59 protein-coding genes (2 of these 59 running past the window's edge) are annotated in these 55,543 nt (G+C 58.1%); 25 read left to right on the top strand and 34 right to left on the bottom strand.

The genetic code is table 11. From position 1 onward, the window contains the following. Window positions 1-167 carry the final stretch of a DUF3307 domain-containing protein gene (locus tag ACR0KG_RS04585; protein WP_480541849.1) on the top strand. It extends 181 nt beyond the left edge of the window, so the window shows 167 of its 348 coding nt (coding positions 182-348); the start codon falls outside the window, past its left edge; it ends in the stop codon at window positions 165-167. Between the two features lie 7 nt (window positions 168-174). On the opposite strand, the gene ACR0KG_RS04580 is transcribed toward ACR0KG_RS04585, so the two are convergent. From ACR0KG_RS04580 to ACR0KG_RS04545, 8 genes are all read right to left on the bottom strand, one after another. Next, window positions 175-906 carry a hypothetical protein gene (locus ACR0KG_RS04580; RefSeq protein WP_480826614.1) on the bottom strand — a complete coding sequence of 244 codons (732 nt, stop codon included), beginning with the start codon at window positions 904-906 and terminating at the stop codon, window positions 175-177. Between the two features lie 57 nt (window positions 907-963). Further along, on the bottom strand, window positions 964-2,268 hold the full coding sequence (locus ACR0KG_RS04575; RefSeq protein ID WP_480826613.1) for an NAD(P)/FAD-dependent oxidoreductase: 1,305 nt from the start codon (window positions 2,266-2,268) through the stop codon (window positions 964-966). Further along, window positions 2,265-2,939 carry a TetR/AcrR family transcriptional regulator gene (locus tag ACR0KG_RS04570; protein WP_480546269.1) on the bottom strand — a complete coding sequence of 225 codons (675 nt, stop codon included), beginning with the start codon at window positions 2,937-2,939 and terminating at the stop codon, window positions 2,265-2,267. Before ACR0KG_RS04570 ends, ACR0KG_RS04575 begins: the two co-directional genes overlap by 4 nt. After that, complete coding sequence (locus tag ACR0KG_RS04565) at window positions 2,940-4,484, bottom strand: trimethylamine methyltransferase family protein (RefSeq protein ID WP_480826612.1); 1,545 nt, start codon at window positions 4,482-4,484, stop codon at window positions 2,940-2,942. A gap of 2 nt (window positions 4,485-4,486) precedes the next feature. After that, window positions 4,487-6,889 carry a GcvT family protein gene (locus ACR0KG_RS04560; protein WP_480826611.1) on the bottom strand — a complete coding sequence of 801 codons (2,403 nt, stop codon included), beginning with the start codon at window positions 6,887-6,889 and terminating at the stop codon, window positions 4,487-4,489. A gap of 113 nt (window positions 6,890-7,002) precedes the next feature. Continuing rightward, window positions 7,003-7,632, bottom strand: a complete 630-nt coding sequence (locus ACR0KG_RS04555; RefSeq protein ID WP_480546264.1) for a glutathione S-transferase family protein — start codon at window positions 7,630-7,632, stop codon at window positions 7,003-7,005. 31 nt (window positions 7,633-7,663) lie between these two features. Beyond that, window positions 7,664-8,812 (bottom strand): acetate/propionate family kinase, encoded by a 1,149-nt coding sequence (locus ACR0KG_RS04550; RefSeq protein WP_480826610.1) that lies wholly within the window; start codon window positions 8,810-8,812, stop codon window positions 7,664-7,666. A 61-nt stretch (window positions 8,813-8,873) separates the two neighbouring features. Beyond that, window positions 8,874-9,371, bottom strand: coding sequence for a class I SAM-dependent methyltransferase (locus tag ACR0KG_RS04545; protein ID WP_480541835.1), 498 nt, complete (start codon window positions 9,369-9,371; stop codon window positions 8,874-8,876). A 233-nt stretch (window positions 9,372-9,604) separates the two neighbouring features. On the opposite strand from ACR0KG_RS04545, the gene ACR0KG_RS04540 reads away from it, so the two are divergent. From ACR0KG_RS04540 to ACR0KG_RS04520, 5 genes are read left to right on the top strand one after another with little or no spacing between them, the layout of a single operon-like run. After that, the gene (locus ACR0KG_RS04540) at window positions 9,605-11,377 is read left to right on the top strand and encodes an ABC transporter ATP-binding protein (RefSeq protein ID WP_480546260.1); all 1,773 of its coding nucleotides are present in this window, start codon (window positions 9,605-9,607) and stop codon (window positions 11,375-11,377) included. Further along, entirely contained in the window at window positions 11,370-13,280 is a 1,911-nt protein-coding gene (locus ACR0KG_RS04535; protein WP_480546258.1) for an ABC transporter substrate-binding protein, read from the top strand. Before ACR0KG_RS04540 ends, ACR0KG_RS04535 begins: the two co-directional genes overlap by 8 nt. A gap of 13 nt (window positions 13,281-13,293) precedes the next feature. After that, window positions 13,294-14,322 (top strand): ABC transporter permease, encoded by a 1,029-nt coding sequence (locus tag ACR0KG_RS04530; protein ID WP_480826609.1) that lies wholly within the window; start codon window positions 13,294-13,296, stop codon window positions 14,320-14,322. Then, window positions 14,319-15,473, top strand: coding sequence for an ABC transporter permease (locus ACR0KG_RS04525; protein ID WP_480541828.1), 1,155 nt, complete (start codon window positions 14,319-14,321; stop codon window positions 15,471-15,473). The genes ACR0KG_RS04530 and ACR0KG_RS04525 overlap by 4 nt, the downstream gene beginning before the upstream one ends. After that, complete coding sequence (locus ACR0KG_RS04520; protein WP_480826608.1) at window positions 15,470-16,813, top strand: CoA transferase; 1,344 nt, start codon at window positions 15,470-15,472, stop codon at window positions 16,811-16,813. The genes ACR0KG_RS04525 and ACR0KG_RS04520 overlap by 4 nt, the downstream gene beginning before the upstream one ends. Before the next feature lie 100 nt (window positions 16,814-16,913). On the opposite strand, the gene ACR0KG_RS04515 is transcribed toward ACR0KG_RS04520, so the two are convergent. Further along, window positions 16,914-19,277, bottom strand: a complete 2,364-nt coding sequence (locus tag ACR0KG_RS04515; RefSeq protein WP_480541824.1) for a mechanosensitive ion channel domain-containing protein — start codon at window positions 19,275-19,277, stop codon at window positions 16,914-16,916. Window positions 19,278-19,552: 275 nt separating this feature from the next. Here ACR0KG_RS04515 and ACR0KG_RS04510 point away from each other — a divergent pair, with 275 nt between their 5' ends. The 7 genes from ACR0KG_RS04510 to ACR0KG_RS04480 are packed head-to-tail and all read left to right on the top strand — an operon-like array spanning window position 19,553 to window position 26,050. Beyond that, on the top strand, window positions 19,553-20,767 hold the full coding sequence (locus tag ACR0KG_RS04510; protein ID WP_480541822.1) for a glycosyltransferase family protein: 1,215 nt from the start codon (window positions 19,553-19,555) through the stop codon (window positions 20,765-20,767). Then, entirely contained in the window at window positions 20,764-22,011 is a 1,248-nt protein-coding gene (locus ACR0KG_RS04505) for a glycosyltransferase (RefSeq protein WP_480826606.1), read from the top strand. The genes ACR0KG_RS04510 and ACR0KG_RS04505 overlap by 4 nt, the downstream gene beginning before the upstream one ends. Then, entirely contained in the window at window positions 22,011-23,087 is a 1,077-nt protein-coding gene (locus ACR0KG_RS04500) for a glycosyltransferase family 4 protein (protein ID WP_480826605.1), read from the top strand. The genes ACR0KG_RS04505 and ACR0KG_RS04500 overlap by 1 nt, the downstream gene beginning before the upstream one ends. Beyond that, window positions 23,084-23,668, top strand: coding sequence for a histidine phosphatase family protein (locus tag ACR0KG_RS04495; protein WP_480826604.1), 585 nt, complete (start codon window positions 23,084-23,086; stop codon window positions 23,666-23,668). Before ACR0KG_RS04500 ends, ACR0KG_RS04495 begins: the two co-directional genes overlap by 4 nt. Continuing rightward, complete coding sequence (locus ACR0KG_RS04490) at window positions 23,665-24,807, top strand: glycosyltransferase family protein (RefSeq protein ID WP_480546249.1); 1,143 nt, start codon at window positions 23,665-23,667, stop codon at window positions 24,805-24,807. Before ACR0KG_RS04495 ends, ACR0KG_RS04490 begins: the two co-directional genes overlap by 4 nt. After that, window positions 24,804-25,577: a polysaccharide deacetylase family protein gene (locus ACR0KG_RS04485; protein WP_480826603.1), complete on the top strand. Its 774-nt coding sequence runs from the start codon at window positions 24,804-24,806 to the stop codon at window positions 25,575-25,577. Before ACR0KG_RS04490 ends, ACR0KG_RS04485 begins: the two co-directional genes overlap by 4 nt. Then, window positions 25,574-26,050, top strand: coding sequence for a class I SAM-dependent methyltransferase (locus tag ACR0KG_RS04480; protein WP_480826602.1), 477 nt, complete (start codon window positions 25,574-25,576; stop codon window positions 26,048-26,050). The genes ACR0KG_RS04485 and ACR0KG_RS04480 overlap by 4 nt, the downstream gene beginning before the upstream one ends. On the opposite strand, the gene ACR0KG_RS04475 is transcribed toward ACR0KG_RS04480, so the two are convergent. Then, window positions 26,051-27,193, bottom strand: coding sequence for an alpha-D-ribose 1-methylphosphonate 5-triphosphate diphosphatase (locus ACR0KG_RS04475; RefSeq protein ID WP_480826601.1), 1,143 nt, complete (start codon window positions 27,191-27,193; stop codon window positions 26,051-26,053). Window positions 27,194-27,245: 52 nt separating this feature from the next. On the opposite strand from ACR0KG_RS04475, the gene ACR0KG_RS04470 reads away from it, so the two are divergent. Continuing rightward, the gene (locus tag ACR0KG_RS04470) at window positions 27,246-27,929 is read left to right on the top strand and encodes a DUF1045 domain-containing protein (RefSeq protein WP_480826600.1); all 684 of its coding nucleotides are present in this window, start codon (window positions 27,246-27,248) and stop codon (window positions 27,927-27,929) included. Here the strand turns inward: ACR0KG_RS04470 and phnN are convergent. Genes phnN through phnG form a run of 8 tightly spaced genes read right to left on the bottom strand, consistent with a single transcriptional unit; the run spans window position 27,911 to window position 33,507 of the window. Continuing rightward, window positions 27,911-28,459: a phosphonate metabolism protein/1,5-bisphosphokinase (PRPP-forming) PhnN gene (phnN, locus tag ACR0KG_RS04465; protein WP_480826599.1), complete on the bottom strand. Its 549-nt coding sequence runs from the start codon at window positions 28,457-28,459 to the stop codon at window positions 27,911-27,913. The genes ACR0KG_RS04470 and phnN overlap by 19 nt on opposite strands. Further along, the gene (gene phnL / locus ACR0KG_RS04460) at window positions 28,456-29,139 is read right to left on the bottom strand and encodes a phosphonate C-P lyase system protein PhnL (RefSeq protein WP_480826598.1); all 684 of its coding nucleotides are present in this window, start codon (window positions 29,137-29,139) and stop codon (window positions 28,456-28,458) included. The genes phnN and phnL overlap by 4 nt, the downstream gene beginning before the upstream one ends. Before the next feature lie 22 nt (window positions 29,140-29,161). Continuing rightward, window positions 29,162-29,932 carry a phosphonate C-P lyase system protein PhnK gene (gene phnK, locus ACR0KG_RS04455; protein ID WP_353012148.1) on the bottom strand — a complete coding sequence of 257 codons (771 nt, stop codon included), beginning with the start codon at window positions 29,930-29,932 and terminating at the stop codon, window positions 29,162-29,164. Beyond that, a complete protein-coding gene (locus ACR0KG_RS04450) occupies window positions 29,929-30,789 on the bottom strand; it encodes an alpha-D-ribose 1-methylphosphonate 5-phosphate C-P-lyase PhnJ (protein ID WP_480826597.1) in 861 nt (286 codons plus the stop codon). The genes phnK and ACR0KG_RS04450 overlap by 4 nt, the downstream gene beginning before the upstream one ends. Next, the gene (locus tag ACR0KG_RS04445) at window positions 30,786-31,382 is read right to left on the bottom strand and encodes an HAD family hydrolase (protein WP_480826596.1); all 597 of its coding nucleotides are present in this window, start codon (window positions 31,380-31,382) and stop codon (window positions 30,786-30,788) included. Before ACR0KG_RS04445 ends, ACR0KG_RS04450 begins: the two co-directional genes overlap by 4 nt. Continuing rightward, entirely contained in the window at window positions 31,379-32,470 is a 1,092-nt protein-coding gene (locus tag ACR0KG_RS04440) for a carbon-phosphorus lyase complex subunit (RefSeq protein ID WP_480826595.1), read from the bottom strand. The genes ACR0KG_RS04445 and ACR0KG_RS04440 overlap by 4 nt, the downstream gene beginning before the upstream one ends. A gap of 3 nt (window positions 32,471-32,473) precedes the next feature. Beyond that, window positions 32,474-33,049 (bottom strand): phosphonate C-P lyase system protein PhnH, encoded by a 576-nt coding sequence (gene phnH / locus ACR0KG_RS04435; protein ID WP_480546231.1) that lies wholly within the window; start codon window positions 33,047-33,049, stop codon window positions 32,474-32,476. Further along, a complete protein-coding gene (gene phnG / locus ACR0KG_RS04430) occupies window positions 33,049-33,507 on the bottom strand; it encodes a phosphonate C-P lyase system protein PhnG (RefSeq protein WP_480546229.1) in 459 nt (152 codons plus the stop codon). The genes phnH and phnG overlap by 1 nt, the downstream gene beginning before the upstream one ends. A gap of 102 nt (window positions 33,508-33,609) precedes the next feature. On the opposite strand from phnG, the gene phnF reads away from it, so the two are divergent. Then, window positions 33,610-34,320 carry a phosphonate metabolism transcriptional regulator PhnF gene (phnF, locus tag ACR0KG_RS04425; RefSeq protein ID WP_480826594.1) on the top strand — a complete coding sequence of 237 codons (711 nt, stop codon included), beginning with the start codon at window positions 33,610-33,612 and terminating at the stop codon, window positions 34,318-34,320. 57 nt (window positions 34,321-34,377) lie between these two features. Here the strand turns inward: phnF and ACR0KG_RS04420 are convergent, their stop codons facing one another. The 5 genes from ACR0KG_RS04420 to phnC form a co-directional block, all read right to left on the bottom strand. Beyond that, window positions 34,378-34,992, bottom strand: a complete 615-nt coding sequence (locus tag ACR0KG_RS04420) for an LbetaH domain-containing protein (RefSeq protein WP_480826593.1) — start codon at window positions 34,990-34,992, stop codon at window positions 34,378-34,380. Between the two features lie 20 nt (window positions 34,993-35,012). Beyond that, a complete protein-coding gene (gene phnE, locus ACR0KG_RS04415) occupies window positions 35,013-36,380 on the bottom strand; it encodes a phosphonate ABC transporter, permease protein PhnE (RefSeq protein WP_480826592.1) in 1,368 nt (455 codons plus the stop codon). Continuing rightward, the gene (gene phnE / locus ACR0KG_RS04410; protein ID WP_480826591.1) at window positions 36,377-37,258 is read right to left on the bottom strand and encodes a phosphonate ABC transporter, permease protein PhnE; all 882 of its coding nucleotides are present in this window, start codon (window positions 37,256-37,258) and stop codon (window positions 36,377-36,379) included. The genes phnE (ACR0KG_RS04415) and phnE (ACR0KG_RS04410) overlap by 4 nt, the downstream gene beginning before the upstream one ends. Window positions 37,259-37,323: 65 nt before the next feature. Further along, window positions 37,324-38,226, bottom strand: a complete 903-nt coding sequence (gene phnD / locus ACR0KG_RS04405; RefSeq protein WP_480541783.1) for a phosphonate ABC transporter substrate-binding protein — start codon at window positions 38,224-38,226, stop codon at window positions 37,324-37,326. Window positions 38,227-38,289: 63 nt separating this feature from the next. Beyond that, window positions 38,290-39,111: a phosphonate ABC transporter ATP-binding protein gene (gene phnC, locus ACR0KG_RS04400; RefSeq protein ID WP_480826590.1), complete on the bottom strand. Its 822-nt coding sequence runs from the start codon at window positions 39,109-39,111 to the stop codon at window positions 38,290-38,292. 163 nt (window positions 39,112-39,274) lie between these two features. Here phnC and rpe point away from each other — a divergent pair, with 163 nt between their 5' ends. Further along, window positions 39,275-39,961, top strand: a complete 687-nt coding sequence (rpe, locus tag ACR0KG_RS04395; protein ID WP_480826589.1) for a ribulose-phosphate 3-epimerase — start codon at window positions 39,275-39,277, stop codon at window positions 39,959-39,961. A gap of 7 nt (window positions 39,962-39,968) precedes the next feature. On the opposite strand, the gene ACR0KG_RS04390 is transcribed toward rpe, so the two are convergent. Beyond that, window positions 39,969-40,355 (bottom strand): MarR family winged helix-turn-helix transcriptional regulator, encoded by a 387-nt coding sequence (locus ACR0KG_RS04390; RefSeq protein WP_480826588.1) that lies wholly within the window; start codon window positions 40,353-40,355, stop codon window positions 39,969-39,971. Window positions 40,356-40,478: 123 nt separating this feature from the next. On the opposite strand from ACR0KG_RS04390, the gene ACR0KG_RS04385 reads away from it, so the two are divergent. Together ACR0KG_RS04385 and ACR0KG_RS04380 are read left to right on the top strand one after the other, a co-directional pair. Continuing rightward, window positions 40,479-40,847, top strand: a complete 369-nt coding sequence (locus tag ACR0KG_RS04385) for an antibiotic biosynthesis monooxygenase family protein (protein WP_480826587.1) — start codon at window positions 40,479-40,481, stop codon at window positions 40,845-40,847. A 21-nt stretch (window positions 40,848-40,868) separates the two neighbouring features. After that, the gene (locus tag ACR0KG_RS04380) at window positions 40,869-41,318 is read left to right on the top strand and encodes a hypothetical protein (RefSeq protein ID WP_480826586.1); all 450 of its coding nucleotides are present in this window, start codon (window positions 40,869-40,871) and stop codon (window positions 41,316-41,318) included. A 126-nt stretch (window positions 41,319-41,444) separates the two neighbouring features. On the opposite strand, the gene tuf is transcribed toward ACR0KG_RS04380, so the two are convergent. The 3 genes from tuf to parC form a co-directional block, all read right to left on the bottom strand. Next, window positions 41,445-42,620, bottom strand: coding sequence for an elongation factor Tu (tuf, locus tag ACR0KG_RS04375; protein ID WP_170531293.1), 1,176 nt, complete (start codon window positions 42,618-42,620; stop codon window positions 41,445-41,447). Window positions 42,621-42,735: 115 nt separating this feature from the next. After that, a complete protein-coding gene (locus tag ACR0KG_RS04370) occupies window positions 42,736-43,326 on the bottom strand; it encodes a hypothetical protein (RefSeq protein ID WP_480502129.1) in 591 nt (196 codons plus the stop codon). A 98-nt stretch (window positions 43,327-43,424) separates the two neighbouring features. Next, a complete protein-coding gene (parC, locus tag ACR0KG_RS04365; protein ID WP_480826585.1) occupies window positions 43,425-45,773 on the bottom strand; it encodes a DNA topoisomerase IV subunit A in 2,349 nt (782 codons plus the stop codon). Window positions 45,774-45,978: 205 nt separating this feature from the next. Between parC and ACR0KG_RS04360 the strand changes: the two genes are divergently transcribed. The 6 genes from ACR0KG_RS04360 to ACR0KG_RS04335 all read left to right on the top strand — a co-directional run bounded on the left by ACR0KG_RS04360 (window position 45,979) and on the right by ACR0KG_RS04335 (window position 50,270). Then, complete coding sequence (locus tag ACR0KG_RS04360) at window positions 45,979-46,626, top strand: SH3 domain-containing protein (RefSeq protein ID WP_480549909.1); 648 nt, start codon at window positions 45,979-45,981, stop codon at window positions 46,624-46,626. A 69-nt stretch (window positions 46,627-46,695) separates the two neighbouring features. Next, the gene (locus ACR0KG_RS04355) at window positions 46,696-47,523 is read left to right on the top strand and encodes an SDR family NAD(P)-dependent oxidoreductase (RefSeq protein WP_480549911.1); all 828 of its coding nucleotides are present in this window, start codon (window positions 46,696-46,698) and stop codon (window positions 47,521-47,523) included. 81 nt (window positions 47,524-47,604) lie between these two features. Further along, window positions 47,605-47,808, top strand: a complete 204-nt coding sequence (locus tag ACR0KG_RS04350) for a twin transmembrane helix small protein (RefSeq protein WP_170531301.1) — start codon at window positions 47,605-47,607, stop codon at window positions 47,806-47,808. Then, a complete protein-coding gene (locus tag ACR0KG_RS04345) occupies window positions 47,809-48,381 on the top strand; it encodes a cob(I)yrinic acid a,c-diamide adenosyltransferase (RefSeq protein ID WP_480826583.1) in 573 nt (190 codons plus the stop codon). A 201-nt stretch (window positions 48,382-48,582) separates the two neighbouring features. Beyond that, entirely contained in the window at window positions 48,583-49,341 is a 759-nt protein-coding gene (locus ACR0KG_RS04340; RefSeq protein ID WP_480549915.1) for an electron transfer flavoprotein subunit beta/FixA family protein, read from the top strand. Continuing rightward, window positions 49,341-50,270, top strand: coding sequence for an electron transfer flavoprotein subunit alpha/FixB family protein (locus ACR0KG_RS04335; protein ID WP_480549917.1), 930 nt, complete (start codon window positions 49,341-49,343; stop codon window positions 50,268-50,270). Before ACR0KG_RS04340 ends, ACR0KG_RS04335 begins: the two co-directional genes overlap by 1 nt. Window positions 50,271-50,326: 56 nt before the next feature. Here the strand turns inward: ACR0KG_RS04335 and ACR0KG_RS04330 are convergent, their stop codons facing one another. After that, on the bottom strand, window positions 50,327-51,139 hold the full coding sequence (locus ACR0KG_RS04330; RefSeq protein ID WP_480545018.1) for a DUF6473 family protein: 813 nt from the start codon (window positions 51,137-51,139) through the stop codon (window positions 50,327-50,329). A 163-nt stretch (window positions 51,140-51,302) separates the two neighbouring features. Between ACR0KG_RS04330 and ACR0KG_RS04325 the strand changes: the two genes are divergently transcribed. Beyond that, complete coding sequence (locus ACR0KG_RS04325) at window positions 51,303-52,178, top strand: 3-hydroxybutyryl-CoA dehydrogenase (protein WP_480545017.1); 876 nt, start codon at window positions 51,303-51,305, stop codon at window positions 52,176-52,178. A gap of 72 nt (window positions 52,179-52,250) precedes the next feature. Here the strand turns inward: ACR0KG_RS04325 and ACR0KG_RS04320 are convergent, their stop codons facing one another. The 6 genes in view from ACR0KG_RS04320 to ACR0KG_RS04295 are tightly spaced (at most 39 nt apart) and all read right to left on the bottom strand, a layout consistent with a single transcriptional unit that may run on beyond the window. Further along, complete coding sequence (locus ACR0KG_RS04320; protein ID WP_480826582.1) at window positions 52,251-53,150, bottom strand: lysophospholipid acyltransferase family protein; 900 nt, start codon at window positions 53,148-53,150, stop codon at window positions 52,251-52,253. A 39-nt stretch (window positions 53,151-53,189) separates the two neighbouring features. Next, window positions 53,190-53,459: an HPr family phosphocarrier protein gene (locus ACR0KG_RS04315; RefSeq protein WP_170531313.1), complete on the bottom strand. Its 270-nt coding sequence runs from the start codon at window positions 53,457-53,459 to the stop codon at window positions 53,190-53,192. 16 nt (window positions 53,460-53,475) lie between these two features. After that, window positions 53,476-53,868 carry a PTS sugar transporter subunit IIA gene (locus ACR0KG_RS04310; RefSeq protein WP_170531314.1) on the bottom strand — a complete coding sequence of 131 codons (393 nt, stop codon included), beginning with the start codon at window positions 53,866-53,868 and terminating at the stop codon, window positions 53,476-53,478. Then, on the bottom strand, window positions 53,865-54,758 hold the full coding sequence (gene rapZ, locus ACR0KG_RS04305) for an RNase adapter RapZ (protein WP_480826581.1): 894 nt from the start codon (window positions 54,756-54,758) through the stop codon (window positions 53,865-53,867). Before rapZ ends, ACR0KG_RS04310 begins: the two co-directional genes overlap by 4 nt. After that, window positions 54,743-55,213 carry an HPr kinase/phosphorylase gene (locus ACR0KG_RS04300; RefSeq protein WP_480826580.1) on the bottom strand — a complete coding sequence of 157 codons (471 nt, stop codon included), beginning with the start codon at window positions 55,211-55,213 and terminating at the stop codon, window positions 54,743-54,745. The genes rapZ and ACR0KG_RS04300 overlap by 16 nt, the downstream gene beginning before the upstream one ends. Window positions 55,214-55,217: 4 nt before the next feature. After that, window positions 55,218-55,543, bottom strand: partial view of an ATP-binding protein gene (locus ACR0KG_RS04295; protein WP_480826579.1) — the end only. It continues 1,393 nt past the right edge of the window; the window shows 326 of its 1,719 coding nt (coding positions 1,394-1,719); its start codon lies off the right edge, out of view; the stop codon is at window positions 55,218-55,220.

The raw sequence follows: 55,543 nt of genomic DNA, 5'->3' as shown, positions 1-55,543 counted from the left end.
AATGGGTGGTTCATTTCAATATCGACTACGCCAAAGCCAGTTACTCCGACAAGAAGCAGCTAGAACCCAAACAGGCCGCATTCTGGCGCGCAGCCGGGCTGGATCAGTTGATGCATCAGTTGACCTATATAGGTATGGTCTGGGCTTGGGTTACCTTCGCCGCCTGAACCGGTTTCAGGCGACATGTTTCAGATGACTGGGCTCATAAGCCGACAACCACATCCGATCCAAAGCGTCGAGTTTTTCAACATCAAAACGTTGCGCTTCTTCCCAATAGCGCCCGGATGGCACGTGATACGCCAACCGTTCTTCTTCAGCCAAAGCCGCCTTCATGCCTGCAGTCGCGGGTAGTGGTGCCGAGGTCAACCGTGACGACTGCGACGACGGAAAGACCAACCGACTGTCTCCTTGGGACAATCGTACAACACGGCAATTTTGAACGGCTGCAAACAGGGCCAGACGTGCGGATTTGGCTTCTAACGAGCGTAAGGTGACGTCATCGCGCAGCGGATCAGCCGCGCCCGTGCCATAGAAATGGGTCTGCCCCTTGCCCGCATAAACCATGTCGCATCCAAAATACGCAAGAACCTCGGGCTCAAGGGCCGATAAAGCCCAATACCCTGCCGTAAAGGCCATCGTGCCGCCTGCGTAGACAAAGCCGCCATAGTGGTTCTGCCGCGGCACATAATCCTCGGCCGTAACAATGCTTTGCCCAGGTTTCAAATGCACAGGGCACCTGTCTGTTGGGAAATCTTCGGGATGGATCAGCACATCCCAATCCTCGCGCACACGCCAGGCGTTGTTGATCACCACTATGTGCGTAAAGGGCGCACGGGGCCATGCGCGCGCCTCAATCGCATCTGGTGCGCTGCCCAAAATCAGAACGCGGTTTCCTGACTGTGCCATCTCGGGTCCTGTGTTTGCTCAGACCTTTCGAAAGCATAGCGCGTTTGGACCGGTCGACTACCCCAGAACCGAAAAACTGCTTTCTTCGTTGATTGGGCGTTTGCGCGAATAGAACCCCACATCGATCATGCGCTTGATATACGGCAGTTCGAACTGCAGCGGCTTGGAATCATGGTCGGCCCCACCTTCGCAATATTCAATCAGCGCAGTCATCATCTTTCCCGCAATTGGAGCGTTCTTATACTGGTTTCCGCTGGTGCCACAGGCCATATAAAAACCCGGCAGGCTGGATTTGTCGTAAATCGGAATCCAATCTGTCGACGCATCGTATAGATCAACTACACCTCGGGTTTTGGACGGGATGCCCAGGCTGGGCACGCGCTGAGCATATCGCATGGCCTGAGTGGTCCACTGATCGGTGAAATCGCGATTGTAGTGCAAATCATCCTCGCACCACTGATGCGGATCGCATTCGGGGTCTTCAGACCCAACGAGGATATGGTTACCATGTTCCGGGCGGCAGTAACACGCGATATCACTGTCCGAGACGATGGTGCCATTGTTCTCGAAATCGAACCCTTCGGGCGCGGGCACATGAACCACTTCTTGCCGCAAGGGTCGTGTCTCAATCGTCATGTCATCCAATACGCCCGCCATCTTGTTGATGATGGCCGACCCCGGCCCGGCCACATTCACGACAACCTTGGCGTGGATTTCTTCGCCAGACGCCAGCTTGACCCCCGTTACACGGCCATCTTCGGATAGAATCTCAACGACCTCAGCCCCAGTCTGCACCCGAGCCCCATGTTGCTTGGCAGCATCCATCAGGTTCTGAGCGGACAGCGCTGGATCGGTGACATAACCTGCCTGCGGCCAAAACACACCGCCCTGCATCTTGCGACCGTTGGGATGACCGAACTCAGGATCATCCATCCGGCGTGCTGGTGCAAAACTATCCAAAGAATAGACCGGCAAACGATCGTTGATTACCTCGGGCGACCATTCTTCGAACGGGCAATCCAGATCAGCGCTGTTGGCCATATGCTTTTCCAGCATACCGTTGGCATTGGTCTTCATGACCAGACACCCCGTCTCGCGAAACTGCGCCAGGTCGGCATCGGCAGGCAGACCTAGATATTCGGCCCAATCACGCCAATAGTGATATCCTTCCCAGGCAAAGGCCGTGCCATCGGAGGTCGAATAGTGCATGCGGATGATCGCGCAGGACCCAGCGGTTGAGCCATGCCCCGCCTGGCTGTTCCGATCCAGCGACAGGGTTTTCCACCCGGCTTTCGCCATCTCAAAAGCGATCGCGGCACCGATTACACCGGTCCCAATGATAATTGCATCTGGTTGGCTCATGGGGTGTCTCCTCTCCAATAGCACTGCGAATAGGCGCTGAATTCTTCAACTTCCTCGGGCTGCGGATCAACGCCCGTGAATACATACAGATAGTGCGGCACCATCGAAATCCGCGTGTCCATGGGCTCGTTCAATTGGGCCAGATCATAGCCAATCTGCATGTAGTACAGAACGCGCGCGCGGGTTTCTGCTTCGACCTCGGAATACCCATATCGTGCGAACATTGCGTGCAGGGCGGCCAGGCGTTTGGCGTCGGACTGATCCAGAACGCGCCGCACCTTGCCGGATTTGCGCGCCCAGTCGCGCACCGCAAAGTCCAAGGCAGTGTCAAACAGCGCCGTATTCACGACACACCGATGCACGTTACAGACCGCCGCGGTAATCGTCTTGGCGGGGATTTCAGCCTGTTTGATCAGGGCCGCAGTGTTCGTCGCCTGCCAGCGCGCCAAAAGCGCGTCCAACAATTCCTGGCGCGACTTGAAGTACCAGTAAAAGGACGACCGTGACACAGCCATCCGCTCGGCCAGGTTCAGCACCTTGATCTGATCCACCCCGTCCGAGATCAGCACATCCATCGCCACGTTCAACCAGTCGTCGCGCGTGACTTTGACATTGCCGACCAATGGTTCGGCCTGTGGGTCATCCCGGTGCAGGATCGGTTTGGTGTTCATTCAGCTCTCCGGTGGTGCGCCGCCCTCGGCAGTGCGTCGTTCAATAAATTCGTGCAGGGCTCCGATACGGTCACTATCGGTTGGCGGTGCTTTGAAATCGTTCAGAATAGACTTCCAAACCCCGGTTGCCCGATGGTTGGTGTCAATCGATCCGCGTTCGGTCCAGGTTCCGAAATTGGCGTAATCGTGGACATGGGGCTGATAGAACTCGGTATTGTATCGCTCCATTGTTTGGCTGGAGGCAAAGAAATGGCCGCTGGGCTCAACCTCACTTAGCGCAGTATCAAAGCCGATCTCAGAGGTTCCGGCCTGCGCCCCGGCGCAAAGCTCGGCGACCATGTTGAGAACCTCGGCATCGCAGACAAGCTTCTCGAAGGATACAGTCAGCCCGCCTTCAAGCCAGCCTGCCGAATGGATAATCACAGTTGCCCCGGCCATCAAACAGCCCCACAGGCCGAACTGATTCTCGTTGGCCGCCTGCACATCGTTGACATTCGCCGCCGATCCCGCCGCAGATCTCCATGGAAGACCTAAATGGCGCGCGAGTTGTCCGGCCGCCAGCGAAGCCTGGAAATGTGAGGGCGTCCCGAATGCCGGCGCACCTGATTTCATATCCACATTGCTGGTGAACGTCCCATAGCATACAGGCGCGCCCGGATTGGTTAGCTGCGTCAGGGTCAGTGCCGACAGAGCTTCTGCATGAGATAAGGTTATCGCCCCTGCCACCGTGATCGGCGCCATCGCCCCCATTAGCGTAAACGGCGTGATAATCGACATCTGACCGTGCTTGGCAAAATCAATCAGCCCCTGTGCCATCGGAATGTCCAGAGTGCGCGGGCTGTTGGTGTTGATGATGGTGTAGCAATGGGCTCCATTAAGGAAATCGTCATCCGACAGGCCACGGGCAGTGGCCAGCATCTCAAAGCAGTCCATCACCTGTGGTGTGCCACGCGAAAAGAAGAACGGAAACTTATCAGTCAGTTCCATCTGCGCCTTGGTCGTGAAGTAGTGGCGCAGGTTGGTTGGCACGTCCTGCGGTTCGACCTGAGGCGAGATCATCTGAAACACGTCAAAATGATGGGTGAGTTTCAAAAACTCAAGATAGTCCCGCCCTGTCGCTGGCCGACGCCCCCGCTCCAGATCAGTGGCATTTGGGGCCCCGGCCCCCGGTTGAAACACCAGCGAACCCAGTTCCAGCGTGAAGTCCCGACGCCGTGCCCCCGCCCGGCAGGCAATCGACTTTGGGGCCGACGCAACCGCTGCCTCGACCATATCGCGCCCGATAAAGACCATCTCGGTCTCTTCGTCGACACGGGCCCCTCCTGCGGCAAAAATACGGCGCGCTTCGGGCAGCAGAACCTTGACGCCCAGCTCTTGCAGCATACGCAGCGCGGTCTCGTGCATGTCCGCAATCTGATCTGCCGGGAACACCTCCATCTGCGGGAAAGGGTTTCTAAGTTGGCGATAGTTCACATCCCGCAAAACGGGTGGCGCAGCCTCTGCTCCGCGTCCGCGCCGTCGACGCCTTTGGTCTTGCGCCACCATGATCAGCCTCGCATCGCTTTGCCCTGCGGGTCGTATGGCGACGGTGCGATCACACGAGCCGGACGTTCGACGCCGACCACATGAACAGACAATTCCGTCCCCGGTTCGGCCTTGTCCCGGTTGACCAGAGCCATCGCCAGCGACTTGCCAGTATAGTGGCCATAGCCACCCGAGGTTACGAACCCCACACGCTCTCCATTTGCCCAGATCGGTTCATACCCGCTGGCATCTGCGTCCAGCGCATCGACCTCAAGCGTGACCTGCACCTGCGCAGGGCCATTGCCGTCGCGTTCGGCCACAGCGGCATCCTTGCCTACAAAGTCCTTGTTCCAATCGATCCAACGATCCATTCCGGTCATGCCCGGCGTATAGAGCTGCGTAAATTCCGCCGACCAGATACCAAAGCTTTTTTCGAGGCGGGTCGACAACATCGCATTGAATCCGCATTCGCGGATGCCCTGATCGGCACCCGCCTCAAGCAACATCCGACGTAGCTTGATGTGATCACCATAGCGGCAGTTGATTTCGTACCCCTTTTCGCCGGTCACCGACATGCGTGCCACGCGGGCACGCACAAGACCAACATCGAAATCGCCGCAGCCCATGAATTTCAGGCCCGAGATGTCCTGTTCGGCCAATTTCTCGATCACCGCCTGCGATTTCGGCCCGACCAGACCGAAGCCACAGTATTCCTCACCCAGATCGCGGATGTTCACCCCATCGATCATGTGGTCGTCAAACCAGCGCATATGCCAGGCGCGCAAGTAATAGCTACCCATAATCCACCAGGTACCATCGCCCCAGTTCAATACGGTCAGATCGCCCTTGAGGCGACCCTTCTCACCCAGCATTGGCGCCAGTTTGGCCCGACCCGGCGCAGGCAGTTTCGAAGCCATGACCTTGTCCAGCCAGACCTGCGCATTCGGGCCAGTCACCTCGAACCGCGAAAAGCCGGAGATATCCAACAGGCCCACGCCTTCGCGGATCACTTTGCATTCCTCGGCCACGATATCATGCGCATTGGACCGCTTTAGGGTCGGCGTTTCCTCGAAACCCTTCGGCGCAAAGTAAAGCGGTACTTCCAGATCCCAGCTGACGCCCCATTTGCAGCCCGCCTCCGTCATCGCATCATGGGCAGGGGCCATTTTCAACGGGCGGCCTGCAGGCAGTTGCTCGTTCGGATAGGTCATCACAAACCGGCGGGAATAGAACTGCCCGGTGGTTTCGCGGATGTAGCGTTTGTTCTGGGCGAAATCGCCGTAGCGCGCCACATCCATCGGCCAGGCATCGGCCTCGGGTTCGCCGTGGATCATCCATTCAGCCAGCGTTTTGCCTACACCGCCACCTTGCAGAAAGCCCGCCATCACAGCACAGGCCGACCAATAGCCACGCTTGCCCGGGACCGGGCCAACCAGAGGGTTGCCATCAGGCGAGAAGGTAAACGCGCCGTTCACCCAGGTCTTGATGCCCACGTTCTGGATCGAAGGGTAGCGTTCGAAACCCAGCATCAACTCGTTCTCGATGCGGTCCAGCTGCTCCTGAAACAGCTCTTCGCCATAGTTCCAGGGCGCGCCGTCCATGGCCCAGTGTTCGTGGTCGACCTCGTAGATGCCGACCAGAACCCCCTTCTGGTCCTGCCGCATATAGGTGAAGCCTTCCAAGTCCACGGTCATCGGCATTTCGAAGTCGGCTGCTGCGACCTCGGGCACGGCATCCGTAATCAGATAGTGGTGCTTGAGCGGTGAGACCGGCAGTTCCACGCCAGCCATGCGGCCCACTTGCTTGGCCCACAGACCAGCAGCGTTGACCACATGTTCACAGGTGATCGTGCCCTTGTCGGTCACCACTTCCCAGCCATCCGCCGTCTGCGTCAGGCTTTCGACCTTGGTCTCCTCGTAATACTCCGCACCACGCTTCTTTGCAGCCGTTGCATAAGCCTGCACCGTGCCGGTGGTGTCGATGTAACCTTCGCGGTCCGCCCACATCGCGCCCAAAACGCCATCAGTGGACATAATCGGACAACGTCTTTGCGCCTCTTCCGGTGTCAACAACTCACAATCGTCAATGCCGATGGATTGGAAGATGCGATAGTTGGCTTGCAACCATTCCCAGCGCTCGGGTGTTCCGGCCAAGGTCAGGCCACCGGTCATGTGCAGCCCGATGTTCTGACCCGATTCCTTTTCAATCTCGCTGAGCAGGTCGATGGTATAGGCTTGCAAAGACGCCATATTCGGATCGGCATTCAGCGCGTGGATACCGCCGGCTGCGTGCCAGGACGAGCCCGACGCCAACCGACGCCGCTCCAGCATGACCACATCGGACCAGCCAAATTTGGCCAGATGATACAGAACCGAGGCGCCCACAACGCCGCCCCCAATGACCACCACGCGATACTGCGATTTCATCCCGACCTCCCTTGGGTGACTCGTAGCGGACGCTAGCGGCACTGTTCACTCCTGTCTAGACATTTCTGTACAGTGTAGATCACCGCAGGCCGGCGCACGGTTTGGCGCTGAAGTTACAGGCTTGCGCTGGGCCGGGATTGAACGCTTTGAAACCAGGCTAGGGTGGCGCTGTTGCCTTCAGGGATGCGTGTTTTGATGACACGTGCAAAATCCACAAACACAAATGTGCTGATATCCGCCAAACTGAACATATCCCCCGCAACAAAGCGGCTGGACTGCAATCGCGCCTCAAGCAATGTGAAAAAATCGGAGAGGCGCGTCCTGCCGCGTTCGGCCAATGCTGAGATCTGAGGATGGTTTGTTGGTCCGGGAATGGCCCGGTCCTTGAACGCCGGGTGTGTATTGCGCAGAACCTCTGCGATCGGCATACCGCCCTGTTGTTCAACGATGGCATTCCACATCAAAACCTGCCCCTTCTCATCTGGTTTGCGCCCGAGTAGGGGTGGTTCGGGAAAGCGAGCCTCAAGATAGGCCGCGATCCCCAGGTTTTCGGTCAGAACTGCGCCTTCATCTGTGACCAGAACCGGGATTGTCGCCCGAGGGTTTACGGCCAGAAACGCGTCATCCAACTGCTCGTTCTTGGCAATCGAAACCTCGCGCGTTTCGATCTCCAGCCCTTTTTCCGCGATGAACATTCTGGCTCGGCGCGGGTTCGGGGCGGTCGAGCAGTCGTAGAAGATCATCTCGAATTTCCTCTCATTTAGGGGCGACAATTCAATCCAGTGCCTGGGATACGGCGCGCGCGATGACGCGCTCTTCATCCGTCGGGATCACCAACACCGGAATACCCTTGTCTGATATGACCTTGGAATTGGTGTCATTGGCCTGAACATTCAGGTGGATGTTCAGAAACTCCATCCCCTGCAGCACACGTTGCCGAATTGGGGCCGCGTTTTCTCCAATACCGCCACAAAAGACCACGGCATCAAGACCACCCAGAATGGCGGCCATTGCCCCCAGCTCGCGGCGGATGCGGAAAACGTAGTAGTCAATTGCCTCGCGGGCATGCGGGTCGTCACTGGCCAGCAAGGTACGCATGTCGTGGCTGATCCCGCTCAAGCCCAGCAGGCCGCTCTTTTTGTACAAGATATGGGTGATCGCCTCGACCCCATGCCCCTGCTGCATCAGATACAGCAAGACACCGGGATCAAGCTGACCGCAGCGCGTTCCCATCGGCAATCCATCCAGCGCAGAGAACCCCATGGTCGATCCGACGCTTGCGCCGTTGGTCACGGCACACATCGACGCACCATTGCCCAGATGCGCAATGACAACGCGACCCGCCGCTAAATCGGGGTAGTCCTGCTGCAACTTGCCGGTGATGTAGTCATAGGACAGCCCGTGGAACCCATAGCGCCGCACGCCTTTTTCGTAGAACCGCCGCGGGAGGGCGAAGGTATCGTTCACAAACGCATGGCCTGTGTGGAACGAGGTATCAAAACACCCCACCTGCACCGCATCCGGAAAGGCGGCCTGTGCAGCGCGAATGGCGGCCAGATTGTGGGGTTGATGCAGTGGAGCCAGCGGCGAAAGAGCCTCTAACTGCGTAAGGACATGATCATTCAGAACAACAGGACCATCAAATGTTTGCCCGCCATGCACGATACGGTGACCCACCCCAACAATATGGTGCGTGTCAAACAAAGGCTCGACAGATTGTAAAATTGCCTCTACGGCCGCCGCATGGTCGGCTGGGCCGATCTCAATGACCTGAACCGGCCCATCGCCTTGCAACTCCAGCTGCGCGACTGGGCCAAGGTTTTCGACCTGCCCCTGCCACAACAGTTCGGGTTCAGACGCGGCCCGGTATACGCTGAACTTGATGGTCGAACTTCCCGCGTTCAGTGTCAGGATTGCCTGCATGACGTCCCTCCTGTTTGCTTTGGTTGCCGCCGTGCCGACGCTACCTCCAGGCTTATCAAACCTAGCGCTGATAGATAAAGCACCGCCCCGGAACCGCGCCTTGGGGTAAGGGGAGCTCGGTAAGGGTTTCAAAATACATCCGGTCGCTCGACACCATTAGGCCACCTTCGGCCAAAAGCGGCTCGATCAAGGGTGAGACAAACCGTGCGAAGGCGTCATTCTTTTCTCGGTTGTGCCCGCCCAGATCAGCATGGATCAGGCTGGCTGTCGCACCGAACCGATCCAGAGAAGCGGGAAGTGTCTCGCGGACATCGCCCAAAATCACTCGATCCTCAGGCGGTGTCGAATCCGGATGCGAAGCGACCGCGCGTTCGAACACATAGACCGGGCGCTTGGTGACATATTGGATCATGTGGTGATAGGTCCTGCCATTCCCCAGCCCAAGTTCAAAGACCGGCCCACCCATATCTTGGGTCTGCGCGATGGCAAAATCCAGACAGGCCCGCTGGGACACCATGCGGTCGATGAACAGATCAAGTCGGCTTTGATTCTCGGACACTGGGAAATCTCTCCTTGATACCTACTGCCAACATAAGGGCGGTCGAATTGGGCTTTGATGACAAAAGCTCAAGTGTTTGTGTAGTCGCCAGACCCCAAGTTTCACATTTCCGCGACATTTCAGCACAAGAACGGGTTTGACTATACGGGCAGAACCGCGCGAGACTGTCGAAAAAATCACGGGGAGTTGATAGAGCCGATGCAAACATGCGGCCAACCGGGTGGAAAACCCGAATGAATGCTTTGTTGTCCGTCAAAAACCTGAGCATCGGTTTTGGCGCAGGTGAATCTGTTGTCAAAGATGTGAATTTTGATGTCCATGCCGGACAGACCCTGGCGCTGGTCGGCGAGTCCGGGTCTGGCAAAACCATCTCATGCCGCGCCGCCTTGCGCATTCTGCCCCGAACCGCGCAAATCCGCAGCGGATCAATCACTCTTAACGACTCCAAAGGTGCCGCCGAACTGACACAGATCAGCGAGCGCGAAATGCGTGGCATTCGCGGCAACCGGGTATCGATGATTTTTCAGGAACCGATGCGCTCGCTTTCGCCGCTGCACAAGATCGGCAATCAGGTGAGCGAGGTTCTCTGGCTTCATCGCGGCGCGTCCGAGGCACAGGCCCGCAAAGAGGTATTGAGTCAGTTCGAACGCGTTGGCTTCCCAGACCCGCAGCGCGCCTACGATTCCTATCCGTTCGAACTGTCTGGCGGCATGCGTCAGCGTGCAATGATCGCCATGGCAATGGTATCTAAACCCGATCTGTTGATCGCTGACGAACCGACCACAGCGTTGGACGTGACCACTCAAGCACAGGTTCTTGGCCTGATCAAAGAGCTTCAGCGCGAAACCGGCATGGCTCTGATCCTTGTAACCCATGACCTTGGCGTTGTGGCGAACATGGCCGAACACGTGGTGGTGATGCACAAGGGCCGTGTGATGGAGGCAGGCCCCGCCGCGCCGATCCTCACCGCTCCGGCGCATCCTTATACCAAGCAGTTATTCGATGCCGCCCCCGCGATCCCCGATAACGATGCTGTCGGGGTGCCAATGCCGGATGAAGACCTGATCCTGCAGATGAAAGGCGTTTCAAAGACCTATACGATGCGGGCCAGCAAAGGCTGGCAGGCCGACAAGGAAATCCACGCCTGTCGTGGCGTCGACCTGAACCTTGGCCGCGGCAAAACGCTGGCCATTGTCGGTGAAAGCGGGTCGGGCAAGACCACGGCAGCCCGGATCGCCCTGGGGGCAGAGCTACCTGACGCCGGTGGGGAAGTTCTGTTCAAAACCTCCGCACGAGATGACCCGATCCCCGTACATCAGATGACCCGCGCCCAGCGCACCGCGTTTCAACGCAAGGCGCAGATGGTATTTCAAGACCCCTATAGCTCGCTCAGCCCGCGTATGCGCATTCAGGATGCGATGACCGAACCGCTGGAAATTCACCGGATCGGGTCGACATCGGAACAACGCGACAAGGCCGCCGAGATGTTGCAGCGCGTGGGGCTGAACGGGGATATGCTGAAACGCTACCCGCATGCGTTCTCCGGCGGGCAAAGGCAGCGCCTGTCCATTGCGCGCGCCATGATGCTGGACCCGCAACTGATCGTCTGTGACGAACCGACCTCGGCTTTGGATGTTTCGGTACAGGAACAGATCCTGACCCTTTTGGAGAATTTGCAGGACAGTCTGAACCTGTCGTATTTCTTTATCTCTCATGACCTTGCCGTTGTGGCCCGCATCGCCGATGAGGTCGCCGTAATGCGCCGGGGGTTGGTCGTGGAACAAGCCCCGCCCGAAACCCTTTTCTACAATCCGCGCCATCCCTACACAAAGGCGTTGATTGCCGCCCAACCAGAACCCGACATCAACCGCCCGATTGACTTGCAAATGGTCTCATTGGGTGCCGGCGCGCCGGACAGTTGGGATGAAGCCTTTCGTTTCTCTGACACCGTGATACCTTCACTTGTGGAATTGGAGCCGGGCCATAAGGTACGTTGCCATGTATAAGACCACTCGCCATCTGATCCTTGCGGCATCGTTGGCCTTTTCTTTGCCCTTTGCCGCGAGCGCCGAACTTCCGACCTTGCAAGAGAGTGAGTTCTGGTCAAACGAGGTCAATTCCGGCGATCTGCCGCCCATAGCCGAGCGCCTGCCTAAGGAACCGCTGATCGTTGATCTGGCCGCGAAAGGCCGCGAATTCGGAACCCAGGGCGGCACCTTGCGCACCATGGTGACCCGGTCCAAGGATATCCGTCAGATGGTCGTCTATGGCTATGCGCGACTGGTCGGGTTTGACGAGAACTACAACATTGTCCCTGATCTGCTGGCCTCGTTTGAAAACGAAGGCAACCGTAAGTTCACCCTGAAGCTTCGGGAAGGTCACAAATGGTCTGACGGGTCGGCGTTCACGTCCGAGGATTTTCAATATTGGTGGGAAGATGTAGCAAACAACCCTTTGCTCAGCCCATCCGGCCCGCCAGATTTCCTGATTGTCGAAGGCAATCCGCCCACAGTTTCTTTCCCGGATGAAACCACGGTGATCTTTGAATGGCCGGATCCCAATCCGGATTTCCTGCAATCACTGGCTCAGGCCCGCCCACCGTTCATCTATCGGCCCTCGGCGTTCTTGAAACCCTATCACGAGAAGTACGCAGACCCTGAAGAGCTTGCCTTTTTAGTCGACGACGCCCGGGTCAAAAGCTGGGCCGCGCTGCACAACAAGCTGGACAACCTGTACAAGTTCGACAATCACGAACTGCCCACGTTACAGCCTTGGTTGAACGCAAGTTCTGGCAAGAAAATCCGCCACAACTTTGTCCGCAACCCCTACTATCACCGCATTGACTCAAATGGCGTCCAACTGCCCTATATTGACATCGTCGCGATGGAGATCGTCGCCCCCGGTCTGGTCGCCGCAAAAACCAACGCGGGCGAGAGCGATCTACAGGGTCGCGGCTTGGCCTTCCGGGATGCATCGATCCTGAAAAAGGGGGAAGAGGTCGGCGACTACAAAACCCTGCTGTGGAAAACCGGTGTCGCCTCGCAAATCGCAATCTACCCCAACCTGAACTACGCGGATGAGGTCTGGCGGAATGTGCTGCGCGATGTCCGGGTGCGCCGTGCACTTTCGCTGGCGATAGATCGCAAAACCATCAATCAGGCGCTCTACTTCAAACTGGCGAAGCCAATGGCGATGTCCGTCCTGCCTGCCTCGCCCTTTTACAACGAGGAAGATGCCAAAGCCTGGGCCGCATTCGATGTCGACATGGCCAATGCGCTGCTGGATGAGGCCGGGCTGGACCAACGCGACGGCTCTGGCACCCGTCTATTGCCGGATGGCCGCCCGATGGAACTGATCATCGAAACCGCAGGTGAACGGCAAGAAGTTGAGAATGCGCTGCAGATCGTAACCGATACATGGCGCGAGATCGGGGTCAAACTGGTGATGCGCCCGCTTGATCGTGACATCTTGCGGAACCGTGTTTTTGCAGGCAATACAATGGCTTCAGTCTGGTTTGGGTGGGATGACGGGCTGCCGCAGGCACATACCTCTCCGGCCTATCTGGCCCCGACCGATCAGGTCTTCCTCGCCTGGCCCAAATGGGGCCAATTCTACCAGACAGGTGGTGAGGTTGGCGAAGCCCCCGATATGCCCGAGGCCGAGCGGCTCATGAATCTGAACCATGATTGGGAGGTCGCCACCACGGATGAGGAGCGCACGGCAGTTTGGGCAGAGATGTTGAAAATCCACGCCGATCAGCTTTATGGCATCGGCATCCTGAACGGCGCCCCACAGCCTATCGTCGTATCGAACCGTCTACGCAACGTCCCGGAACAGGCCATGTGGGCGTGGGAGCCCGGCGCGCATTTTGGCGTCCACCGCCCAGACGAATTCTTTTTGGTCGACTGACAGGAGCAGCTAAATGATCATGCTGCGCTATGCGGTCTATCGCTTCTTTACGATGCTGCTGACGCTGTTGGTGGTCTCGGTTTTGATTTTCATCATCATCAACCTTCCGCCGGGCGACTATCTGAGCAATCAGATCGCCGAGCTTCAGGCCTCGGGCCAGTCAGCAGGTGTGGCAAAGGCCGAGTTTCTGCGAACCGAATATGCGCTGGATCGGCCGATGTGGGAACAATATCTGATCTGGATGGGCTTCTGGCCCGGCCCGCACGGGTTCTCTGGCATGATACAGGGCAATTGGGGTTGGTCCTTCGAGTTCGACCGCCCCGTGTCCGAGATCGTGGGCGATACGCTTTGGCTGACCGTTGTTGTGAACCTGGCCGCTATTCTGTTCGTCTACGCCGTTGCCTTGCCCTTGGGCGTGATCGCCGCCGCACGGTCGCGGACATGGATCGACTATACTTCGGCCTTTGTCGGTTATCTGGGACTGGCCACGCCGAACTTTCTACTGGCGTTGATCCTGTTCTACTACGGCCATCAGTATTTCAACCTGCCAATCGGCGGATTGATGGATCCCAAATTCGAAGGTGAGCCGATGAGTTGGGACAAGCTGAAATCCATCCTTGTTCACCTGATCGTACCCACCTTTGTGATCGGCACCTCCGGCGCCTCGGCGATGATGCAGCGTTTGCGTGCGAACATGCTGGACGAGCTAGGCAAGCCTTATGTTGAAACCGCGATTGCCAAGGGTATGGCGCCAACGCGGATGCTGACAAAATACCCTCTGCGCGTGGCGTTCAATCCCTTCGTGGCCGATATTGGCAACCTGCTACCCTCAATGATATCAGGCTCAGTTCTGGTGTCTGTTGTTCTGGGTCTACAAACAATTGGCCCGACCCTGCTGACAGCCCTTAAGACACAGGACCAGTTCCTATCGGCCTTCATTTTGATGTTCGTGGCCCTGCTGACACTGATCGGTACGATGATCTCGGATATCCTACTGGTGATGCTCGACCCACGTATTCGGTATGAGGGGCGCGAAGCATGACAGATCGCCCTGATAACCGCTATGTTGACGAGGCACCGTTCGATCCCGAAGCCTCGGTCCAGCAGCTAGAACGCGCTGATCTGGACGCCCCGAACTGGGTGCTGGTCTGGCGCAAATTCAAAACACACAAGCTGGGCCTGATCTCGGGCATCTTCCTGTTGCTGTGCTATCTTATGTTGCCGTTTGCGGGGTTCATTGCACCGTACGGCGCCAACGAACGCAATGGCGAGCATCTCTATGCCCCGCCCCAATCGATCAACTGGTTCCATGATGGCGAATTCATCGGGCCGCATGTCTATCCAATTGTAGCCGAAGCCGATCTGGAAACGTTCCAGTGGAAGTTCGTTGCGGATACTGACGACCCAAAACCGATCAAGTTCTTCTGCGAAGGCTCCGAATATCGTCTGGCCGGGTTCATCCCCTCTGACACCCATCTGTTCTGCGCACCGGATGGAGCGACCGTGTTCCTCTGGGGCTCGGACCGACTGGGCCGCGATATCTTCAGCCGCATCCTCTATGGCGCGCAACTGTCGCTGACTGTGGGCCTGATTGGCATCTCGGTATCGTTCTTCCTAGGCATTCTGTTCGGTTCAATGGCCGGGTATTTCGGCGGGCGCATCGACTGGACCATCAACCGTGTCATCGAAGTTCTGCGATCCCTGCCCGAACTTCCCTTATGGCTGGCCCTGTCCGCCGCTGTGCCCTCGAATTGGAGCCCTGTCGCGGTCTTCTTCATCATCTCGATCATCCTGGGCATCCTCGACTGGCCCGGCCTCGCCCGATCCGTGCGGGCCAAATTCCTATCGCTGCGCGAGGAAGAATATGTACGCGCAGCTGAGATGATGGGCGCCAGCTCGGGTCGGGTGATCCGCAAACACCTGCTGCCGAACTTCATGTCCCACCTGATCGCCTCGGCCACCTTGTCGATCCCGGCCATGATTCTGGGCGAAACGGCGCTTAGCTTCCTGGGTCTGGGTCTGCGTGCACCGGCGGTCAGCTGGGGGGTCATGTTGAATGACGCGCAGAACCTCGCCTCAATCGAGATTTATCCGTGGACGGCCATTCCTATGCTTCCCATTATCGTCGTCGTTCTGGCCTTCAACTTCCTGGGTGACGGATTGCGCGACAGCCTCGACCCCTATCAACAATGAGCCTGCTGGCCTCTCTTCCCGCGGCCAGCAGCTACCGCACGAAAAAGCCCGGTGTTTTGCACAGTGCGTTTGCTGTCTCAGAACTGGCGACCGCCAGCATCGCGGCGGTCGGACAGGAACTGTCGCGCCTGATGGTGGCGATGAACCTTACACCAACCGCACCTGAGGTGGTTGTGGATCAGCGCCTGGCCTCACTTTGGTATCGCTATTCCTTCAAACCAGACGGCTGGGAAATGCCAAGCCTGTGGGACGCGGTCGCCGGAGACTATCAGGCGGCAGACGGGTGGATTCGCCTGCACACCAACCTGCCGCATCATCGGGCCGCAGCCTTGAAGGTGATTGGCACACGCGCGGACCGGGACACCGTCGTACAGGCATTGAAATCATGGTCGATCGTTGACCTGGAAACCGCCATCGTCGCAGAAGGCGGGGTCGCCGCCGCCATGCGCAGTCGGGCCGAATGGCTGGACCATCCTCAGGGGCGCTCTGTGTCGCGGGACCCTTTGATTAGTTGGCACGGTCCTAGAAATATTTCTTTGCGGGATCGGCCCGAAGCAAGCACCAATCGCCCACTGGCTGGGCTGCGCGTGCTGGATCTGACGCGCGTTCTGGCAGGCCCGGTCTCAACCCGCACGCTGGCGGGACTTGGGGCTGATGTTTTGCGCATCGACCCACCGGATTGGGACGAGCCTGGCGTCATCCCTGACATCTCTTTGGGCAAACGCTGCACCTATCTCGACCTCAAATCACCAGAGGGGCTTGCGCGGTTGGAGGGGCTTCTGGCAGAGGCCGATGTATTTGTCCATGGCTATCGCCCCGGTGCATTGGATGCGTTGGGACTGAATAAAGCCAAGCGAGATCAACTGGCCCCAAACCGGGTTGAGGTGACGCTGGATGCGTATGGCTGGCAAGGTCCTTGGGCCGCACGGCGCGGATTCGACAGCCTGGTACAGATGAGCGCCGGGATCGCACATACCGGTATGATCTGGGCGCAGGCGGACAAACCAACCCCGCTGCCGGTTCAGGCGCTCGACCACGCAACCGGTTATCTTATGGCTGCCGCTGTTCTATCTGCTCTGGCCGAAGCGGCGCGAGGTAACACCGTGATGCATGCCCAACTGTCGCTTGCCCGAACGGCAGAGCTGTTGGCAGCCCTGGGCAAATCCGATTCGGAGAAGGCCATCAAGGACGCCTCTCAGTCTGACTATAACAATACGCCCGAAACCTCGGGTTGGGGGCCGGGATATCGCCTGAGATCGCCGCTGAGCGTTGGCAAAACCAAACTGCACTGGAACCTGCCCGCCTCAAAACTGGGCACATCCGACGCCGTCTGGCCCTAGCCGATCAAAACACGCGACCGCCGCGCGGAACGCGCGGCCCGGCCCAACGCTTTGGGGGTCGTCTCGTCAGAGATGCATCCCACAGGGGCAGGAGCCTACCCTAGCGATCATCTCCACCCGGGCCGATATCATCCAGGTAGTCTTCGTCAATCGCAGCCTGAACCGCGCCGGTGACCGCCTCACGCTGTTTCGGGCTCAGGTCCTCGACCTCTTTGCCATCGGCCAGTCTGACGGTCACCTCACGATGGGCAAAGCGGATACCTTCACGCGCAAACAGCTCTCGGATGTCCTGGTAGACCTTCTTGCGCACCAGCCACTGATCACCGGGCTTAGTCATGAACTTGACGCGGATGATCATCGCGGAATCCTGCATCTCGATCACGCCCTGCGATTTGAGCGGTTGGATGAAGTTTTCACCAATCACCGGGTCGCTCAGCAGTTCCTGCCCCAGCTTCTTAATCAGCTTGCGTACCTTTTCGACATCAGTGTCATAGGTCACGCGCAAGGGCAGTTTCATGATCACCCAATCACGCGAATAGTTGGTCAGCACTTTGATCTCACCAAATGGTATGGTGTTCAGCGCCCCCAGATGGTGCCTCAGCTGGAATGACCGGACCGAGATCTTTTCAACCGTCCCTTTCACGTCCCCAATGTCGATGTATTCCCCTTTGCGGAACGCGTCATCGAGCAGGAAGAAGGCACCCGAGAAGATATCGCGCACCAAGGTTTGTGAGCCAAACCCGACCGCCAGCCCGACAACACCGGCACCAGCGAACAAGGGGCTGACATTGATGCCCAGTTCCATCAGTACGATCAGGATAATCGTCACTACGACAACGGCCAGGATCGCCCCACGGAACAGTGGTAGCAGAGTCGCCAGACGGCTTTGCCCGCCTTCGCCACCTTCGTCCCCAAGTTCGGCCTCGGTACCGTCATCGGATTCTTCGGCGATCTTGCTGTCGATCCAGATGCGAAAGAAGTTGAACAGGATGTAACCGATGAACAGGATCACCATGACATCCAGCGCGCGCTCGATGGGCAGGTCTTCGCTCCAACTGGCTTCGGGGTTCCAGATCACGACCAAAGCGTAGATGCCGACTACAAAGGCCAGAATGCCGGCCACACGGCGGGCCAGATCCTCATAAGTAAGGATCACATGCTTGCGTTGCTCAGCTTGCGGCGTGTCGGCATCCTCGTGCGCTGCATCTGCAATGGCATTCTTTTCTTCTATACGCCGGTTGCGATCAAAATAGCGTTCCAGCACATAGTTCATCGCGCCGTATGCGACGACAACTGACATGAAGATCATATAGCTACTGGCAACAATCGGGATTGAATTGTCATTCTCCAGCACCAGATCAACGGCCAGTTTGAACCAGCTGAACATCAAATAGACGATCAGAAATGGCGCCCAGGCGAAAGAAATAAACCTCAAGAGCCATGATACTTGAGCCGGGGCCCGTCCACCTCGGATCGCGTTAGAAATCGCACGCGCATTGAATAGGATCATCAGGATGTTGCCCACGGCACCGACCATGGTCAGCCCGCCATACACCATGGCGTAGACATTGTAGTTCAACCCGAAATCCGCGACCCAGGTTGCAAATAAAACGGCCGAGATATCATAGGTCGCCAGAAGCGAGGCCCAGATATACAGCCGCTTCGCATCCCGGTCCGAAAACGGGGGCAATCGGTATTGGCTCAGAAAGGGTGACAGCACCATCCGCCACAAGTCAGACACCGTGCGCGCCAGGAAAAAGGCGGTGAAGATGGCAGTCACCGTAAACTGGATCGAAATATCTTCGGCCTCGCCAAAGAACAGATAGCCAACGATCAGGGCCATCAACATCGCAAAGATGGTTCCGCCTATCCCCATAAGGAAGCGGAACACCAAGAACGGCATCTTTTCCTTATAGCCTTGCGGGTTTTCCTTGATCCGGGCCACCACCCAGCGTCTGGCGAACCGCTTGCCATAGATTTCGGTGGACAGCCATCGGCCCAACAGCAGGAACAGAACGTTCCAGCCCAGAACCTCGACATAGGTCTGTATCCGCCCGTCCGGGCTGGTCTGGCGCAAGATGTACTGAACTTCGAACACCGAATACGGCAACGCCTCCAGCCGTGATGCGGCGGAATCGCGGAATTTCGAGAACCGCTCCTGCGCTTTCATCAGCTGCGACCCATCAGCCATTGGGTTACCCGAAGCGTCTTCCGATGCCTCTGCCGCAGCACCGGTTGACGTGACGACCTGCCCGGCGCTGTCAATGACAATAACGCTGGCACCGGCCTCACTGGCGGCGCGGATGGCAGCGGCCAAATCGCTTTCACTGGTGGTGTCGGTACTCTCGCTTGATCCAGAGGAATAGCCCGGTATCAACCCGGTTTGCGCGGTTCCGCTGACCGGATAGACCAAGACAAAGGTCATGAACGCAAAAAGCAATCCAGCCAGAACATTATGTTTCATAGGGTCTTACATCCCGATCCAAAGTTTCGGATAAGGTTACAAAAGCGTTCGGTTCAGTTCAAACCATCTTGGCCCAAGGTCCCAAATTTGTGTTAAATTGCGTGATCGGCGCACCGTGACAAGGATTCCTCAAAACCCATTCGGCTGTTGCCAAATCACAATGTTTGGCGCATTTGCAAAGGCGCTTTTCCACCTTTGGCAAGCGCGGCTTAACAATGTAAGGTATGTGGTGCAAACGCGCAGACCATAAGTAAGACCAAAACACAGGCACCAATATGAGCCTCGGCAAAAACACAGTTAACACCGGTCGCGCGCCGCGCATCCTGTTTTACAGCCACGATACTTTTGGGTTGGGGCATCTGCGACGCTCGCGCGCATTGGCTGCAGCGATCACACAGGCTGATCCGACCGCCTCGGCCCTGATCCTGACGGGATCGCCCGTGGCTGGGCGGTTTACCTTCCCGCGCCGCGTCGACCATGTCCGCCTACCCGGCGTCACCAAGCGCGCCGACGGGTCTTATGCCGCGCGCACAATCGGGATGGGGATCGATGAAGTGACCGACCTGCGATCCGGCCTGATCCAGACAGCAGTTCAGCAGTTTAACCCCGATATCCTGATCGTTGACAAGGAACCCACCGGGTTTCGGGGTGAGCTTTTGCCCACGCTTGAATATCTTGAAAACAACTGCGGCACACGGCTGATCCTGGGTCTGCGCGATGTTCTGGATGAACCCGAGGTGCTGGCTGCAGAGTGGGAGCGCAAAGAGGCCATCGCCGCAACCGAACGGTTTTATCATGAAATCTGGGTTTACGGGCTGAACTCAATCTATGATCCAACCAAAGGATTGCCGCTGAGCCGCAGCGCGCAATCCCGTATCCACTACACCGGCTATCTGCGCCGCGATCTGGGCCCGGTTGGTGAACCGCCCGAACAGCCCTATATTCTGATCACACCCGGCGGAGGGGGTGACGGCAAGGCCATGGTCAATCTGGTCCTTTCCGCCTACGAAAAAGATCCCGATCTGTCCCCCCGAGCCATTCTGGTCTACGGCCCGTTCCTGTCGGGTGAGTTGCGAGAAGAGTTTGAAACCCGTGTCGCTGCGCTAAACGGTCGGGTCACTGCCGTTGGCTTTGAATCCCAGATCGAAACCCTGTTTGCCGGGGCGGCTGGGGTTGTGTGCATGGGGGGCTACAACACGTTTTGCGAGGTTCTGTCCTTTGACAAACGTGCCGTTATCGTGCCCCGCACCACTCCTCGTCTTGAACAATGGATCCGGGCCTCGCGCGCCGAAGGTCTGGGGCTGGTGCGCATGCTGGATGAAACCCGCGATGGCCTGACGCCCGACGCGATGATCAAAGCCATCCGCGCGCTGCCGCAGCAATCTTTGCCATCGCAAACCATCCGTGCTGGCCTGCTGGATGGCCTTGACTATGTCACAGCCCGTATTGATGCCCTGCTGACCGGGGAAAAGGAACGAGCCACCGGATGAATGCCAATGCTCCGAAGCTAGCGGTGCTGGTCAAAGGGTGGCCGCGCCTATCCGAGACATTCATCGCGCAGGAACTGGTCGCCCTTCAGGATGCAGGCCACCAGTTTGATATCTGGTCGCTGCGCCACCCCACGGATGCCAAGCGTCATCCTTTGCATGACCGCTTTAGCGGTCAGGTGCACTACCTGCCTGAGTATCTGTATGACGAACCCCAACGCGTCTGGGCCGCGCGCGCGGTGGCACAGCGCCTGCCCGGTTATGCCGAGGCCTATGACGTCTGGCGCAAGGATCTGCGCCGCGACCCGACCCATAATCGCATTCGCCGTTTCGGTCAGGCCTGCGTTCTGGCCACCGAGCTTCCGGCAGAAACACGCGCGCTTTATGCGCATTTCATGCATACGCCTTCGTCCGTCGCGCGCTATGCCGCCATCATGCGCGGCCTACCGTGGAGCTTTGCCGCCCACGCCAAAGATATCTGGACCTCGCCGGACTGGGAAAAGCGCGAGAAGCTGCACCCAGACACCTATGGCGCAGCCTTTGGCGCGACGTGCACTGCATTTGGTGCCAAACATCTGCGCGGACTGGCCGACACGCCAGATCGGGTCGATCTGATTTATCACGGGCTGGATCTGGGCCGGTTCCCTGCGCCGCCAGACCGTCTACCACGACAACCCGATGCGGCCTTCCATATGATGTCGGTTGGCCGGTTGGTTGAGAAAAAAGGGTTTGAACGGCTGATCGCCGCTTTTGCCTTGCTGCCGGATACTCTGAACTGGCGCTGGACCCATATCGGCGGCGGCGGTTTGGGGCCAAGCTTGCGCGATCAGGCCTTGGCTGCCGGTGTTGCAGATCGCATCACCTGGAAAGGGGCCTGTGATCAGCCCGAGGTGATTGCCGCCATGAGGCAGGCAGATTTGTTTGTTCTGCCAAGCCGGATTGCCGAAGATGGCGACCGGGACGGGCTGCCAAATGTCTTGATGGAGGCGGCCTCGCAAAAACTGCCGATCCTGTCGACACCGGTTTCGGCCATTCCCGAGTTCATCGAAACGGGGGTTCATGGCCTCTTGTCCAGCGACGGTCCTGCCGCATTGGCCAGTGCGATTTGTGACCTTGCAGCGCACCCATCCCAAACCGCCCAAATGGCCGAAGCCGCTTATACGCGCCTATTGGCAGAGTTTCGGATGGATCCAGGAATTGCGCGTTTGTCGGCCCGTCTTAAGACCCTGTGCGCGGATGCAGCCTGATGGCCCGGGTCGCGTTTTATGCGCCGATGAAATCGCCCGATAGCCCCAAACCCTCGGGCGATCGCGAGATGGCCCGAAACCTGATGCAGGCAATCGGGGCACAGGAGGATCGCGTTGATCTGATCTCGGACCTGCGCATCTATGACAAAGCTGGCGATGCGGCGACGCAGCGCGCCCTGCGACAAGCGGCCGAGGTTGAAGCACAGCGGCTGATCTCGGACATGCCTGAAGACATCGACCTTTGGGTGACCTATCACAACTACTACAAGTCCCCCGACCTGTTAGGGCCGGTCGTCGCACAGGCACGTGGCATTCCTTATGTGCAGTTGGAAAGCACCCGCGCCACAAGTCGCCTGATGGGACCTTGGGCAAGATTTGCGCAAGATGCGCATACAGCCTGCGACGCGGCACAGGTGATTTTCTATCACACGGCCAATGATCTGATCACACTGGAGCGCGAACGCTATGACGACCAGGCGCTGATTGAGCTGCCTCCATTCTTGCCTATGGCGGATCTGCCACCCGCAAGTACTTGCGATGGCCCGATGCTAACCGTTGGGATGATGCGCCATGGGGATAAGCTGTCCTCGTACCGGATTCTGGCCGAGACGCTGTCGCACCTGTCAGGCGATTGGCACCTGAACATCGTGGGTGATGGCCCTGCGCGCCCGGATGTCGAAAACCTGATGGAACCGTTTGAAGGCCATATCACCTTTCTGGGCCAACTCGATCGGGAGGCGCTCCAACGTGTTTACGGCGAGGCCTCGATATTCGTGTGGCCCGGTGTGAACGAAGCCTATGGGATGGTCTATCTGGAAGCGCAAGTCGCTGGCGTACCCGTCGCCGCGCAAGACAGACCCGGTGTGCGGGACGTTCTGGCCCCAGCGGACTACCCGGCTGCTGAGGCGGGGGCAAAAGGATTGGCGCAGCAGATTCAACCTTTGCTGGATGATCCCAAGCGGCGGCGCGCCCTTGGCCAAGCGGCCCGCACGCATGTTGCCACCCGTCACCTGATGCCCAAAGCGACCGAGGTGTTTTGGGCAGCCATACGCCCAATGCTGGAGGTAACGGCATGACCCGATTGGCTCTGCTGCGCCATGGACACACCCACTGGAACCGTGCTGGACGCATTCAGGGGCGCAGTGACATCCCACTGGATGACGATGCCCGTTCAGAACTGGCCGAATATGCCCTGCCAAACGGTTGGGAAGACGCCGAGATATGGTCCAGCCCTTTGGCCCGCGCGCAAGAGACGGCGCTGTTAGTATCGGGTCGCACCCCTCAGACCTCGCCCGCGTTGACCGAAATGAACTGGGGCCGGTGGGAAGGGTTGCGCGGGGTCGATCTGATCGCAGACCCAGACAGCGGGTACCGCCATATCGAGGACTGGGGTTGGGATTATCGCCCACCCGAGGGCGAAAGCCCTGCTGAAGTTTGGGCACGATTGGAATCCTGGCTGTGTGAGCTGAACCAAGACACTATTGCTGTCTGCCACATCGGCATCATGCGCGTCATTCAGGCCCGGGCCTGGGGGTGGAACTTTGAAGGCTCCGCGCCCTTTAAGATCAAACGTAATCGGCTCTATATCATTGATATGGACGATATGACCCCAACACCGGATCCCGTTCGCCTGATTGCTCGCGGAGTTACCGAATGAACATGATGATCGTCGTGACCCATCTGCTGGGAACAGGTCACCTAAGCCGCGCATTGACGCTTGGCCGTGCCTTTGCCGAAGACGGCAGCGAAGTCATGATCGTGACCGGCGGGATGCCCGCGCCGCAGTTAAACTCGGACGGCATAACACTGTTTGGCCTGCCCCCGCTACGCTCAGACGGAACAGATTTCACGCGTCTTTTGACGGAGACCGGTGAGGTCGCCGACCCTGCCTATCTTTCGTCGCGCATTGCGGCACTTGTTCAGGCTGTGCAGAGCTTTCAACCGGATGTTCTGATCACCGAGCTGTTCCCCTTTGGCCGCCGGTCTCTCGCGGCGGAGTTCGAAGCGGGCCTTGCGGCGGCACATGCCTTGCCGAAACGCCCGCTGGTTCTGGCCTCGGTCCGGGATATTCTGGCCCCGCCATCCAAACCGACCAAAGCCACCCATGCCGACGAAATCATTAGTCGTTTTTACGATGGTGTCTTGGTGCATTCGGATGAGAGCATAATCCCATTATCGGTCAGTTGGCCGGTATCCGATCAACTGGCCCAGCACCTGCACTATACGGGTTTTGTTGCGCCTGCCGCGGCGCGCCCGCATCCCGAGGCGCTTGGAACCGATGAAATCCTGGTAAGCGCTGGTGGCGGATCGGTGGGGCAGCCGATCTTTCGTGCGGCCATCGAGGCCGCGCGAAAGATACCCAACAGGCGCTGGCGCCTGTTGGTGGGCGGGCGTGATGCTCAGGAGCGCATAGCAAAACTATCTCAGCTTGTGGGTGAGGCACCCGTGTCGCTCGAACCCGTCCGCCCGGATTTTCGCCAGATGCTGCCACACGCGGCGGCCTCGGTCAGCATGTGCGGCTACAACACTGCGCTGGACATCCTGCAATCGGGCACCCCTGCGGTACTCATCCCGTTTGATGACGGCAAAGAGGTTGAACAGGACCTACGCGGTCAAAGCCTGTCAGAATTGCCAGCAATAGAAGTGCTGCGTAGTCAGGCATTGACCGGCGATAGTCTTGCCGAACGGGTCGAACAAGTGATCTTGGAAGGCAGGCGTGCACCCAAGCAAGACGGCCTCGATGGAGCACAGCGCTCAGTCGAGATCACAAAGCATCTTTTGGGGCGGCGCACATGAGGCCGGATTGGAAACCCTTGGAGGACGAGCTTGCGCATTGGCATGCCCAAGGCCTGACGCTGCCCCTATGGTGGCGCGATGATGATGCCACGGTGCAAACACCGCAATTGGCGACACTGACTGCGCTGTCCGAACGCGTTGGATTGCCGGTACATCTGGCCGTTGTCCCCCGGGATGCGAATGCCAGCCTTGCGGGTTTCGTAGCACGCCACGAAAGCCTAATCCCTGTCGTCCATGGCTGGGCACACCAAAACCATGCGCCTGCGGGAGAAAAGAAGTCTGAATTTCGCGCGCATCGCCCGTTACAGGATATCATTGCCGACGCGCAAGCCGGGTTTGTTCGCCTGACGGATCTGTTTCACGACAGGTTGCGCCCCATGTTTGTCCCCCCCTGGAACCGGATCGGGGATGAGGCTGTCGCCCAACTTCCTGCACTTGGGTTCCGAATATTGTCGACAGCAACACCGCGGAAAGCGACCTTTGCGGTCCCTGGACTGGAACAGATCAACACGCATCTGGACCCGATTGACTGGCGGGGCACACGGGGATTGGTCGCACCGGACATTCTGATCGCAAGGATGGCCGCACTACTGCAAGACCGCCGCACGGGTCAGGCCGACAATACAGAGCCCTTCGGCATCCTGACCCACCATTTGGTTCACGACCCCGACATTTGGACCTTTACCGAGGCATTGCTAACAAAACTGCTGGAGGGACCCACGCACCCTTGGGCCGCCCCCGACACCCCACAACGGAGTTCCCCCATATGAGCAGATTGGATTCCATGCTGCGCCGCCTGACCGCTCAGCGCGACGGGCTGAACTGGGCTGCAGCCCGGATCGCCAAACAAGACGGAGATGTTCTGGACATGGGTCTGGGCAATGGTCGCACTTATGACCACCTGCGGGAAATCATGCCGGATCGGCGCATTTGGGTGATGGATCGCCTGTTGCAATGCCACCCTGACAGTACCCCACCCGAACAGGATTTTTTGCAAGGCGAGGCCGAGCCAATGCTGCAGAAACTGGCAGCCTCGGGCCACAAGATGGCCATGGCACATTACGATTTCGGACGCGGGATCAAGGAAGAGGATGTGGCCGAAGCCGCACGCCTCAGCCCGTTGATCGCACAGGTCATGCAACCCAATGGGTTGTTGATCTCGGGCCAGCCGCTGGTCGGGTTCAACCAGATCGACGGACCCGAAACCATCGCCCCGGACCGTTATCTGTTTTACACCGCCTGATCAGGCGACCCGCTGCCCGCGCGACCAAACGGCGCTGAGCGCGGGTACGTTGCCACGCATGCGGAACCGGATCAGGTCAGCGCGTGCATCTTTGCGCAGCTCGCCCCGATCCTGCAGCCCTGCGGCCTGCGCTGGGGAGAGTGTAACGGTTTTGAGGCCGCGCGCCATATCCCCCCACATCTCGCCCAATCGCACTGCCGACAGCAACAGCGCCGAAGGCACGTAGTCTGATGACATGATGTCCAGATGGCCCAGCTCCGCCAATTCCCGGGCTGCGACGTTCCCGGAATGCGAACCGCCTCGGATGATGTTTGGGGCCCCCATCATGACCTTGATGTCGTGATCGTGGCAGGCGCGTGCCGCCTCGACGGTCGTGGGAAACTCGGCCAAGCGGATACCGTGGCCAGCAGAAACCTTCACCTGATCCTCGGTCGTGTCATCATGGCTGGCCAGCACCGCCCCAAAACGACGCGCGGCCTTGACAGTCTCGACCTCATGCTTCTCACCATACGCATCCCGCAGGCCCTTTAGTCGCGCCACATGCTGCAGGAACATGTCATCGTCCATGGCATGCTTGCCCTTCACATAAGCCTCAAGCTTCGAGATATCCCGAAACTGGCGTTGCCCCGGCGTGTGATCCATCAGCGAGACCAACCCAACCCGATCTTCCGGGCCGAACTCATCCAGTTCTTCGACCAGGGTTTCCGAGCAGACCTCTGCCCGCAAATGCAGGAAGTGACTGATCTTAAGGGCGTCCTGTTCGCGTAGCTCCCACAGTTCTTGCGACAAACCGCGGGCGTATTTGCCATACCGCGCCGCACCAGATGGGATCGACCCCACCCGCATGGCATCGAACACCGTGGTAATCCCGGTGCTGGCCAACTCGGCGTCATGAGCCAGGATCGCAGCAGCATGAGGCCAGTCCACTTTCGGACGCGGCTGGATATGCCGCTCCAGATTATCTGTGTGCAGCTCGACCAGACCGGGGCAAACATAGTCGCCCTCACAATCAATCGCACCCGCCGGAACCGCAGCCCCGGTGTCGATATCGGCAATATGCTCACCAACGATGCGAATGCTGCCGGTTACGGTCTCATCCGGGAAAACAAGCGTGGCATTGGCAAGGGTCAATTCTTCTGTCATCTGAACTTCACACTGTTTGAGCTATTGGAAGGCCACGCACTAGGAGGCCAATGTGACATTCACGCGATACGCGATCTATTTTGCACCACCCGCCAAGGCGGATTGGACGGTTTTTGCAACCCGCTGGCTGGGTTGGGATATGGAAAACGGAACGCAGATCGCACACCCACCGGTCGATGGTGTTGATGTGGCCGCCGTGACCGAGGTGCCCCGCAAATACGGGCTGCACGCGACTATGAAACCCCCGTTTCGCCTGCGCAATGGCCAAAGCTGTGAGGCTTTGCAACGGGCCTGCGAAACGCTTGCGGCCAACCAAACGTCGGTTAATCTGGACGGGCTTGAAATTGCGCGTCTTGGTCGGTTTTTGGCCTTGCGCCCGGTTGGCGATGTGGATGCGCTGAATGCGTTGGCCGCCGCCTGCGTGACAGAGCTTGACAGGTTTCGCGCGCCCGCATCCGAGGTCGAACTGACGCGTCGCCGTGCCGCCAATCTGACCCCGGAACAGGATGCCCATCTGATCAGATGGGGCTATCCTTACGTGCTGGATGCGTTCCGGTTTCACATCACGCTGAGCGGGAAGTTGGACAAACCCACTCTGGCCGCGACCGAAACTGCGCTTCACACGCATCTGGCTCCGCTTTTGCCAAAACCCTTCCAGATCGACGATCTGGCTTTGATGGGCGAGGCCGAGGACGGGCGATTTCACCTGATCCATCGCTACGCGCTTTCTAGTTGAAGTCGGTTCAGGATTTCGCTGACCGTATCGTCCAGCGCGCCCGAATTGTCGATTTCGAACACTCGCTCCAGCCCCTCAGGCAAAGAGGCGCGTGCTCGCCCAAGGCGGCGCGCTTGTTCCACGCTGCTTTCGCGCCCACGCGCCGCAAGACGCTGGGCCAGAACTTCAGCGCTGGCAGTCAGCGAGACCACAACCAAATCTCCGAAGACCTCCTGCGCCTGCACCAACACGGACCGAGAGAAGTTCACCAATAAAGCGCTGCACTTCTGTCGCTGCTCGGCGATCTGCAACGGCACACCATATAGCAACCCATGGGCCGACCAATGCAAGGCAAACGCCCCGTCCAGCACCATCTGTTCGAACACATCGACCGAGACACGGTCAAAATCCTCACCCTCTTCCCCTTCGGGCCGGGTGATCACACGGCGCAACCGCTGAATACCGGGCGCACGGGTCTCCAGTGCTTCCATCACACTGTCTTTGCCGACACCCGAGGGGCCGACAATCGCAATGACTGGAGCCAGCGTCATGCGGCTTTCCCAGGGGTGAAGCCCGATACGTCGATCTCGCGGTCACACACCCGCTGACGGGCTTCGATATCGTGGAAGATGCCCACAATCGCCGCGCCGCGCGCTTTTGCCTCTTCGATCAGGGACAAAACCGTTTCACGGTTCTGTGCATCCAAACTGGCTGTTGGTTCGTCCAGCAACATCGCCGGATATTCATGCGCAAAACCGCGCGCGATATTGACCCGCTGCTGCTCACCACCCGAAAACGTCGTCGGGCTCAGCGCCCACAGCCGTTCAGGAATGTTCAACCGTTTGAGCAGGCCTGCAGCCTTGTCCAATGCGATTTGCCGGTCATGACCTAGGGCCAGCAACGGCTCTGCCACAACCTCCAGCGTCGGCACCCGAGGGACCACCCGCAGAAACTGGCTGACATAGCCCAGCGTCTCACGCCGCAGCGCCAGAATCTCACGCGGTTCGGCCTGTGCCACGTCCAGTCCACCGACCAGCACCTTGCCAGACGCCGCCAGATAGTTCCCGTAAATCACCCGCATCAGCGTGGATTTGCCCGCGCCCGAGGCCCCTGTCAGCGCGACGCATTCGCCCGCGTCGACTTTTAACGAGGCCCCTTCCATAACCGGGATAACCGCGCTGCCCTGATTGTGCAGGGTAAAGCTCTTGCTTACGTCGTTCAGCTCAATCATTGCTTCATCTTTTCCCAAATACTCAAACCTGCAGAACGCTGGAGACCAGCAGCTGCGTATAGGCATGTTGCGGATCGTCCAGCACCTGATCGGTCAACCCGGCCTCGACCACATGGCCGTCTTTCATGACCATCAACCGGTCCGCCAGCAGACGCACAACGGCCAGATCATGGGTGACGATGATGGCGCTCAGCCCCATTTCGCGCACCAACCCGCGCAACAGGTCCAACAGGCGTGCCTGAACCGACACATCCAGCCCGCCGGTGGGTTCGTCCATGAACACCAGCCGGGGGCCTGTGACCAGATTGCGCGCGATCTGCAAACGTTGTTGCATCCCGCCCGAAAACGCCGTGGGCCGGTCATCAACGCGTGCCTCGCTGATCTCGACCCGACCCAACCAGTCGATCGCCTTGTCGCGGATGTCGCCATAGTGACGATCGCCGACCGCCATCAGGCGCTCGCCGATATTGCCACCCGCACTGACCGACATCCGCAGCCCATCGCGGGCATGCTGATGAACAAAGGCCCAATCGGTGCGGCTGAGCATCCGACGCTCGGGTTCCGACATGGTCACGGTGTCCACCGGACCATCTGCGCGAGTGTCAAAGACCACCTGCCCGGCATCAGGCTCCAAATGCCCCGCCAAGCAGTTCAAAAGGGTCGATTTGCCCGAGCCGCTTTCGCCCACGATCCCCATCACTTCACCGGGATAGAGATCAAAGCTGACATCCGTGCAGCCGATCCGCGCGCCATAGTGTTTCTGAATATCTTTGACTTGCAACAAGGGGGTCATGCCGCGTTCTCCTTGGTCATTGGACCGACATGGCCCGCCTCGCGGCGCGACCGGCAATAGTCGGTGTCCGAACAGACAAACATGCGATTGCCTGCGTCATCCGTGATGACCTCATCCAGATAACTGTCCGTCGCCCCACACAGATCACAGCAGTGATCGGCCTTGGTCGCCTCGAACGGGTAATCCTCGAAATCCAAGCTGACGACCTTGGTGTGTGGCGGCACCGCGTAAATCCGTTGTTCGCGTCCCGCGCCAAACAGCTGGATCGCGTCCATCTCAAGCTTGGGGTTATCGAATTTCGGAATCGGGGACGGATCCATCACATACCGTTCCGACACTTTCACCGGATAGGCGTAAGAAGTCGAAATCGCGCCATGCTGGCTGATATCTTCATACAGCTTCACATGCATCAGCCCGTATTCCTCTAGGCTGTGCATCTTGCGTGTCTCAGTCTCGCGCGGTTCCAGAAAACGCAGAGGTTCCGGGATCGGCACCTGATACACTAATATCTGATCTTCGGTCAGCTTCGCCTCGGGGATGCGGTGGCGGGTCTGGATGACAGTCGCCTTTTCCGTTTCTTCCGTGGTTGTCACACCTGCGGTGTTTTCAAAGAACTTCCGGATCGAAACCGCATTGGTGGTGTCATCCGCGCCCTGATCGATCACCTTAAACGTATCATCCGGCGTCAGCGTCGCGGCCGAGACCTGCACCCCACCCGTACCCCAACCATAGGGCATCGGCATCTCGCGGCTGGCAAATGGCACTTGGTAGCCTGGAACTGCCAGCCCTTTGAGAATGGCGCGGCGGATCATCCGCTTGGTCTGTTCGTCCAGATAGGCGAAATTATACTCGCTCATAAGAACCCTCTTTCGGTTAGCGCGATGTCCAGCGCTTTTGGCGTGCTGAAATGAATACCGTCCATGCCGACTGCCTTTGCGCCTTCGACATTGTGCAACCCGTCATCAATGAAAACGCAGTCTTCTGGCGCTACTCCCGCACGATCACATAGCATGTGGTAAATACGGGCATCCGGCTTCATCACACCTTCTTGCCCAGACACGACCAGAGTGCCGAAGACCTCACCTAAACGTGGGTGGACCTTCAGACCTTCGGGCCAGGTTTCCGCAGACCAATTGGTGATGGCGTGGACTGCGGTTCCTTGAGCCTTCAACCGGTCCAACACGTCCCAAGTTCCATGGATCGCGTTTTCTACCGTCCGGGCGTAAAGCGAAACATAGTCTACAAACAGGTTTTGATCTTGCGGGTCTTCTAACTCTTGCGCCAGATCCGCAAACTGCTCACCATTGTCCGCACGCGCGTTCTTTTCTCGAAAACCCGTTCTTTCGATAAACGCATGAGCAGCCTCTTCTGAACCCAGCGCTTCGACCCAAGCCAATTGCGGCTGCCAATCAATCAGCACACCGCCAATATCAAAAACGACCGCCTTCATTCCGCGGCCTCCCTGGGCGCAATCCGCTCTTCGGCCTCGCGGCGCAGCTTGCGGACCAGCTCCAATTCGGACTGGAAATCCACGTAATGCGGCAGTTTGATATGTTCCAAGAACCCGGTCGCCTGAATGTTGTCCGAATGGCTCAGAACAAACTCTTCGTCCTGCGCCGCAGCACCAACAAAATCCTCGCCCAGTTCTTTCCAGCGCAGCGCGCGATCTACCAGAGCCATCGAGATGGATTTCCGTTCCGATTGCCCGAACACCAAACCATAGCCGCGTGTGAATTGCGGCGGTTCAGTCTTGGAGCCCTTGAACTGGTTCACCGTTTCACATTCGGTCAGCTCAACCTCGCCAATGTCGATGGCAAAACCCAGTTCAGGGATTTCCATCTCAACCGCGACCTTGCCGATCCGTAGTTCCCCGACAAAGGCGTGGTTGCGGGCATAGCCGCGCTGGGTTGAGTAAGCCATACCCAGTACGAACCCTTCATCCCCACGTGTCAGCGATTGCAAGCGCAAAGGTCGGTTCGATGGGAACTCCAGTGGTTCGCGCGTCAGATCACCGGGTGTTTCATCACTGGCAATTTCGTCCTGAATGATGTCCTCACCCTTGAGGAATTCAGTGATATGCGGCGTGTGTTCGGTGCGTGCCGCCCCTTCCGGCGCGGCGGGCACCTCTCCGTCAGCGGCCAGTTTGAAATCAAGCAGGCGATGGGTGTAGTCGAAAGTCGGGCCCAGAACCTGCCCGCCGGGCGCATCCTTGAACGTGGCCGAGATCCGTCGGTCACAGTCCATCTGCCCCGTCTCAACCGGGTTCGAATACCCAAAGCGCGGCAAGGTCGTGCGATAGGCGCGGATCAGGAAGATCGCTTCGATCAGATCGCCACGCGCCTGTTTGATCGCCAATGCGGCCAGATCGGGATCATACAGAGAGCCCTCGGCCATGACCCGGTTTACCGCAAGGCTCAACTGCTCGCGGATTTGCGCAAGGCTCAGTTCGGCCACGTCGGCTGATCCACGCCGTTCCTCGGCCAGCCAGGCATGGGCGTTTTCAATCGCTTTTTCGCCACCTTTGACAGCTACATACATGGCTTAGCCTCCTACCGTGATCTGCGTGCTGCGCGGCAGAGCCGCAACCTGATCGCCGCAGGTCAGAAAAAAATCACACCCCAACGGGTAGAGCGCCGCATTAGCTTGCAGAACAGCCACATCCGGTAGTGACAGTTGGGCGACATCCTTGATGCCCGGCCCAGACAGAACCGCACCTGACGCCTGCAGGTCATCGCATTCCACGATCAACGTGGTCGAGCGGTCGGGGTATTCCGGCGTTCCAATACGATACGCATTGAGGGATCCCAAATCCTGCCAGGTTCCAACGGCAAAATCCGCCTCAGACGCGGCAACCAGAGGTGCCCCGGTGTGAAAGGTCAGCCACTTGCGCACGGCGTCGGTGTCGACTGCCCCGGCCAGGTACAGCTTGGTTTCTGGGTCGCAAAGCGTCAGCAGTAGGGTCGCCGCCGCAACCGACAAGGGCGCCGGAGGAACAGCGCCGGTCAGGCTGCGAATCTCACCCGGTCGGGCCATGACTGTCATAGCTGCGCGGAAGGCATGTGCCGCCTGGATTGGGGCGTTATCAAATCCGCCCGAAAACTGTGCTTGTTCCGCCATCAGTCTTCCCCCCGCACCATCGTGAAGAACTCGACCTTCGTCGCCGCCGCCTTGGCCGCACGCGCCGTTTTCGACGCCTGCATCTGCCGCTTAAGCGGTTCCAAAAGCTCGGACCTCAAGGTCCCCGCCGCAGGGGTCTGCATCATCGCGTCAATCAGTGCCGCAGCTTCGGCCTTAGGTTTTGACCGCCCCTGCACATATCCGTGCCCAACGGTGCCATCGTCCAGAACAACGGAGCAGCGGGTCACAGTCATTTCACCCAGATTGAACGGTGCGCCGGTGCTGCCCGCACGACCACGAACCATGACGCCGCCGACTTCAGGACGGCGCAGCCAGTCAAAATGTGGACGGTCGAAAAGCCCATTCCAAAGCGCCAACATCGCCTCTTCTGGCGCGCGCGCCAGAAGGCCCATCCATTCTTGCCGGGCGGCAGTCTCAATTTCTGTTTGATTTGTCATCAAAGCCTCTTGGCGGGGTTGTCTACACATACTATACAACTAGACAAATATTATATCGTACGATCCTGACCTGCAATCGAAACTCTGTGAATATTTGATGACATGAGCAAAACTCCGATCTGGAAAAGCATCTCGCTTAGCCTGACCTCTGACATAGCTGAAGGGCGGTACCAAACCGGGGATCGCATCCCGACCGAGGCGCAGCTGGCCGCAAAACATGGCGTCAACCGTCATACGGTGCGGCGGGCCTTGTCGGATATGGCTGAACAGGGCTTAGTCCATGCGCGGCGCGGTGCGGGTGTGTTCGTGGCGGCTCGCCCAACCGACTATCCCATTGGTAAGCGCGTCCGGTACCACAAGAACATTTCGGCCAGCGGCAAAATCCCCGGCAAGCAGATACTCGCCCTGACAACCCGCGCCGCCGATGAGACCGAAGCTGATGCACTTCAGCTAAACAGTGGCGACCCCGTGCACGTCTATGATGGATTATCCTTGGCCGATGAGCAGCCGATTGGACTGTTTCAAAGTGTTTTTCCGGCCCAACGATTTCCCGATCTCTTGAAAGCTCTGCAAGACACCCAATCCGTCACAAAGGCGCTGCAGACCTGTGGTGTATCCGATTACACCCGAATATCGACTAGGCTAACCGCGCGGGCGGCAACGGCAACTCAAGCTTTGCATCTGCATCTCAGCGAAGGAGCCCCGATACTGTTTTCAACGGGGATCAACGCCGACCCTGATGGCAATCCAGTGGAATTTGGCCGGACCGTTTTTGCCGGTGAGCGCGTGACTTTGACCCTGAACGACGATTGATCGAAAAGGGCTTCCGCGGGTCTTCGACCTCCTGAAGGAGGTCTTATTCCTTGATGCCTATTCGTATTTTTCCAGGAACGCCTCAGCATCCAAGGCGCGAAAATCCGGCAAGGCTTTGCACAGGCGGGCATTGTCCCAATCCCACCAGGCCAAGGCCATCATCCGGTCAGCTACGTTGACGGAAAAGCGGCGGCGTATTTCAGTCGCCGTGACGCCTCCGACGATGGAAAAGGGTGCAACATCCTTTGTGACCACGGCCCCTGCAGCCACAACCGCTCCGTGGCCAATTGTCAACTCGGGTTTGATCATGGCACCATGGCCAATCCAAGTGTCATGGCCAATCCGAGCAGTACGGCTGGCCCGATGGGAGAACCAGTCGGCATCATCTTCTTCATTGTCCCAATAGCTCGCCGATCGATATAGAAAATGATGCAGCGACGCTTTCTCCATGGGATGATCTGTTGCCCCAATGCGCGTGAAACTGGCGATATTGGCGAATTTGCCGATCTCGGCATTGGCGATGTCGCAAGTTCGGTCACAATAGGAGTAGTCACCCCAGACCGAATTTGCGACACGGCTACCCGCGCCGATCTCGACATATTCACCAAACTGACTGTTGGTGATCTGACAATCAGGGTGAATGAACGGCTGATCTGCACGCAGTCTTGGCATGGTCTGGTCCAACTATCCTGTCAGGGCAAAAGGAAGGGTTTACGTTTAGAATCACGCGGCTTTCGCGTCTTCCCTGTCTCTCCCTGGATCAATCGACGGCGTAGCCAGCCCGAGAACCAATCCATCAGCATCACCATCAGGATGATCAGGACGATATAGTAAGCGACCTCTTCCCAGTCCTTTTGCGTGATGATTGCCTGCGTCAGCAGCAGACCAATACCGCCACCGGTGATAGCACCAATTACGGTGGCACTGCGGGTGTTGGATTCGAGGAAATAGAGAAGCTGGCTTAGCAGAACAGGCGTGATCTGAGGGATAACCCCAAAGCGATAGCGCTGCGTGGCGTTGGCCCCTGTTGATTGCACGCCTTCGATCTGTTTCTGGTCCACGTTCTCCAACGCTTCCGAGAAGATCTTGCCGAACGTGCCGGTATCCGTCACCAGCATGGCCAGAGCACCGGTTAACGGGCCGGGGCCAAAGGCGCGGGCCAGCACAACGGTCCAGATCAGCGCATCCACACCCCGAACGAAGTCAAAGATACGGCGAGTGAAAAACCGGACGGATTTCAGCGGGTTGAAGTTGCGCGTGGCCAGAAAGGCCAAAGGCAGAGCCACGATAGCTGCGCCAAACGTTCCAAGGAACGCCATCAGGATTGTCTCGAATATGGCCCAGGCCACATCCTGATGCCGCCACATCTTGTTGGTCCAGAAATCGTTGAGGATGGCCCCCGCCTCACCCGAAGCAGCGCGCCCGGCGAGCTCTGAGAAGGACTGACCATAATACGGGCTGTCCAGCGTGAACCAGAACAGCTCCCACCCGTTGAAGTACCGGAATACTTCGGCCCGGTTGCGGGTCACCGTCAAGCGGCCCGCATCAGTGGTGATGGCCATCCGGTTCTTTGAGACGTTGATCCACTCGGGCACCTCGCCCGCTGGCAATTCAGCCTGCACACCGGCGGCACGCGTCGGGGTCGCACGCACGGTGCCATAGCCGGGGATGTCATATTCAATCGTTTCCGGACCGAAACGGACAACATGCCCATCTTCCAGATCGATCACGGTTGTTTCGCCCAGCGCGACCCAATCCGGGACCTCACCTGCGGGATAGGCGCCTTTGCGTTCGCCTTCGATGGCGGCTGAAACCTCGCCGGTGCGATTGTCCCGCTCGATATGGGTTTTGTAGCTATAGCTGTCTGCAACCAGCGTTTTGCCGTTTTCGAGATTGGCGCGGGCTGCCAGACCGGGCACGTCAAAGGCGAAGAATACGTAGGTCAGATAGACCAGAACCAGAACGGGCAGGCCGAAATTCATCAGACGCTTGCGGCTGAACAGGCGGTCCGCCTCGGCCTTCAGCTCATCAATGGACAGATCGGTTGCGAAGGTGCTCATACCGAGGCTCCTTTTTCCGACCCGTGGGTCAGGCGGTCGCGCAGCACACCTGAAATCTGGTCCACAACGACAATAGTGACAAAGAGAAGAAGGAAGATGGCCGCCGCTTCATCATAGCGCCCCTGCCCCCAGGACATCGAGTTCCGCAGCTCATAGCCCAGACCACCCGCGCCGACGAAACCCAAAATGGCCGACGCACGGATATTGATCTCGAACCGCAGCAGCGCATAGCTGACGTAGTTCGGACCGACCTGCGGGATAACGCCCAGATACATGCGCTGTGACCAATTGGCTCCGGCTGAGTGCAGTCCTTCTACTGGTTTTAGTGAGGCGTTTTCGTTTACTTCCGAAAACAGTTTGCCCAGTGCCCCGGCCGTGTGGATGGCAATCGCGATCATCGCTGGAACCGGGCCGCCGCCCAGAACGAAGATCAACACCAGCGCAATGACAATCTCGGGGATCGCACGACAAATATCGGCAATGCGGCGGAATAGCGGGATAAGTGCAGGCCAAAGCGCCATGCCACGCGTCGACATCAAGGCCAGAAACGTCCCTGCGATGGTCCCGATCAGAGTGGAGGCTGCGGCAATGTTGATCGTCTCGATCAGAGCGGGGAAGAACTCGACCAGATTCTCGGGCATCGACCCGATCTTTTCCCACGCCTCGGACAGAACCTCGGTGGGATAGTCGAAGATACGGCGCCAGCCATCGATAAAGCTGCCTGCGTTGCGGCTGTCTGCGGTGCGGAAACCCGCGGCCATCAGCGCGACAAAAAGGATCAGAAGAATACCACCATAGACCTGCTTGCGCCGTGTCATATCGGAATAGTCGGCCCGAATCTGGTCGACGGTCTGGGACCCTGCGGTCAGGTCTGTCATGGAATGCTCCTGAGTGGAAAACGGGGCCCGGTGGAAACCGGACCCCGAACTTGGAAGATGCAGGCTTAGTTTGACTTCAGCTTGCGTGCTTCGATGATGATCTCATACGCGTCATGCGTGATTGGCTCGAACGCCTTGGCTTCACCGGCCGCAACACCGTAAAAGCATTCGCGGTCTTTTTCCGCCAGACCAGCCATCAGAGCAGTCATCTTTTCCTTAACGTCGGCAGGCAGTGCGGTGCGCAGAACAACCGGGCCTTCCGGAATCGGCTTGGATTGCCAGATCATCACCATGTCGTTCATGTCGATCAGACCTGCGTCAACCGCGCGGCGCAGGGCACCCGAGTTGAAACCGTCTTCCCAGTCGCCCAGACCGTCAGCCCAGGTCACACCACCGTCAACGTCGCCATTGTTCACAGCAACGATGGTCTGCTCATGACCGCCGGTGAATTTCACTTCACCAAAGTAATCACCCGAGTCCATGGTCGCGCCAGTTGCCTGCGGGATTTCGATCGACGGGATCAGGTAGCCCGAGGTCGAGTTCGGATCACCGAAGCCAAAAGTCTTGCCCTTCATGTCTTCCAGCGAGGCAATGCCGCTGTCCTTGCGCGCAAAACCGATCGAGTAGTAGCCGTAGCCGCCGTCTAGGTTCACTTTAACCAGAACCGGCTCAACCGCTTCGGGATCGCTCAGATAGGTTTTTGCATAACCCGATGCGCCCAGCCACGCCATGTCGATGGTGCCGCCCAGCAGGCCCTGGATCACGCCATCATAGTCGGCAGGGGCGAACAGCTTGGTTTCAACACCCAAAGCTTCTTCGGTGTATTCACGCAGACATTCGTTGTTGTTCAGGCGGTCCTGGGCGTTTTCGCCGCCCAGAATGCCAATGCGGAACTCGCTGATTTCATCAGCCAGGACCGGTGTGGCCAGGGCCGTGGTCGCAGCAAGGGCAGCAATCAGTTTTTTCATCTGTCTCTCTCCAGTTGATGTGCCGGCCTTTCAACGACCGGTCGATGAAAGGGGGTGGGTGGCTCAGATGGTCGCTTCTGCTTCCATCAGCGCCTTCTGGGTGGCGTCCAGAGTGTCGATCTCGGTCGAAGTTGCCTCTTCCGAGAAGCTGGCATCTGCCCCGTAGATCTCGCGGGCGACGCCGGTTGTCAGTTGCTCGGGCAGGCCGTCAAAGACGATACGCCCGTCACGCATACCGACCACGCGGTCGCAATAGCGACGCGCAGTGTCCAGCGTGTGCAGGTTGGCGATGACCGTGCGGCCATCTTCTTCGTGGATGCGGCGCAGCGCCTGCATCACGACCTGTGCGTTCATCGGGTCGAGCGAGGCAATCGGCTCATCCGCCAGAATCATCTTAGGGTCCTGCATCAGGGCACGCGCAATAGCGACACGCTGCTGCTGTCCGCCCGAAAGCGCTTCGGCCCGCTTTGGCGCGTGCTCGGCGATCCCCAGACGATCCAGAATATCGATGGCACGATGGATCTCGGCCATTGGGTATAGGTTGAACATAGTGGCCAGCGTCGAATGTCGGTTAAGCGTGCCATGCAACACGTTCGAGACCACGTCCATACGCGGCACCAGATTGAACTGCTGAAAGATCATCGCGCAATCGGCCTGCCAGGCGCGTTTCTCACGACCTTTCAGCTTGGTGACATCGCGGCCTTCGAACAGGATCTCGCCTTCGGTCGAATCCGTCAGACGGTTGATCATCCGCAAGAGGGTCGATTTGCCCGCGCCCGAGCGCCCGATGATGCCGATCATGCACGGCTTGTCTACATCCAGCGTTGCCGCATCAACGGCGATATTCTCGCCGAAGCGCTTGGTCAGTTTCTCGATCCGCAGCACGTGCCACCCCCAATTCGTATTGGCGGTCAGCTACAGACACCACAAAACGGATATGTGTCAGTATGGTGAAAGTTTTGTAACGGCGCGGACGGCGGCGGGGCTATCCTTCTATGACGGCCACGGGTATACGCGACCCCGACTCTTCAGCTGATACGAGACCTCCATGAGCTTTGACCGCACCATCAAGATCGCCCCGTCCATTCTGTCCGCCGATTTCGCCAATTTCGGTGCCGAGATTCAGGCCATCGAAGCGCAAGGCGCAGATTGGGTTCATGTGGATGTGATGGACGGTCATTTTGTCCCGAACCTGACCTTCGGCCCCCCGGCGGTGAAAGCCTTCCGCCCTCATGTGAAAACCGTGATGGACGTGCACCTGATGATCACACCGGTCGACCCCTATATTCAGGCCTATGCCGATGCAGGCGCCGACATCCTGACCGTCCATGTCGAAGCTGGCCCGCACACGCACCGAACACTGCAGGCGATCCGGGCCACTGGCATGAAAGCCGGCGCCGCCTTGAACCCGGGCACCCCAGCCGAGGCGGTCGAGCATTTGTTGGACCTGACAGATCTGGTATGCGTCATGACCGTAAACCCAGGCTTTGGCGGCCAGAAATTCATCGACATGACCGCTAAGATCCGCAAGCTGCGTCAGATGATCGGCGACCGCCCGGTGCATATTGAAATCGACGGCGGCGTTGATCCCCGGACTGCGCCTCTGGTCGCTGCGGCCGGTGCCGACGTACTGGTCGCCGGGTCAGCGGTGTTCAAGGGCGGGTCGGTAGATCAGCCTGAGGTCTATGGCGAGAATATCCGGGCAGTACGTGCGGCGGCAGAGGGTGGGCTATAACGCCAACCTAATCCTGACGCATGCCTGAAATGATCCGACGCATGAGGTCCAGGAGCTGACGCTGTTCAGAAGCATCAAGACCCTCAAGCGCCTGCGCGTTGACGCTGTGGGCGGCGTCATATGCATTCTGACGAAGTCTAGCGGCCTTTTCAGTCAACCAAATCAACTGCGCCCGGGCATCATTTGGGTTTTTGGTTCTCTTGACCAGCCCGTCCCGCTCCATCCGGTTGAGAGTATTTGCAAGGGTTGCCTGCTCGACATCGATCCTGCTGAGCAGGTCCTTTTGCGACACCCCATCTTTCTGCCACAGCTCCAACAGGATCGGGAACTGGCCGACAACGATACCCATTGGTGAGATACGCTGTTGCAGTTCTCTGGCGAACAAACGCGCCATGTGATTGATCAGATATCCGGCTGAGTCTTCTTTCCTGAATTCCATATCAAGCAAATACGCTTGCATAGCATGCTATGCAATATTATATAGCTTGCTATATTAATTCTTGGGAAAGGATCCAGAATGGCACGCATTCTAGAACTCGACAATGTTGCAAGCTTGGCCGATCAGATGGAAACTGACGAAGGCCCAGTTGTATTGATCAACCTCTTCACGGTTGATGCGAAGGACGAAGACGCTCTGTTGGCCGCATGGTCGCACGACGCTGAGTTCATGAAGTCCCAACCAGGATACATCTCGACACAGCTACACAAGGGCATCGCCAATAGCTCAACCTTTGTGAATTACGCCGTCTGGCAAGATGTTCAGAGCTTTCGCCAGGCCTTTACCAACCCTGAATTCCAGCGCCGTATCGCCGATTACCCTGACAGCGCGGTAACGCGTCCGCACCTTTTGCGTAAGCTGGCGGTCGACAATCACTGTGTTGCTTAAGTGAAGGACGATGAGGGACACATGATCAAAACAATCCACCCGATCGCCGGAGTCGTTGGTTTTCTGACGATTCTGACCTTCTGGACATCGACTCTGTATAGTGAACTTTTCACCTCATACGCGACCGTTGCTTTTGTGAAAGCGAGCGTGGTCAAGGGGCTGTATCTGCTTGTACCTGCCATGATAATCGTCGGGACAACCGGCATGTCGATGGGACGGCGCCGCAAAGATGCGCCGGCTGTGGCAAAGAAGAAGAGAATGCCCATCATCGCAGCCAACGGGCTTCTGATCCTTGTGCCTGCCGCAATCTACCTAAACGCAAAAGCCGGAACTGGAGCGTTTGACACCGGCTTTTACGTTGTGCAGGTCATCGAGTTGATTGCCGGAGCCGCCAATCTGACACTGATGGCGATGAGCATTCGCGACGGTCGGGCGATGACCGCGCGAAGGCGTAAACTACAGAAAAAGTAGATCACACTTCCTGAATATACAAAGGCCGCCCCGATGTGGGACGGCCTTCTTTTTGTTCAACCGGGTTGCTCTAGGCAGATTTTCCTTTGGAAAATCGCCTGCCGCCCACCAGTCGGCAGAGCCGACTTACTCAGTGATTTTCGACACGACGCCGGCGCCGACGGTGCGGCCGCCTTCGCGGATCGCGAAGCGCAGGCCCTGCTCCATCGCGATCGGTGCGATCAGCTCAACGCCGAACGACACGTTGTCGCCAGGCATGACCATCTCGGTGCCTTCCGCCAGGGTCACGGTGCCGGTCACGTCAGTTGTACGGAAGTAGAACTGCGGACGGTAGTTCGCGAAGAACGGGGTGTGACGACCGCCTTCTTCCTTGGTCAGGATATAGGCTTCAGCTTCGAACTTGGTGTGCGGTGTAACCGAACCCGGCTTACACAGAACCTGGCCACGCTCAACGCCGTCACGGTCAACACCACGCAGCAGGGCACCGATGTTGTCGCCTGCTTCACCGCGGTCCAGCAGCTTGCGGAACATTTCAACGCCGGTGCAGGTGGTTTTAGAAGTGTCACGGATGCCGACGATTTCAATCTCGTCGCCAACATTGATCACGCCACGCTCAACACGACCGGTCACAACGGTACCACGGCCCGAAATCGAGAACACGTCTTCGATCGGCATCAGGAACGGCTGGTCAACAGCACGCTCGGGGGTGTCGATATACTCATCAACAGCCGCCATCAGTTCCTTGATTTTCTCTTCGCCGATTTCCGGGTTGTTGCCTTCCATCGCGGCCAGAGCCGAACCTGCGATGATCGGAATATCGTCGCCGGGGTATTCATACGAAGACAGCAGCTCGCGGATTTCCATTTCCACCAGTTCCAGCAGCTCTTCGTCGTCAACCTGGTCCACTTTGTTCATGAACACGACCATCTTCGGGATGCCAACCTGGCGGCCCAGCAGGATGTGCTCACGCGTCTGCGGCATCGGGCCGTCAGCGGCGTTCACAACCAGGATCGCACCGTCCATCTGGGCAGCACCGGTGATCATGTTCTTGACGTAGTCGGCGTGGCCGGGGCAGTCGACATGCGCATAGTGGCGGTTGTCGGTCTCGTATTCCACGTGGGCGGTCGAGATGGTGATGCCGCGCGCTTTCTCTTCCGGCGCACCGTCAATCTGGTCATACGCTTTGAAGTCACCGAAATACTTGGTGATTGCTGCGGTCAGCGTCGTCTTGCCGTGGTCAACGTGGCCAATCGTGCCGATGTTGACGTGCGGTTTTGTACGCTCAAACTTTTCCTTTGCCATTCCTCAGGCGCCCTTTTGCATTTTGGGGGACCCTTGGTCCCGTGGTTACATCTGCGCGCGCGAGATATTTGGTTCAGGGGGGAAAATCAAGCACATCCTTGGGGAAAAGCCGAGCTCAGGCCGGATTTTGCACCAGTTCGGTAGAATCGAGCGGTTGGATCAGGTCTGGTCGCTTGTCGAACCAGCCATTGTCATTGTGCTCTTCGGCCAGCCATTCTTCGACGCGGTCAGCAACTTTGAGGGCCAAACCACTCATTTGCTCTTCTTTGGTTCGGGTGCGCCCCGAACCGGCAAAGGCGCTTTCCCCAGTCGTATCTTCCAGCACTTGGAACTGTTTGGCCTTGGCCAGAAACTCTTTCTTTTTCACGTCATAAACGTTTACCAAAACAATCGCGGTGCTTTTGGGATTATAGATAACGGGAACTCCGGGAGGAGCCAGCATATAGCCTTCGAGGCTGATGCCGATGTCATATTCCTGCGCGCCTTGGTAGCGCCCCAGACGGATATCAACCGCGTTCTGGATCGCGTCTTCCCATTCTTTTGGGGTTGCATCGCGCGAAACCGGACCCTGTTTCGCTTTTTCGGCAAACGCGTAGTTCACCCGCAGCTTGAATTCACCCAGTGACTCGGGTTCTTCGTAAACCTGCGTCTGCGTGCAGGCGCCCATCAGGGCCAATCCGGTGATCAGTGTCAGAATGCGCAACATGTCTCGTCTCGATAGGCCTGTTTTTCTTTTGATTTAGCGCACCAACACAGGCTGTGCCAAGCCGCATCGGCAGAAATTCACCCGCGCAAGCCCCTTGATCACGAGAATTTATAGTCGCGTGGGAAACCATAGGGGGGCTTTTTCCCAACACTGGCGCGTTTGGCCAGCCACTGAGACATATCCGCCTCGTGCCGAGTCTTGTCGCCCCCCATCGACCATTTGAGGCCTTCCTCCCAATTGAAGGTGGTGATGTCAGACAGGCCGCCATCCAGTTCCAGCGTCCCCTGACGGCCCCGCGCCATATTGTATTTCTGCAGACGCACACCTTTGCCGCGTGTCATCTCGGGCAGGTCTTCGGTCGGGAAGACAAGGAACTTACCGTTCTGAGATACGACCGCCACATGGTCGCCTGCGACCGGCTTACAGATCATCGCCGTTTCGTCATCCTTGACGTTGAGCACCTGTTTACCGTTGCGGGTCTGGGCCAGCACATCATCCTCGGGCACCATGAAACCGTTGCCTGCGTCGGAGGCCACCAGCAGCTTTCGACCCGGTTTGTGGATCAGGATGTCGATGATCTGAGCCTCGTTCGGCAGGTCGACCATCAAACGCAGCGGTTCGCCCATGCCACGCCCGCCCGGCAGGTTGGCGGCGCTGACCGTGTAAAACCGCCCGTTTGACGCAAACACCAGCAGCCGATCGGTGGTCTCTGCGTGGAAGATGAACCGGGGGCCGTCGCCGTCTTTGAACTTCAATTCGCGTGCCAGATCGATATGTCCGGTCATTGCGCGAATCCAGCCCATCTGAGAGCAAACAACCGTGATCGGTTCCTTGTCGATCATCGCCTCAAGCGGCACTTCCTCGACCTGCCCTGCCTCGGCAAACTGCGTCCGGCGCGCGCCACCTTCATAGTCTTTGCCGAAGGTCTTCTTGGTCTCTTTCAACTGCTCGGCAATCTTGGCCCATTGCAAGGCGGGATCGGCCAGCAGGTCTTCGAGATTGGCGCGTTCCAGCATCAGGTCGTCGCGTTCGCGGACCAATTCCATCTCTTCTAGACGGCGTAAGCTGCGCAGCCGCATGTTGAGGATCGCGTCAACCTGAACTTCGGACAACTCACCCTCGCCTGGTTTGGGCGTGATGTAGTCGGATTCGTCGGTCGCGCGGACGTGGTCGATGCCCCAGTCCTCGCGCATCAGCGCGGCTTTGGGGTCGTCGTCGTAACGGATGATGTCGATCACACGGTCGAGATTGAGGAAGGCGACGATCAAGCCCTCCAACACTTCCAAGCGGTGGTCGATCTTCGCCATGCGGTGGCGCGAGCGGCGGATCAGGACCTCTTGCCGGTGATCGAGGAAGGCGCGCAACACTTCCTTCATCGAACAGACCTTGGGCGTCACCCCGTCGATCAGCACGTTCATGTTCAGGCTGAACCGCACCTCAAGGTCCGAGTTGCGATAGAGCATCCCCATCAGCACCTCGGGGTCCACGTTTTTGGAACGCGGCTCGAGGATCAGACGGATGTCGTCGGCGGATTCGTCGCGCACATCGGCGAGGATTGGGATTTTCTTGGTCTGGATCAGTTCCGCTATCTTCTCGATCAGCTTGGACTTCTGAACCTGATAGGGGATCTCGGTGACCACGATCTGCCATTGGCCGCGGCCCAGATCCTCGACCTCGAACTTGCAGCGCAGGCGGAAGGACCCGCGCCCGGTGCGATAGGCTTGCGCGATATTCTCGGGCGGCTCAACGATCACGCCGCCGGTCGGGAAATCCGGGCCGGGCACATAATTCAGCAGCGTGTCGTCGCGCGCATCAGGCGTTTTGATCAGATGGAGACAGGCGTCGCAGAGTTCCGAGATATTGTGCGGCGGGATATTCGTCGCCATGCCCACGGCAATACCGCTGGCACCATTCGCCAACAGGTTAGGGAACTGAGCGGGCAGCACGACCGGCTCGGTCAACGTACCGTCATAGTTGTCGCGGAAATCGACGGCGTCCTCGTTCAGACCCTCAAGCAGCGCCTCAGCCACAATGGTCATCCGCGCTTCGGTGTATCGCGAGGCCGCCGGGTTGTCGCCGTCGATATTGCCGAAGTTCCCCTGTCCGTCGACCAGCGGGTAGCGGACGTTGAAGTCCTGCGCCAGACGCGCCATCGCGTCATAAATCGCAGCGTCCCCATGGGGGTGATAGTTACCCATCACGTCGCCGGAAATCTTGGCCGACTTTCGGAACCCTCCGTTTGCACTGAGTCGCAACTCGCGCATCGCATAAAGGATTCGCCGATGCACCGGCTTCAACCCGTCCCGCGCATCCGGCAGGGCGCGGTGCATGATGGTGGACAGCGCATAGGTCAGATAGCGCTCACCAATTGCGCGGCGCAGCGGTTCGGCTACCTCGCCCCCACCTTCAGGGGCCTCCATATTGGGGTCGTCGATCGTGTCATTCATAGATGATGTGATACGACGCAAGCGCGGCTGGGTAAAGCAAGCATGGCCCATTTTGCTGGGGACAAGTCGTGCTTTTTGCAACAGGGGGAGGCAAGCCTGTGTTTTCCCCCGATTTTCGACTCAGCCATCAAAATATGGTACCATTCCGACAATAAATGAATGCTGCCTTTTTGTTGTTGTAACGATTGATTTTGGGGGATGCGCCATGACGCGCCTTATTCTTATTACATTTGCCGCACTCGGCTGGACCTTTTACGTGATGAGCGGAGGTCCGGATTTTGAACCACGCGGCCTGCGCGCCGACAATCCGCAACGTATGGCTGAAGCTTTCAGTCCCGCATCTAAGCCCGTGGCCTCAGCCCCGGTGGAAGAGCTTGTGACACAGGTCAGCTTTGAACCGACCCCGTCGAATCGTCCTGCACCAACACTTGAGCCGCTTGCAGAGCCTGAGCCAGCCCTGACCGAAGAAGAAACCAAGGCCATGCTGGCACAAGTGGCCGCTGGCCTGCAGGCGAACCCCTCTTTGTTCGAAGATCAGACAGTTTCGCTTGCGCTCGCATCGCTTGAAGACGGTGTTGCCTCGCTTCAACAGGTGGTCACAGATGCCGATCCCGAGATAGTAGGCGTGCCCGCTTTGCCTGAGCCAGAAAAGGACATCCGCGAGATTTCAGGCACACGCGTGAACATGCGCGATGGGCCCGGTACGATCTATCCGATCATCGGCAAAGCGCAGATCGGCCAGCAGGTCGAAGTTCTGAGCGACTCGGGCACCGGCTGGTTGCGCCTGCGCGTGTTGCCCGGGCAACAGGTCGGATGGATTTCAACATCGCTTGTCCGAAAAACATCAAACTGATTGTTTAGCGTCATTGTCCTGCCCCAATGCTGATCGTAGCTATTGAGCACATTCTGGTGCGGGACACTCATGCAAAAATCGATTCTCATCACAGGTTGTTCTTCGGGTATCGGGCTTGATGCGGCACACGGTATGCGAGCACAAGGATGGCGGGTGTTTGCCTCGTGCCGACAGCAGCGTGATTGTGATCGGTTGCGCGCCCAAGGCTTTGAAAGCCCGCGAATCGACTATGCGGATGCAGACAGTATCAAGGCCGGGTTGACCGAGGTTTTACAGGCCACCGGCGGCACGCTGGACGCCCTGTTCAACAACGGCGCCCATGGCCTGCCCGGCGCGGTCGAAGATGTACCCACAGACGGGTTGCGTCACATCTTCGAAGCCAATTTCTTTGGTTGGCACGAACTGACGCGGCAGGTCATTCCCGTCATGCGTGATCAAGGCCATGGGCGAATTGTTCAATGTTCTTCTGTACTTGGGCTGGTGGCATTCCCATGGCGGGGTGCATATGTGGCGACGAAATACGCCATCGAAGGGCTCAGCGACACGATGCGTCTTGAATTGAAGGACACAAACATCCGCGTGATCCTCATCGAACCAGGCCCGATCACGTCAAAGCTGCGTGAAAAGGCCATCCCGTTATTCGAACGGTTCATTGATTGGGAAAACTCGGCCCTACGAGCGAAATACGAAAACTCACTGCTGAGGCGGCTGTATGAGAGCTCGGGGCCCGACAAGTTTGAACTACCCGCCTCGGCGGTCACGGCCAAGCTGGTCCATGCGGTCGAAGCGCGCAGACCCAAAGCCCGCTACTATGTCACCACGCCGACCTATATCGCCGGTTATCTGCGCCGGATATTGCCCACAAGGGCGATTGACCGCATTCTGTCCGACATCTGAGACGAAATTACCGGTTCGCTTTTTCGGGTATCGGGGCTAGATCAGTCCAAACGAAACAAAAAACGCAGACGGTGAACCCTTATGGACCTTTTGATGGTCGTTTTGCTTCTGGCCATGGCGTCAGTGGTGGTCGTATTGGCGATCGGCATTTCCAACTTCGGCAAAGGCGGCATGGCGGCCGCGAAGAAAAGCAACAAGATGATGCGGCTGCGCATCCTGTTTCAGTTCATTGCCGTATTGCTGATCCTGCTCTACGTCTACCTCAAAGGACAGGGGGCATCTTAAATGGTTGTACTAAACAAAATCTACACACGAACCGGAGATGACGGGAAAACCGCCCTCGGCAATGGTGAGCGGGTTGCCAAATACTCTGGCCGGGTGGCCGCTTATGGCACAGTGGATGAGTTGAACTCCTTCGTGGGTGTGGCACGCACACAGGCTGGTGGTGAAACCGACGCAGCCTTGGCTCGCATTCAGAATGATCTGTTCGATCTGGGGGCCGATTTCTGCCGCCCCGACATGGAAAAAGATGCCGAGGCAGACTATCCGCCACTGCGCATCGCCCCTGCCCAGATTGACCGTCTTGAGGCCGAGATTGATGCTATGAACGCCGACCTTGAACCGTTGCGCAGTTTCATCCTGCCGGGTGGATCCCGTCTGGCGGCCCATCTACACGTCTGCCGCACCGTGTCCCGTCGGGCCGAACGCCTTGCCGTTGAGCTGACAAATATGGAGCCGGTGAACGAGGTCGCCGTCAAATACCTCAACCGTCTCAGCGACTGGTTTTTTGTGGCGGCACGCTGCGCCAACAACAACGGCAAAGACGACGTCTTGTGGATTCCGGGCGCGAACCGCTGACTGGCACGCCTGCAAATCAACTGCTTCTATCCGCAACAAAGTTTCGCGCCGTGGCGTCAAAAATTACGAAACGCGACGTCCCGAGCCCCTGACGTGACGATTTTGCCCTGTTGCACCGTGAATTGAGACGCTATTCAGTCGTCCGAGAGCATTGGTGGAGTCGCGTTGCGACTTACCGTTTTTGTGAGGAGAAAGCGCAAAATGAAGGTACTCGTGCCTGTCAAGCGCGTGATTGACTATAATGTGAAGGTCCGCGTGAAAGCGGACGGTAGCGGTGTTGATCTCGCCAATGTCAAAATGTCGATGAACCCGTTCGACGAGATCGCGGTGGAAGAAGCGATCCGCCTGAAAGAAGCGGGCAAGGCTGACGAAGTGGTTGCCGTTTCGATCGGCGTCAAGCAGGCGCAGGAAACCCTGCGCACCGCGCTGGCCATGGGTGCAGACCGCGCCATTCTGGTTGTTGCCGCTGATGATGTCCATCAGGACATCGAGCCGCTGGCCGTCGCAAAGATCCTAGCCAAAGTGGTCGAGGAAGAGCAGCCCGGCATCGTTCTCGCAGGGAAGCAGGCGATCGACAACGACATGAACGCCACCGGGCAGATGCTGTCGGCCCTGCTGGGTTGGTCGCAAGGCACCTTCGCGTCCGAACTGGACATCGAAGGCGATAGCGCCAAGATCACCCGCGAGGTTGACGGCGGTCTGCAGACCATCAGCGTCAAGATGCCGACCATCGTGACCGTTGACCTGCGCCTGAACGAGCCGCGCTATGCGTCGCTGCCCAACATCATGAAGGCGAAGAAAAAGCCGCTGGACGAGAAAACCGCCGCCGATTACGGCGTCGACGTCACGCCGCGTCTGGAAATCGTCAAGACCGACGAGCCGCCGGCACGTGCCGCAGGCATCATCGTAGGCTCGGTTGACGAGCTGGTCGGGAAACTCAAAGAAGCGGGGGCTGTGTAATGGCTGTTCTTCTTCTGGCTGAAGTCAACAATGGCGAGCTGTCGCTGGACGCTACCGCCAAGGCCGTAGCCGCCGTCAAGTCGCTGGGCGACATCACCGTTCTGGCCGCTGGCGGTTCCGCTGCCGCAGCTGGCGAGGCTGCTGCCAAGATCGACGGTGTCGGGAAGGTTCTGGTTGCCGAAGACGCATCGCTGGGCCACCGCCTGGCGGAATCGACCGCAGCCCTGATCGTGTCGCTGGCCGATGGGTATGAGCACATCGTGGCCCCTGCGACCACCGACGCCAAGAACGTGATGCCGCGCGTTGCTGCGCTGCTGGACGTGATGGTGATCTCGGATGCGTCCGGCGTGGTTGACGGCTCGACCTTCGAGCGTCCGATCTATGCGGGCAACGCGATCCAGACCGTGAAATCGAACGACGCCAAGAAAGTTGTCACCATCCGCACCGCGTCCTTTGACGCGGCAGGCGAAGGTGGTTCGGCATCGGTTGAAACCGTTGCGGTTCCCGGCTCCGCAGGACTGTCGTCCTGGGTTGAGGACAAGGTGGCCGAGAGCGACCGTCCGGAACTGACCTCGGCTGGTGTTGTTGTTTCGGGCGGCCGTGGTGTCGGCTCGGAAGAGGACTTCAAACTGATCGAAACGCTGGCCGACAAGCTGGGCGCGGCGGTTGGTGCCTCGCGCGCGGCGGTGGACTCGGGCTATGCGCCGAACGACTGGCAGGTGGGTCAGACCGGTAAGGTTGTTGCCCCCGATCTGTATGTAGCTGTCGGCATCTCGGGCGCGATCCAGCACCTTGCTGGTATGAAAGACTCGAAGGTCATCGTTGCGATCAACAAGGACGAAGAAGCGCCGATCTTCCAGGTCGCCGACTTCGGACTGGTCGCCGACCTGTTCCAGGCCGTGCCGGAACTGACCGAGAAACTCGGCTGATCTGACAGACCAGGTTTTTGCTGAAGCCTGTCGAAAGGCCCGCCAACAGGCGGGCCTTAGTCGTTCAGATCTCTGAGGTTAGGCAAGATAGCATCCGCAATGGCACGATGCGCGGCGGGGCCGATCATGTGTTCGGCCATTGGCTGCTGCAACGTGCCAAACAGCACATCCTCAAGCATCTCAGACGCACCTGATACGGCAACCTCGGCTTTGGCCACTTTCGCAGCAAACTGTCTGAGTTGACCCAGCATCGCATCGCTGATCTGTATCAGGGTATCCTCGACAAGCTGCACCCGACTCACCGTGAGGTGCAGCAGAAGAACCGGATTTTCGATGTTTAGCAGCAAGGTTTTCATCGCCTTCACCCAGCCTTCTTGCAGCTCCTGGGCGACCATCTCAAAACGGGCATCCTGATTGGCCTGAAGCCGGGTCAGCAAATGGCGCACAAAATTGATCTCGGCAAAGTCAATCTCGGGATACAATGCCAGAAGGTCGGGCGTAGGAGCAAGGAAGCGGTCGTTGCGGCGAGGGTGCACGCGATAGAATCGATTCGATTGACCATGAACCTCTGGCAGTTGCAGAATACACATCTGGCTGCCATTGATCAGCTCCAGCAAACCGTCGTCGCCAAGAATGGCATCAACACCTGAAAACAGGCTGCCCAGGTTGACGCATGTCTGTCGCAACTTGTCTTGAAGAACAGCAGGATACGGGTGCTCGACAAATCGCCCAAAGGTTTCATCCATGCCGACACAAGCCACATAGGGACCATCCAGCGCATTGGCAGGCCCGCGAAACCACAGTTTCGACCCAGAATACTGACATAGTTCGCCCCCGGCCACGCCGGAGCCTGCCTGATGATAGCTCATCTCACTCACCCATTTTTCACCCAACTGCCATCTTGACGCCCCAGATGTTGAGATTTTCCTAATATGCGCATTTGAAGCGAATTGCGGCCATACCTGCCCCTTGCCGCCCGCCCCGAACTGCCGATACTGTCGCCCATAACGCGCAGGGCAAAGGCAGCAGAACATGGATGTAAAATCGGTCGGAGTTATTGGCGCAGGTCAGATGGGCAACGGTATCGCTCATGTGCTGGCCTTGGCGGATTATGATGTTCTGCTGAACGACGTCAGCCAGGAGGCGCTTGACCGGGCGATCAATACGATCCAGGGCAATCTGGCACGTCAAGCCTCGCGCGGGAAGATCAGCGACGAGGTAATGCAGGCTGCGTTGCAGCGGATCACAACAACGCTGGAACTGCCACGACTGGGCCAGACTGATCTGGTCATTGAGGCCGCAACCGAGCGCGAGACGATCAAACAGGCGATTTTCGAAGACCTGCAACCGCATCTTCTGCCACATACGATTCTCACGTCGAACACCTCGTCGATCTCAATCACGCGGCTGGCCAGCCGGACAGATCGGCCAGAGCGGTTCATGGGGTTTCACTTCATGAACCCGGTTCCTGTGATGCAACTGGTCGAATTGATCAGAGGGATCGCAACCGACGAGCCCACCTATGCCGCGTGCAAGGCAGTGGTGGACCGCCTGGGCAAAACCGCCGCAAGTGCCGAAGATTTCCCAGCCTTTATCGTCAACCGCATCCTGATGCCGATGATCAATGAAGCCGTGTACACGCTTTATGAAGGCGTAGGGAACGTTCAGTCCATCGATCAATCCATGAAGCTTGGCGCAAACCATCCGATGGGGCCATTGGAACTGGCGGATTTCATTGGGCTGGATACCTGCTTAGCGATCATGAATGTGCTGCATGACGGATTGGCGGATACAAAATACCGCCCCTGCCCGTTGCTAACCAAATATGTTGAAGCCGGATGGTTGGGTCGCAAAACGGATCGTGGCTTTTATGACTATCGCGGTGAGGTTCCCGTGCCCACGCGCTGAGGGGGCCAGCCCCCTCGCCCGGATGGTATCCGGGCTCACCCCCGGGATATTTCTGGCCAGATGAAGAGTGGATCAGGATCTGTCTGATGTGCCCAAGGACATGGTGCGATCCCGGAGCCACGTCATGAACCCGCGCGGATCACGTTCCAGAAGCTGCATATCTTCGTCAGAGATCGGCTCTCCGATGACCGGAGATTGCGGTTTGTTGCAAGAGCGGACGATCTCATGCAGCAACAATCCCTGGCGTAGGATCGGCGACAGTTTATTGGCAATCTGATAGGCACGTGAGTTACGACCCGGGAAATAAATCGGAACAACCGTCGCACCCGAGCGGCGGATCATTTTGGCGGTGAAAACGTTCCACTCGCGTTCAATCGCCGGGCCGAACCAATCGTCCGAGGACATCACCACCCCAGAGGGGAACAGCGCGACGACACCACCATCCTTGAGGTGGTCCATCGCCTTACTACGCATTTCCAGCATTTTTGCCTGCGCTTCGGGGTCATGTGGGAACGGCACCGGGATCATGAACGACGTGGCGGCCTCATCCAGACCGGTCAGAACCGAACGTGTCAGGATGCGGTAATCACTGCGGACGCGCCCGATCAATTCTGCAAAGATCATACCATCCACCATGCCATGCGGGTGATTGGCAACAACGACAACAGGGCCGGTTTTCGGAATACGCGCGATCTGTTCTTCGGGCGTTGTAAGGGTAATCCCCATGGTCTTGAGCGCGCCGCTCCAGAACCGTTGGCCACGATACAGCTCGTTTTTCTTTTCGAACTTGTTGACCATCCTCAGAATGGTCAGCTTGCCGGTGCACCATTCGATGGCGCGAATAGCGGTTGCGGTCCAGGCATCGTCGAACGAGTTCGCATAGGTGAGCGTTCTACGATCGTAGATCTCGCCCTGATCCTCGGTCCCGTTTACGATCGGGCCTGTCTTGGTCTCGTGCGTTGTTTCCGCCAATTCCTGGTCTTCCCGTAGTTCCTGTCCCGGTGGGGCGGTTTAGAACCCTTCTCCGAACTTGTCATTCACAAGCGCTTCCAAGGCTTCTGCCAATGCCTCAGCATCTGGCCCCGAGGTCTGAACGTCAATAGTCGTTCCGCGTGAGGCTGCCAACATCAAAAGGCCCATGATGCTGTCGCCGGATGCAGAAAGGCCATCCTTGGAGACTTCAGCATTGGCATCAAACCCCTCGACAACCTCGACCAGTTTGGCGGAGGCACGGGCGTGAAGCCCTTTTTCGTTAATGATTTTCAAGCTTCGGTTGGTCATTTCAATCTGTCCGGTCTTAGTCCAATGTCACATTTTGCGCATTGATGTATTTGCGTCCAGCCTCCATCGCCTGACGTACTGCGTCAGCGACCGGCAGGTGGCGGCTTTTGGCCAATTTGATCAGCATGGGTAGGTTCGCGCCATAGAGGATTCGGCGATCCTGTGGCGCACAGGCCTTGAGGCTGAGGTTTGAGGGGCTGCCTCCGAACAAGTCTGTCACGATGACAACGCCGTCACCCAGATCGACCTCGTTCGCTGCACGGCAGATTTCGGCTTGTTTCTCTTCGCGGTCATGATCGGCTTCGATCGCGATCGCCGCCAAACCAGGTTGCGCCCCCACCACATGCTGCATGGCGGCCAGATACTCCTGAGCCAAACCACCATGCGCTACGATTACAATCCCGATCAATCCGGCCTCACATTCAACGCGCGTCGTTCCATTTCGCGGTGTCTAATTGCCACCTGCTGGCCCTGTTCTGCAAGGGCCTTTGCAACCGCTTCAGCCATTGCCACCGATCTGTGTTGCCCCCCGGTGCAGCCAAACGCCACCGACAGGTGCGCCTTGCCCTCGGCGCGAAACGCCGGCAGAAGCAGATTTAGCAGATCGGTGATCCGGTCAAAAAACGGCGAATAGTTCATATCCGACTGGACGTAGTGCGCGACATCCGGGTTTCGACCATCTGCCGACCGCAATTCGGGTCGCCAATAGGGGTTTGCCAGAAACCGGCAGTCGAAGACCATATCCAATCCACGCGGCAGACCGCGCTTGTAGGAGAACGATTCAATCGAGACCGCCAGATGCCGACCGTCTTTGGGCGCGAACCAACGCTCAACCTCCTCGCGCAGCTGGTGCACGTTTAACCCACTGGTATCGATCAGAGTATCCGCGATCTCTCGAATGGGCGCCAACAGCTCTTTTTCACGGCGAACGCCGGTTTCTGGGCCTGCATCCTGAGCAACCGGATGGCGCCTGCGGGTTTCGGAAAAGCGCCTCAGCAACACATCATCGCTGCAATCCAGATAGAGAACTGTCAAATCCACTTGGGGCATGCGGCCCAGCTTCTCGGCAAGTTCGATAAAACCGATGGTCGAAAAATCCCGGTTGCGCGCGTCGATACCAAGGGCCATGGGTCGGTCAGCCTCTGCTCCGTCCATTAGACGCGCCAGAAGCCCCATAGGCAGGTTATCGATGGCCTCAAAGCCCAAGTCTTCCAGCACATGGATCGCTGTAGAGCGGCCTGCGCCCGACGGCCCTGTCACCAGAACGGTTCGCTTTTGCGATGTCATTTCGTCGGCCATTCCGGGTCTACGCGTCCGAATCTGAGAAGTTGCAACAGGGCTTGTGCCAAATTGGGCACAGCAGCGCCCCGAAGCAAGGGCACGGTGCCCCTAAGCAGCGGGATCGTGATCGGATCAGGCAGGCGCGCTGTCTCTTGCTGATCCAGATCTAATACGAAATGCAGCGCAACAGACAGTGTATTCTGTGCCCTCAACAAGCCGATCCCACGGGCTTCGATCAAACCGGCAATCTCTGGTACGGGTGAGGCCATGATACAATTCCGTGCCATCCCAAGATCAACGCGATCATCGGCAACCAATACTGCGCCCTGCGTCATCATCTGCAGCGCCAGAGAGGATTTACCTGCTCCGGAAGCCCCTACGATCAAAAGCCCCTTGCCGGCAACGGCAACACAGCTGGCATGAACGCGGGCACTGTCCCGGTCTGCCGCATCTTTCAGGGATGAGATGGTCATCGGATCAGACAGGCAGCCCGACGACAAATCGCGCGCCTAGCGGATCAGAGGTGACATCCGCCTCGGTAGGGCGGATGTTTTCAGCCCAGATCACGCCGCCATGTGCCTCGACAATCTGCTTTGAGATCGCAAGGCCAAGGCCGGAATTGTTGCCAAAATGCTCGGCTGGACGCTGCGAGTAGAACCGTTTGAAGATCTTTGTCAGGGCCTGTTCCGGGATCCCGGGGCCAGTATCTTCGACGACAACCAACACTCGATTGTCCCGCTGGCGCACCCAGACGCGGATGGCGTCGCTTTCCTCGCAGAACGAAATCGCGTTGGTGATGAGGT

The organism is Ruegeria sp. H4 (assembly GCF_056533065.1).
This window is presented reverse-complemented; position numbering and strand designations above follow the sequence as displayed.

Excerpts from the sequence above, each read along its gene's own strand:
- ACR0KG_RS04580 (WP_480826614.1), bottom strand. The coding sequence starts at position 906 with ATGGCACAGTCAGGAAACCGCGTTCTGATTTTGGGCAGCGCACCAGAT.
- ACR0KG_RS04575 (WP_480826613.1), bottom strand. The coding sequence starts at position 2,268 with ATGAGCCAACCAGATGCAATTATCATTGGGACCGGTGTAATCGGTGCC.
- ACR0KG_RS04570 (WP_480546269.1), bottom strand. The coding sequence starts at position 2,939 with ATGAACACCAAACCGATCCTGCACCGGGATGACCCACAGGCCGAACCA.
- ACR0KG_RS04565 (WP_480826612.1), bottom strand. The coding sequence starts at position 4,484 with ATGGTGGCGCAAGACCAAAGGCGTCGACGGCGCGGACGCGGAGCAGAG.
- ACR0KG_RS04560 (WP_480826611.1), bottom strand. The coding sequence starts at position 6,889 with ATGAAATCGCAGTATCGCGTGGTGGTCATTGGGGGCGGCGTTGTGGGC.
- ACR0KG_RS04555 (WP_480546264.1), bottom strand. The coding sequence starts at position 7,632 with ATGATCTTCTACGACTGCTCGACCGCCCCGAACCCGCGCCGAGCCAGA.
- ACR0KG_RS04550 (WP_480826610.1), bottom strand. The coding sequence starts at position 8,812 with ATGCAGGCAATCCTGACACTGAACGCGGGAAGTTCGACCATCAAGTTC.
- ACR0KG_RS04540 (WP_480546260.1), top strand. The coding sequence starts at position 9,605 with ATGAATGCTTTGTTGTCCGTCAAAAACCTGAGCATCGGTTTTGGCGCA.
- ACR0KG_RS04535 (WP_480546258.1), top strand. The coding sequence starts at position 11,370 with ATGTATAAGACCACTCGCCATCTGATCCTTGCGGCATCGTTGGCCTTT.
- ACR0KG_RS04530 (WP_480826609.1), top strand. The coding sequence starts at position 13,294 with ATGATCATGCTGCGCTATGCGGTCTATCGCTTCTTTACGATGCTGCTG.
- ACR0KG_RS04525 (WP_480541828.1), top strand. The coding sequence starts at position 14,319 with ATGACAGATCGCCCTGATAACCGCTATGTTGACGAGGCACCGTTCGAT.
- ACR0KG_RS04520 (WP_480826608.1), top strand. The coding sequence starts at position 15,470 with ATGAGCCTGCTGGCCTCTCTTCCCGCGGCCAGCAGCTACCGCACGAAA.
- ACR0KG_RS04515 (WP_480541824.1), bottom strand. The coding sequence starts at position 19,277 with ATGAAACATAATGTTCTGGCTGGATTGCTTTTTGCGTTCATGACCTTT.
- ACR0KG_RS04510 (WP_480541822.1), top strand. The coding sequence starts at position 19,553 with ATGAGCCTCGGCAAAAACACAGTTAACACCGGTCGCGCGCCGCGCATC.
- ACR0KG_RS04505 (WP_480826606.1), top strand. The coding sequence starts at position 20,764 with ATGAATGCCAATGCTCCGAAGCTAGCGGTGCTGGTCAAAGGGTGGCCG.
- ACR0KG_RS04500 (WP_480826605.1), top strand. The coding sequence starts at position 22,011 with ATGGCCCGGGTCGCGTTTTATGCGCCGATGAAATCGCCCGATAGCCCC.
- ACR0KG_RS04495 (WP_480826604.1), top strand. The coding sequence starts at position 23,084 with ATGACCCGATTGGCTCTGCTGCGCCATGGACACACCCACTGGAACCGT.
- ACR0KG_RS04490 (WP_480546249.1), top strand. The coding sequence starts at position 23,665 with ATGAACATGATGATCGTCGTGACCCATCTGCTGGGAACAGGTCACCTA.
- ACR0KG_RS04485 (WP_480826603.1), top strand. The coding sequence starts at position 24,804 with ATGAGGCCGGATTGGAAACCCTTGGAGGACGAGCTTGCGCATTGGCAT.
- ACR0KG_RS04480 (WP_480826602.1), top strand. The coding sequence starts at position 25,574 with ATGAGCAGATTGGATTCCATGCTGCGCCGCCTGACCGCTCAGCGCGAC.
- ACR0KG_RS04475 (WP_480826601.1), bottom strand. The coding sequence starts at position 27,193 with ATGACAGAAGAATTGACCCTTGCCAATGCCACGCTTGTTTTCCCGGAT.
- phnN (WP_480826599.1), bottom strand. The coding sequence starts at position 28,459 with ATGACGCTGGCTCCAGTCATTGCGATTGTCGGCCCCTCGGGTGTCGGC.
- phnL (WP_480826598.1), bottom strand. The coding sequence starts at position 29,139 with ATGATTGAGCTGAACGACGTAAGCAAGAGCTTTACCCTGCACAATCAG.
- phnK (WP_353012148.1), bottom strand. The coding sequence starts at position 29,932 with ATGACCCCCTTGTTGCAAGTCAAAGATATTCAGAAACACTATGGCGCG.
- ACR0KG_RS04450 (WP_480826597.1), bottom strand. The coding sequence starts at position 30,789 with ATGAGCGAGTATAATTTCGCCTATCTGGACGAACAGACCAAGCGGATG.
- ACR0KG_RS04445 (WP_480826596.1), bottom strand. The coding sequence starts at position 31,382 with ATGAAGGCGGTCGTTTTTGATATTGGCGGTGTGCTGATTGATTGGCAG.
- ACR0KG_RS04440 (WP_480826595.1), bottom strand. The coding sequence starts at position 32,470 with ATGTATGTAGCTGTCAAAGGTGGCGAAAAAGCGATTGAAAACGCCCAT.
- phnH (WP_480546231.1), bottom strand. The coding sequence starts at position 33,049 with ATGGCGGAACAAGCACAGTTTTCGGGCGGATTTGATAACGCCCCAATC.
- phnG (WP_480546229.1), bottom strand. The coding sequence starts at position 33,507 with ATGACAAATCAAACAGAAATTGAGACTGCCGCCCGGCAAGAATGGATG.
- phnF (WP_480826594.1), top strand. The coding sequence starts at position 33,610 with ATGAGCAAAACTCCGATCTGGAAAAGCATCTCGCTTAGCCTGACCTCT.
- ACR0KG_RS04420 (WP_480826593.1), bottom strand. The coding sequence starts at position 34,992 with ATGCCAAGACTGCGTGCAGATCAGCCGTTCATTCACCCTGATTGTCAG.
- phnE (WP_480826592.1), bottom strand. The coding sequence starts at position 36,380 with ATGAGCACCTTCGCAACCGATCTGTCCATTGATGAGCTGAAGGCCGAG.
- phnE (WP_480826591.1), bottom strand. The coding sequence starts at position 37,258 with ATGACAGACCTGACCGCAGGGTCCCAGACCGTCGACCAGATTCGGGCC.
- phnD (WP_480541783.1), bottom strand. The coding sequence starts at position 38,226 with ATGAAAAAACTGATTGCTGCCCTTGCTGCGACCACGGCCCTGGCCACA.
- rpe (WP_480826589.1), top strand. The coding sequence starts at position 39,275 with ATGAGCTTTGACCGCACCATCAAGATCGCCCCGTCCATTCTGTCCGCC.
- ACR0KG_RS04390 (WP_480826588.1), bottom strand. The coding sequence starts at position 40,355 with ATGGCGCGTTTGTTCGCCAGAGAACTGCAACAGCGTATCTCACCAATG.
- ACR0KG_RS04385 (WP_480826587.1), top strand. The coding sequence starts at position 40,479 with ATGGCACGCATTCTAGAACTCGACAATGTTGCAAGCTTGGCCGATCAG.
- ACR0KG_RS04380 (WP_480826586.1), top strand. The coding sequence starts at position 40,869 with ATGATCAAAACAATCCACCCGATCGCCGGAGTCGTTGGTTTTCTGACG.
- tuf (WP_170531293.1), bottom strand. The coding sequence starts at position 42,620 with ATGGCAAAGGAAAAGTTTGAGCGTACAAAACCGCACGTCAACATCGGC.
- ACR0KG_RS04370 (WP_480502129.1), bottom strand. The coding sequence starts at position 43,326 with ATGTTGCGCATTCTGACACTGATCACCGGATTGGCCCTGATGGGCGCC.
- parC (WP_480826585.1), bottom strand. The coding sequence starts at position 45,773 with ATGAATGACACGATCGACGACCCCAATATGGAGGCCCCTGAAGGTGGG.
- ACR0KG_RS04360 (WP_480549909.1), top strand. The coding sequence starts at position 45,979 with ATGACGCGCCTTATTCTTATTACATTTGCCGCACTCGGCTGGACCTTT.
- ACR0KG_RS04355 (WP_480549911.1), top strand. The coding sequence starts at position 46,696 with ATGCAAAAATCGATTCTCATCACAGGTTGTTCTTCGGGTATCGGGCTT.
- ACR0KG_RS04350 (WP_170531301.1), top strand. The coding sequence starts at position 47,605 with ATGGACCTTTTGATGGTCGTTTTGCTTCTGGCCATGGCGTCAGTGGTG.
- ACR0KG_RS04345 (WP_480826583.1), top strand. The coding sequence starts at position 47,809 with ATGGTTGTACTAAACAAAATCTACACACGAACCGGAGATGACGGGAAA.
- ACR0KG_RS04340 (WP_480549915.1), top strand. The coding sequence starts at position 48,583 with ATGAAGGTACTCGTGCCTGTCAAGCGCGTGATTGACTATAATGTGAAG.
- ACR0KG_RS04335 (WP_480549917.1), top strand. The coding sequence starts at position 49,341 with ATGGCTGTTCTTCTTCTGGCTGAAGTCAACAATGGCGAGCTGTCGCTG.
- ACR0KG_RS04330 (WP_480545018.1), bottom strand. The coding sequence starts at position 51,139 with ATGAGCTATCATCAGGCAGGCTCCGGCGTGGCCGGGGGCGAACTATGT.
- ACR0KG_RS04325 (WP_480545017.1), top strand. The coding sequence starts at position 51,303 with ATGGATGTAAAATCGGTCGGAGTTATTGGCGCAGGTCAGATGGGCAAC.
- ACR0KG_RS04315 (WP_170531313.1), bottom strand. The coding sequence starts at position 53,459 with ATGACCAACCGAAGCTTGAAAATCATTAACGAAAAAGGGCTTCACGCC.
- rapZ (WP_480826581.1), bottom strand. The coding sequence starts at position 54,758 with ATGGCCGACGAAATGACATCGCAAAAGCGAACCGTTCTGGTGACAGGG.
- ACR0KG_RS04300 (WP_480826580.1), bottom strand. The coding sequence starts at position 55,213 with ATGACCATCTCATCCCTGAAAGATGCGGCAGACCGGGACAGTGCCCGC.